Raw genomic sequence first — 43,607 nt, 5'->3', positions numbered from 1 at the left:
CCCTTAAAAAGGGGGGAACCGGAATCAGAGTCCCCCTTTTTAAGGGGTATTTAGGGGGATCTAAAACGTTTTGCTACCAAGATGAGGACTTTTCAAACATCCTCTCAGAGCCTGTCAAGAAACAACTTTTACAATTTGCCACCTAAAAAGCTTACTGAGAAAGCATTTCTAACTAAAAAGAAGGAAGGTTGTTTTGGGACAAGCTCTCAGTGCATCGCCTGTTCTCTACCTGTGACCAAAAGGAACTTGGGTTTAAAACGCCGCCGTTATACGGCGCTTATAACCCATCTAATTATTCCTTCTGGCTCCTGCCTCCTTCAACAAAATCCTTATCTATCCTTGTTCTTTCAATAGTTGAGCTGCTAGCAGCGCTAATGCTGCTGTACCAGCGATCGCACCCCACTGAAGAACCGGATTTTTTTCTAGCCAGTCGGAAACACTGGGTATAACCAAGTGACCATAATCTCCGTTAACTCTGTCGTCTTCAGCAACAGGTTCGTAAAAATTGTTTGATGCATCTTCGGATTTCGGCTCGGAACTATGCTGTAACTTGAAGCCAATGAGCAGTAACAGTGAATCTACTAAGGGAGGTGAGATGCGCTGTACCAAATCTAATATTTTAGCTACATCCCCAACCAAGTAGTCACGAGTTGGATGTTCGGCTACGTAGAGGATAGCATCAGCTACAAGTTTAGGCTCATAGTAAGGTGGTATCCCAGCAGGCTTTACGCCTAATTTCGTCCGACCATTGTTCCAGAAGGGACTGTTGATCACCCCTGGCTTCACACTTGTAACACTGATAGGCAATTTTTCATGTTGCAACTCAACGCGCATCGCTTCGATAAAACCCTCAACCCCGTGCTTGGCTGCCGAGTAAGCACTTTGGTAGGGGAGCGATCGCGTACCTTCCACTGAAGAGACATGGATCAATGCCCCCCGTCCCTCACGCTTCAGATGGGGTAGGGCCGCCATTGCACCATACACCTGTCCCATCAGATCGACATCAATAACATGCTTAAACTCTTCTGGTGTTGTATTGTCGAAAGTGGCAAAGATGCCGATGGCGGGGGCATGCACCCATGTATCGAGTCGCCCGTAGACTTCCACAGTTTTATCTGCGATCGCCTTTACCTGGTCAAATACTTCCACATCAGCTACGCAATAAGTTGCCTCGCCGCCAAAGCTGCGAATCTCTTCTACTAAAGACTTTAGCTTGGACTCACCGCGAGCGGAGACTACCACTTTTGCCCCGCGTCTAGCAAACTCAAGAGCTGTGATCCGTCCGATGCCACTAGAGGCTCCAACGACGGAAACAACCTGCTGATTGATTGGCTTTAATTGCATTAGTGTTACTCCTTAAAAGGGATTGGGGATTGGGGATTGGGTACTGGGGATTGGAAATTAAAATTCATTCCTAGAGTCCCTAGTTCCCAGTCCCCATTCACAAATGACAAGCAAGAAACTGGTTCAACGCGTCGGTAAATAATTCGGGACGCTCGACTTGGGGTAAATGCCCGCAATTGGGTATCAAACTTAGGTGTCCTTGCTTTAAACGGCTGACTGCATCTTGAGCTTGGTAGTTTGGCAGAACTAAGTCATTAATACCCCATACAACTAGGGTCGGCATCTCTACCTTTGGTAAGTATTCGAGTACTATTTGCTTCTGTCCTAATACATATAGTTGAGAACGCAGTATAGATAAATTCGCTTCTAAAAAGCCTGGAATAAGCCCCAGTCGCTCTTGTTCTGCTAGCCATCCGTTGGGAACTTGCAAGGGATTAGCAAAAAGCAACGCCGCCCGTGACCAAGCCCTTTGCTTTGCACCCAATGGTGTTTTGCTCCAGGCGATCGCTAACTCTCCATACCAGGGCAAAGTCAAATTTGACAGAATTGGGTTGACCACTTGGCTAAATCCCATACTGTCTACCAGTACTAATGCTGGTACGCGTTCGGGATTTGACAGTGCATAGCGCAAAGCAATCAAACCACCTAATGAATTACCTACCAATACTGCTCGTTGAATTTCTAAAGCGTTGAGAAAATTGCCTAAGAACTCTGTCAAAAATTCCAGCGAATATTCACGCTTGGGTTTAGCACTATCCCCGGAACCTGGGAAATCTACGGCTATAACACGATGTTTAGTTCCTAGAGTAGGTATTACCCAAGACCAATCTATAGCGCTATCACCGACTCCATGTAGCAGCACTAACGGTGGATCATCATTACCCCCACTTAAGTAGCGAATATTGAGTCCACTTACATCTATTTGCCGCTTTTCAAATCCCATGTTCACAGTTACTCCTACTATTTTGAATTTGTCATTTGTTTATGTATGATGAGCGCCGTTGACTCGCACAACTGTACCAGTAACGTAGCTGCTGGCTATTGGCGAAAGCAGAAATGCTACTGCCCAAGCAACCTCCTCCGGTTTCCCAAAGCGAGACAGGGGAATTTCAGACAAAATCCGTTGCTTGACTTTATCTGAAATCGGGGTGAGCATATCAGTCTCAATAAATCCCGGTGACACAGCATTAGCCCGCACTCCGTAACGTGCCGCTTCTAGAGCCAGAGATTTTGTCAAGCCAATTGTTCCTGCCTTCGATGCTGCGTAGTTTGTCTGACCGAGATTTCCACGTTCGCCGGAAATTGAAGTGATACAGACAACAGAGCCAGAACGCCGTTCGTACATCTTAGGAATAACGGGTTTTAAGGTGTTGTAGACTCCTTTCAAGTTAGTATCGATTACTGTATCCCAGTCTGCCGTTGTCAGTTTTGGGAAAAAATTGTCTCGTGTAATTCCAGCATTAGCGACAACCCCGTAAATTGGGCCAAGTTGCTCTTCAACCTTTTGTGTCACCTCCTCCATAGCCACTTCATCGGTGACATCGGCTGAGATTGCCAAACTCCCCATCTGCGGATTGTAATCGCTGCGGTAGGTGTAAGCTACTTTTGCTCCCAACTCCAAAAGCAGATTGACGATCGCAGCTCCAATTCCCCGATTACCGCCAGTTACCAAAACCACTTGATTTTCTAATCCCAAAGATGCCATACGAATTACCTCAGCCTCTCCAGTGCGATCGCAGTACCGCCACCAGTCCCGTGACAAACTGCTGCCAATCCAAACTGCCCGTTTTGCTGCTGCAAAGCGTTGAGCAGTGTTACTAAGATTCGCGCTCCTGAAGCCCCAATGGGATGTCCTAAAGCGATCGCCCCACCATAGACATTTAATTTTTCATAAGGAACGCCCAACTCCCGATTGAACAAGACATTGCTTATAGCAAATGCTTCGTTGTTTTCAAACAAATCAAAATCGTAAATTTTCATTTTGAGTTTGTCTAAAAGCTTGTTCACTGCCAATATGGGAACTTCGGGGAACCGCCAAGATTCTCCTCCTGTCCAGACTCCGCCAATCAGCCGTGCTATAGGATTGAGTTGGTAGCGTTCTACTGCTGTTTTACTTGCCAAAACTAGAGCTGCCGCTCCATCGGATATTTGACTGCTATTACCAGCCGTAAACACACCATCCGATCTGAAAGTTGGCTTCAGTCCTGCAAGAGTTTTTAAAGTAGTTTCGGGGCGAATTCCTTCATCTCGATCTACAACTTGTAAACCTTTCTTACCCGCAACCTCAATTGGTACAATCTCTTGTTTAAACAAGCCTTGCTCAGTCGCTTGAGCTGCTCTAGCTTGGGAAAAGAAAGCTACTTCATCCAACTCATCCCGTGTAATTTGGTAAGCAGTTGCCAGTTGTTCTGCTTGTTCTCCCATCGTTTCGCCACTGATGGGATCGGTGAGTCCGTCTTGGAGTAAAACATCGGTGAGTTGTTCTGGTGAACCTAATAAGGATTTGTATCCCCATCTAGCTCGTTGCGATAACAAAAACCCCGTCTGGGACATCGATTCCATGCCTCCAGCAAGTACCATTTCAGCATCACCAGAACGAATTGCACTAACACCGTTAATCGCACTCATCATTCCCGATGAACACACCATATTTACTGCATATCCGTTCACCTTCTGCGGAATCCCAGTTTTGAAAGCTGCTTGACGAGGCAATGACTGTCCGTGTCCGGCGCTAAGTACATTACCAAAAATATACAAGTCTAAAGCTTCTCCTGATACTCCGGCTCGTTCTAAGGCTGCACGCATGGCGATCGCACCTAAGTCTACTGGAGACAAATCTGCTAAAACACCTCCAAACCTACCAAGTGGTGTGCGAACTGCTGAGACAATATAAGCTTCTTCCATACTTCTCATCACGTTGGTGAATTAAAAATTGAAAATAATAAAATAAATATGATATGAATTTTTAAGTAAATTCCTATTTAGGATTTTTTGAAGAATTGCTTTTAATTTAATTAGTTATTTTGCAAAAAGTAGTGCATTTAGAAAACAAAATTAATTTACTTAACAATAATTTACAATAATTTTTTTGCTAAAAAATCAATCTTTAGAAGTAAATACTAGTATAGTCGTCTACCTAAAGAAAGGACATTCCATTGAATAATTTTGTATTCTAGAGTACAGAATTTTTGGAAAAATCAATATTTTATTCTCGCGCCTTCAGCCAATCGGCAATCGTTGGCGGTAGGTCTTTTTGAACTTTGCTGCTCACATACATACCAATATGTCCAACTGGAAACGATCGCACTGTATAATCAACACTGCCAACATATTTCTCAAGAGCTAAGGATGATGCTGGTAAAACTAGATGATCCTGTTCGGCATAAATGTTTAAAATTGGGATGCGGATATTTCCCAAATCTACTCGCTTGTTGCCAATCTCAATCTTACCTTTAATTAATTTGTTTCCTTGATAGAAGTCCTTAATAAATTGTCGAAAAGTCTCTCCAGCTTGATCTGGACTGTCAAAAATCCACTTTTCCATGCGGAGAAAATTGAGCAGCTTGTCCTCATACTCAACAAGTTCCAATAGATCAATATACTTTTTGACACCTAACTGAAAAGGCTTCAACATTACGAAGACAAAGTTGAGAAAGTTGCCAGGAATATTACCTAAAGTGTCAACTAAAAGATCCACATCTAATGCTTGTGTCCCTAAACTGCTTCCACTCCAAACATTGAGAAGTCCTTCATTGATGTGAAAATCGACTGGCGTAACCATAGTAATCAGGTTTTTTACCTTTTCTGGGTAAAGGGAACTGTAGCAAAGACTGAAGGTTCCCCCCTGACAAATTCCCAATAAGTTAATCTGCTCTAAGTTGTGGCGATCGCGGATCACATCTACACAGTTATTGATATATCCGTTGATGTATTTGTCAATAGTGAGCCAGCGATCGTCTTGGTTAGGATATCCCCAATCAATCAAGTAAACATCTAGACCAAGATTGAGTAAATTGGCAACAAGCGATCGCCCCTCCTGTAAATCTACAATGTAGGGACGGTTAACTAAGGCATAAACTATTAGGATCGGAATATTAAACGATTTTTCAACTTGGGATTGAAAGTGATACAGTACTAACTTGTCTTCCCGGTAGACTTCTTGCTTAGGTGTCACCCCAATCTCAATCTCTTGTTCGCGCAAGCGGTTGAAGATATCTACGCTATTAACTAGCTTTTCGATTAGTTCGATAGACTCGTGCATCGTTTTTTGATAACATCTTGGATGAAAAAAAGTAAAGTTCAAACCTCAGAAAAATATGGCAGTGCTTTCACCCAAATAAGGGTTTTTTAGAAACTAAAAGCACTACCATACGTTTTGCTGAGGATCATGTTATGTCTGAAATTTTTCAATGTCATCAAAAAAACAAAAATTTCCTGCTTAAATAAATAGGATTAAAATCGAATAAGTCCGTAATAAGCACTTACAGCAGCTAGGATAATTGTTATAACTCCCAGTGATGTGCTAAGTAGAAATTGGGCAGAGGTTTTTTTATTGAGAGCTTCTTTGCTTCCACCTTCAAGTGTTGTACGTTCGGTATTGTTAGAATTGGTTACGTTCTCAGTGTTCATGTTCTTATCTTATTTGATTACTTATTACAATTTCGCCTCTAATCCCAAAAACCACATCTAGCTTTAGGACTAACAAAAAAGGTAGAAATAACTAAATGAAATTAAAGCTTGGTTTCATCCACCTGATTACAAATCGGCACCTCAAGCTTCTTGCGAACTCCTTCTAGCAGCTGTTGTTGTTCGAGCCAATAGCTCATGCCTAATTTCAAGAATTTCCCGTGAATTGCCTGGGCATCCTCTGAACGGAACTTCTGTGCAAATTCTCGGTCAAATATATTACTCCAGACTTCCAGAAACTGTCGCCAATTGTCAATTGTTTCACCCTTGGCTTCATAAGAGGCCAACTCCCGCGTCAGTTCTGAAAATGCCTTTAGCCAAATATCTGCCAGTACTAACTGATAGTCAAAGCTAGCTTGGGATAGCTGGATTAAGGTATCAAAAGTTTTTAGGAGTTGGCTGATTTCACAGGTATTCTGCTGTGTACCCATCAGGTTTACTCCGTTATTTTTCCTAAGATAATCCGCACAATAACCGCTATAAGAATTCGTTAAAAATTTTGGATTCAATGCACAGATATAGCAACACCTGTGAAAAACCTTTTTGTTATGAACAAAGTACTAATTTCCCTCACCATTTGAAGCCTGCGCGGAATCATAAACGCCCCAATATTCAATACCCCGATCGCGTAACATTGGTTCAACGCGATGAATCTCTTCTTGTAAGCCTTCTAATATGAGCAAATAATAACTCTGCTGGAGGCGATCGCTATAAACTCTGGCTCTCTCTTCGGGTATGCCTAAATCGCCTAGTGCCTTGAGTAAATTCTGATTTGCTGCGGCTCCCACAGCAACACCTCCCACGCTGCTGACTAATGCTACACCTACAGAACCTGCTGCGAGTACAGCTCCTAAACCAGGAAGTGCCAGACTACTCAAACCAACTAACACGCTACCCCAAGTACTTGCTGTCAGTGCCTCTCTTACTGCTCCGCTTGTATTCACATCTTGATCGCCAATGCGATCGCTTATCTGCGTTTCACCTACGCGATCGCCCTGCTCTACATCTTTAGCAATGACAGAAACTTTCTCCAAAGGAAAGTTTGCAGTTTTCAATTCATTAATTGCCTGCTCTATTCCTTGAGAATTAGCAAATACTCCTAATGCACGTATTGTATCTTTAGTTATCATATTTTCTCCTTAGCAATTGTATTAGTGCGTCCATCTATAACCCTGGTATTAGACTTTACATCACCAGTAGGTTAAGTACTAAGAGGCTACTAAGTTGTTCTTTATTGATTTCTCCCAAGAGGGGATAAATATAAGCGAGGATTTAACGAACCAAGTGGAGTACGTCACGTACTAAGCTATAGCCAGCCAAATCCCAAAGTACGTAAGAAATAAAGCCAATCATTGCTAACCGCCCGTTCCACAGTTCTTGTTGGGGATTCCACCCAAGAATCCAAGCATTGCGATCGACACCGTTATAAGCTTTAGCTTCAGTAGATAATTCAATCGTTTTGTTACTTTCAGTTGCCATTGTAAATATTATTTAATAACTCTCCTACACCCACATCTTAGTTACTATTACGGTTGCAGTTCTCTGTCTATTGGGGAATATAAAAGCGTCACAGGAAGTATCTGTAAGCATTTTATATATTTTTGATCTTTTCGGTTAAGAAGCGTCAGGAACCTGATCAAAAGACCTCACCCTGTCCTATGGGACATTTCTTTCCTTGATAAGGGTACCGTGTACACAAAAGTCTTTTAAAGCTGCTTTTATACCTTAACCCGCAATGCCATTGCATCGACCCGCAATGCTATTGCATCGAACTGCAATGCTATTGCATCGAACTGCAATGCTATTGCATTGACCCGCAATGCTATTGCATCGAACTGCAATGCTATTGCATTGACCCGCAATGCCAATAAACTTGTAAAAATTAGCCTACTCTACGCTATTACATAGCAACTCTAAAAAGCTTGTGTCTACACCGTAGCCCTGATAAGGAGAGGGACAGGTTTTGCTTAAGCATTACCAGGGTGAGGTATCTCAGGATCTATCTGCGCGATAAATCTTAAATGACTTCACCAAAGACTTGTATGTACACCGTAGCTTTTAAAAGGGAATAATCTTCTCAAAGTCCTCCTTTTTAAGGAGGATTTAGGAGAATCTAAAATTTGTGATACATCACCCACCAGTTTACAAATAGCCTCTTAGTCTGATTCATTCCTTAAGACAGATGCGAAAGCAGATTTAATTGAACCTCCCGCTTCCTTGATTTTCTGGGCGATAGGTTGCTCATTATGCAAAAACACACGCGCACAGTTGCGTCCCGGCAAACCGGAAATTGAACCACCCGGATGAGTTCCAGCACCAGTAAGATATAAGTTATCAATTGGTGTTTTGTAGTTAGCTAATTCTGGCAAAGGACGGAAGCAAAGCATCTGTTCTAAGGTCATATCAATATGATAATAATTACCTTTATAAGTCCCTAGCCGTTCTCCCAACTCAGCCGGGCTTTCTACATGACGGGCGATGATTGAATGTTGAAGGTTGGGCGAATACTGCGCCAGTTTATTAATCACCTTGTCTGCAACTTTGTTTTTCAGTTCATCCGTCCAACCCGTACCTTTTAACCCTGTACCCTCCGCACCAGCAATTTGATAAGGTGCAAAAAACTCTATCCATAATGTGTGTTTCCCTTCCGGTGCCATCGATGGGTCGAGTCCGGTAGGCATTACTACATACATTGATGGGTCTTCATCAGGAATTTTGCCTAGAGTAATCAAACTATGAGCTTGTTCTACATGAGTGACGGAATCAGCAATCAGAATAGAACCCATCAGATAATTATCTTGGTGATTGTGGTGGACAAAGCGCAAGGGTTCAGATAAAGCACAATCAATTTTGAGGATGGTTTCATTGTTGTTAATGATGCGGCGGTCTAACCTTTCGCGCAAGTTGCGATCGCTACTATCGACATCGCTACTATCCATTAGTTGCAAGAATAAGCGTTTGGCATCAATACTTGAAATTACACCTTTATTCGCACGATATTCTTTGCCACCAGCAACGCGCACACCAACAGCTTTACCATTATCTACCAAAACTTTTTCTACCTTTTGGTCGGTGAGAATCGTACCACCTTGACTTTTTACCAGCTTCACCAAAGCTTCCACAAGTCCACCGCTACCACCACGCGGTCTTGCCATACCAGGATTATGACGCAACATCATCATCATCGCCCCAAAGGACATAGCTTTTTGTGAGGGAGGGGAACTCAGTTCGGCTGAGAGTCTAGCCAGAGGTGCTTTGACAAACTCAGAATCGAAGTACTCGTTAATATTATCTGTGGCACTGCTGAGTAGGGTACGGAGTAAATCAAGGGTTGTGTTAGAGCCACCTAGAAGGGAAAATAAGTCTTGCAGACTATTGAGATTGTAATTACCAGCAATATCAACAATTGATTTAGGTGGTGCATTGAAGAAAGGAGCAATCCCTGTGATAAAGCGCTGCCAAAAATCGGCATATTCAGCGTATTTTTCAGCATCACGCTGACTGTAACGGGCAATTTCCGCACAAGTCTTTTCCACCGATTTGTGAGCTAAGAAGTACTTCCCATCTGGATGAGGGCAAAAGGCAACTGGATCGCAGCTAAGATATTCCAAGCCGTACTTATGCAGTTCTAACTCTTGGATGACTGGCCCTAAGAAAATAAATAGATGGTTAATCGCGCAAGGACTAAATTTAAAACCAGGTGCTTCATCAGGCATAAGTTCTTCAGTTGTAGAACCGCCGCCGGGGAGCGATCGCCCTTCTAATAACAGGACGCTGTAACCAGCTTTTAGCAGGTAGCCAGCACAAACTAAACCATTATGACCAGCGCCAATAATTACAACGTCATACGATTCCATGAGTGCAACGTGTGGAGTAAAGTATATTCCCTGATATTAAAAAGTGCTGAAAATATCTAAATCTTTCGTGGGTTATAAAATATTTATATATCTAGTGGTAGTGTTTTTATCACCAATAAGTAAATTTATTTTTAACCCACTTTTCACTTTTGTTACTATATTCTATCCAACCAAGGAACACTATAAATAAATCCAGATTTTATATTATTTATAGGTAGTATCCCTTTTTACCTACATTTTGGTAGTCATCTCTTCTAGTTCTTTGAGATGCTGTGCGTTCACAAGCCATTTCTCTTCACAGTTAGATTTATCTGTACCATATTGACTTTGTTGCTCTTTTAATGTTGCAATTTCATGATTAATTATTGGTAAGGCTTTCCCTTGGGTAATTACTTTTTTTAGCAACTCAAATCGTGATGTTTCATTAATTTGATGCAAGAGTTGCGAGATACAACGACTAATAATAACTTCATTGCCAAAAGCAAGAATGCTATGAGATTCATCATCTTGAGATAATAATTCCTCGCTTACATCCAACAAAGCTTCTACAACTGAAGGGATGTAATTCACAGGAATTTCTTCAGTGGAATTTTCTAGCTGTTCTATAAACACCCTGGCTTGCGTTGTGCCGTTTGGAAGTTTTTGTTTAGCAAGCTCTATCAAATAATTTCTAAATTTCTCTGTATTTTCAGCCAAACCAAGGATAATTTTTATCTGAATATTAGATAATTCACCTACTGATAACGACAGACGAAAGTAAATAGGAAATATTTCTAAACTACACACACGTAGCTGTTCGCGCCATTCCAAGTGTTGCTTTTCATCTAGATAAGTATTACCCAAAATGAATTTTAACTTAGGAAAAAGCTGCATTAGCAGGTTTTTAACAGGCTGCTTGTTCTCATCTCGCAGTTGAGCAATCCAGGTATTCAGAAGATTTTTGAGTTCGTCTATTGAAAGGTTTACGTCTCCTACAAAAATATGAGGATTTTGATGGATTATAGTATATATCTTTGGGCAAAATACTCGTAAAGACTCAATAGCAATAAAATCAACAGGGTTTACTTCATCTTTTACGACTGGATACGTCACTGTTAAAGTGTTAATCAAACGAGTAATATCGCGGATGTTAGTAATAAAGTGTTCTATTCCTTGAAAGTAAATATCACTCCAGCGAGTTTGGTTGATTTGTTGTTTTGGGGTTTGAGAAAATATGTTATCAAGCTTTTCAAAAAGTAGCCTACGAAGTGAGGTTTTATCAGGGGTAGGTAACTCAAAACCAACTTGAATAATTTTTTCTAAGTATGCTTCTTCAGATATTTCTTTAGTATCTGCAACTGTTCTCATTACAACTTCTTTATCAAAAACCAGAAGATAGACAAGATTAGTAAAATTTCGCATTGCTTTAAAAATACGAAATAACTGCTTGATATCTTCCGCAGCCAACCGATCAATATCGTCAATTGTTACAACTATTCGCCGTTGCTGCTGTACTAAGGTATCTTCTACTTCTTCTTTTAATTCGGCAGCGTCCTTGTTCTTCTCGTCCAATAATGCTGCTAATGCCTTGCCAGTTTGAGCATAAGGCAGAGGAATGTCTGAAATAATGGCAGCAAAATCAGCTAATCTCTCCTTCAAACCTTTTGATACGGATGATTCTTTGCTTAAAACGTTTTGTAATTGCTCAAAAAAGCGCCTTGTGATATTTTCGTGTCCAGAGAATAACCAGGGATTAAAAGGAACGATGATTGGTTTCTCTTCCTCTGGCTTTTGCTGAAGATAGTGAACTACAAAGTTTAATAATGTAGATTTGCCAGAGTTCCAAGAACCGTAAACTGCAATAACGAAACCTTCAGGATAGGTCATTTTGCAAATACTGTTCGCTAGATACTTGGCAAACTTCGCATGCCCTAGTAAATCTTTTTCTGGATCAAGCAAGGAGCTATCTGCCGATATATCGTCAATTTCTGTCTGTGCCATAAAAAAGTTTTTTACTGATGTTGCGATCGCCTCCGGCGGGGCATAGCCCATCGTTGCACATTCCGTAAGATGAGCAATGATACCTCACGATAGAAATTTCCAGTGAAATAATTTCTTAAGGCTTATGCAATTGGTTATATATTAGTTATTTAGGATCGCTAGAATTAGTAGGTTAAGTAGACAAACAGCGTCGGAGTGGAAATTCTATCTCCATGTCATCTAGTAAAATTACTCAAAGAAGTTCAACTTAAACCCTAATCCTAACTATTGGTTATAATTCAGCATTATTTATGTCTATGTGTACTAGTGCCAGCTAAATTTTAAGATTCCTTTGCAAAGGTATTAATTCTTAAGAGTGAATTTGGGAAATATCAATTATTTTATCTCCACAAAATATTCATTATCTGCTAAGAATATTTATGTAAGGAAGTTTCTAGCGCAATCTCTATAGATAGAATTAAATTTATGTCAATTAATTGGCTTTTTTGATTAGAAGCCCAAGCACAGCTATATGTCTGTCTTCTCTGCAAAAGCAATCTATAGTCAATACTTACTATGAACTAAAGCGTGTTTTTAAAGTCTTAGTTCCCCCCAACCCCCCTTAAAAAGGGGGGTTGGGGGGAGTCTGAATCAAGTCTTTTTAAGGGAATGCGGTCTTGCGGTCTTCTCCTTACAGCCCTTCTCCTAAAAATAAATTCGCGTTCGGGCATCCTACGAGCAGGCGCTAGCCTCTCCCTTTGGGAGAAGGTGCGAACGAGCGTCTTGGTCTCCCCAAGTAGAGCAAGTGGCTTGGATTTAGGGCATCTTAAAATTTAGGAGGCTAAACGAGTAGTTTGAAAACACGCCTTAGCCTTTCGGACAATAAAGGAATTGCAATGCGTTAAAGCTTATTGATGAAATATTATATAAGTTTTACTAACTTTAGCTAATAGTAGTTATAACAATTTAACTCTTTAAATATTGATTAGATAATATGGTTCAGTCCCAAGAAGATAACATTTTAGTAGAAGCTAGCTCTCTTCCCCCTGTCCCCATTCAAGAAATTTCAGAGGATAGGGCATTAACGGAGACGGTACTTTTTCCAACTCCGAAACTGTTTTTAAAAATTTCTAAGCCAGAAATTCGCATAAGCCTTACAGCGCTTACTTATGAGAGTATCTTTGCTACGATTTTTTATGGTGTCATCGGCGGCGCGTTGCTCAGTAATTTCTTGCTAGAGTTGGGTGCTGGGCCAGTAGAAATTGGTTTGCTCGCCGCTATTCCTCAGATGGTGAATCTGCTTCAACCACTGGGAGCATATTTGGTAAACCGAAGTACCAGCTTCCGTTGGTATTTCATATCTATCTTCATCCCATCGCGGTTGGTGTGGTTGATTCTTCTGCCAGCGATTGTGCTGGTTACTTCATCTGATCTGGCTGGATACCAAGTAGTACAGTTGACATTGGCAATTCTATTGCTAGGTAATATCATTGAAGCTTTCGGTCGTGCTCCCTGGCTTGGTTGGTCTGCTGTGTTAGTACCTGTACGTTTGCGGGGGCGATATTTCGGCTTTCGCAATAGCCTTGTTGGCTTGACTAACCTTATTGGTGTGCCGCTGCTAGGTTTAGCAGTATCGGTTTGGCCTAGTGGAACACTTCAAGGCTATGGTGCAGTCTTGGTTCTAGGAATTTTGCTGGGATTAATCAGTCAAATCTGTCAGTTCTGGATGACCGATGTAAACCCGCAGCTTTTAAAAGCCACGGGTTCAGATACATCTCAACCGCAGTCTCATGGTATAGATTTTAGTTTTCTCAAAGATGCTAATTTTTGCAAGTTTGTACTTTACCTGAGCATCTGGTGCTTTGCTGTTAACATCAGCGCTCCTTTCTTTAACCTCTATATGCTGGATAACTTGGATATAGATATTAGTGTGGTAACGATTTATCACGGATTAGGAACTGGTGCGAATATGTTAATGCTGCTTTTGTGGGGGAAACTGGCCGACCGAATTGGGAATCGTCCGCTACTGCTATTAGTGGGAGTTTTGGTGGCGGTGACACCTCTGCTGTGGCTAGGAGTTGGAAGTGATCAAATTTCTTTTTGGATCTGGTTACCCTTGTTGCATATACTAGCTGGCGCGACGTGGGCGGCAATTGATTTGTGTACCAACAATATGATGATGGGAATATCACCCGTGCGTCATCAATCTAGTTACTTTGCGATCGTAGGAGCAGTTGCTGGTATAACTGGAGCAATAGGTATCACTCTTGGTAGCTTTCTAGTGACTCTACCTTTTATGGAAGGTTTGCTAGGGCTGTTTGTTCTCTCAGGCTTACTACGGATGGCTGCACTTGTATTTTTGGTTTTTGTTCAAGAGCAGCGCTCAGTACCAGTAGTTCAGCTAATGCGAGTCCTATTTCCCATCAGGCAGCCAACTAATCTGATAGAAGTAAAGGAATAAGTTTTTAACTATTAATAGGAGCAAGGTTTGCCTTTCATTGTCTGCCCTAATATCAAGTTCAGACCAACACTTGTTTCAACAACATCCCAGCAAAATATACAATCTCTGAGCATCACGAATAGCATATCCATTGGGGTCGTTATTAAAGTACACGTAAACATTAATCCCCTGCGTAAGGAATAAACGGATACGCTCGGCCCATGTAGATAACTCTTCATCGCTGTAGCCAACATCCCATTGCCCACTATGCATACGGATATATGTCCAAGGAGCAGTTAAACCCACATCAAGAGGAACCGTTGGGCTTACAGGTAGGCAAAGGGCTACACCTGCACTTTCCAGTAGTTTGTAAACTTGGGGAATCAACCAGCTTGTGTGACGGAATTCAAGGGTAAATTGTTGTTGTGGGTAAGTTTGCAGTAATTCCAAAAATGGCTGAAGACGCTCAAGATTAATGTGCCAAGTATGAGGAAATTGAAATAAAATAGGGCCGAGCTTTTCTTGCAATCCAGATGCACGTTCCATGAGACGGGATAGTGGTTCTATCGCGTCTTTTAGTTTCTTCATGTGGGTGAGATAGCGGCTACCTTTGACAGCAAAAATAAAATTAGATGGTGTTTGTTGGCGCCAATTTTCAAACATATACCGTTCTGGCAAACGATAAAAGGAAAAATTAATTTCTACAGTGGTAAAGTGTTGTGCATAAAATGAAAGTTGCTGATCACTAGGCAAATTTGACGGATAGAAAATATCCATCCAATGCTTATAAACCCAACCACTAGTACCGATTTGCAACTCACTCATTCAGTTGTCTCAGGTATACTTTTATCTTGTAAACTATAGCAATCCGCTTTGATTCCTGTTCGCGCAGCGTGGCGTAGCCATACTTATTTGCATGGTGCGCATTCGCGTCTCTGAAAGAGAAGCCTCTCTGCAAAGAGAAGCGCAGCGCAAGCGCGATAGGCAGAGAGTAGGGAATAGAAAATTAGCCTTTTCGAGTTGTACGGATTTCTTTCAAAAATCAAATACTAGTCCTATAGTAAGCCAAAATGACTAATCATAGCCTGAAACATGGGCATTTTTTAACATGCTCTCGTTCATTTTAAAACTAGCATTTTCTGGCTGAACTCTTGGAGCTGAAATTGAATCCAATTTCCGCCTTTAGATATACATTGATGGCATATATCTCCATAGCCTTCGCCTTGGTCATTGCATATAATTAATCTAGCTTTATGGGTCTGAAACTTTTGCTGACAAATTAAGCATCGTTGGTTACTTTTGTTACTTTTGCTCGTATTGCATTCTATTTGAAATTTCATGCTTTTTATCCTTATTAAATCTCTATTGGAATGAAGCGAAGAATAAAATATCTCTGATGCTATCTATTTCCTACAAAAGTTGTATCTATAAAAGTGAGGGTATATTATTAAATTGAAACGTAGCCTCAAACACAATTTTATCCACTCAGCTTAACTGCTTTACCAATGTAGCAGACAGAAGTATCATCATTAATTTCTATTTTAAATAATTCTACTTTGTCACTTTCTGCTTGATTATTTAAGCCCTTAAGCAAAATATTTCTCAAAGTTTTAAAGTTAGTGCCACCCGTCAAATCAAATCCTTTAATTACAGAATCTGCAAAACCAGCCCTTTCCATTATTTCGTTCATCTCTTGGGGTTTAATAAACTTATTCCAGTCGTGAAGCCCAGACGGTAGATGCTTTAAAGTATCCTCTAAAAGCCAGATCATTATAAATTTAGATTTAAAACTTCTATTAATTGTGTCAAATAAAAATAATCCATCTTTTTTTAAAACCCTAAAAGCTTCAAAAATAACTTTTTGCCAATCGTCAACATGCTCTAAAACGTCAAAGCACAAAACAACATCAAAGCTATTTTCTTCATAAGGGAGATTTTCAGCTATGCCACGCTGATAATCAATATTTAAATTATTCTTTTTAGCATGTTCCTGGGCGGTTTTAATTGAATTCAACGATAAATCTATTCCAGATGCATAAGCATTTAAATTCGCTACATATTCACAAGCTAATCCTCCTCCACAGCCAATATCTAAAACTTCAAGCCCTTTCCAATTAGGAACAAAATTGGAAAAAAACTCAAATCTCGACTTGTTAAGATGGTTAGACAGATATAAAGTTTCGTCTTCCTTCCACCATTTATCTGCATTCAAGTCGTAGTACTCTAAGTTATTCCTTTTCATTTTTCCCTCAACTGTAATAAAACGAAGTTAATTACTTTAGAGGATGTCTGAAAAGTATCAAGTATTTGCTAATCTCCTCTAACTCCTCTTAAAAAAGGGAATTTGAAGCGTTCAGTGTATACAAAAAACTTTTCAGATATCTTCTTAAGGCTTAAGCAAAGGACAGCAATTTCAACGATAGATAAGTAAGGCTTTGTAACGCCAAATCTCAAAATCGGTATTGTTTAAGGGAACTCCGAAAAATAAATTATCCTAATTTTCGGATTCAATACCACTGTTCCTCCCCCTGCCCTAAATGCGATGGGATATTTTTTAGTTGGAAGTACCTAATGGAGCCATTGTAATCCCTTATTCTGTAATTTATGCTCAATATGCTGCATTTCCTGGATAGTTTCTCCAGTAACGATCGCATAAATTTCGGTGAAGATTTTTCCGTATTTGACCTTCTCTAAAGCTGACAGAATAATCAAGTCTTTGCGATCTAGTTCTGGTTTTAAGGTGACTAGAATTGAATCCAATGTTCCTTCCATGCGGTAGTCACTGGAATATTTAGCTACTTCCTTTCCCAGTCCCAGTAGGGTATTACGCTGCAAGCACAACGGAGTCGAGCCATTGACTCGAAAATTGGCATCGATCGCATACAATTGTCCGTCTTGGTCTTCCAGCACATCAAAGCCAATCACGCCGAAATAACCCTGTTTGTGAGCATACTGACCAACGTTAGCAATCATCTCAAAGAACTTGCTCATGTCAGTGTTGCGGTAGTCAATCAGTCCCCCTAAATAGTTACCTTCTGGAGTGACAAGTTGGCTGGTAGTGCCGATGAGGGTTATCTCTCCTAGTTTGTTGACATAGAATTGTACGCAGTAATTCTGCACTTCATTCTTGACGAACTCCGAAACAATAATCGTATCGAGCAACTTAATATTGAGATATTTCTTAATTTCTTCAAGGCAGTAGTTCAAATCGCTGGGACTTTTGATGATGTAAGTGCCTTCTCCTGAGAGTCCGTGGGACGTTTTAATTAAATATGGAAATTGTGGTAACTGAATGTCTTCGAGATTGACTTGATGCAGATTATAGCTCTTGTATTTCGGACATTGCACCCCCAATTCGGCTAGTGCTACTTTGCTGAGTAAGCGGTAATGAGTGTCTGGATCAACAGCGTGTTTTTCAGGTTTGAGGTGATCAAAAGGAAATAAACTAATGAGTTTGTCAAAGCGTTCGCTGTGGCTGAGATCATCTAGATAAGTCGAGCAATCCATCATTTCAATATTGGAGTGGCTGAAGCCGAAATGCTCTTGCCAGTAGCCAATTAGCGACTTTGGCGGCTCTATAATCACAATTCCAGGAATGCGATCGCCTAAGACACCCAGATTTTTCCAAGGTTCTTTCTGACAAATCTTGTCGAAGGAGGTTTTGGTGGCTTCACTACTGCCATCTTGAAGAAAATATTTTTTCCGGTTGGGGTAAGCAGCCCAACTGCCAGTTGCAGGGTAATTTAAAATAAACCCATAAGATGCATCTGTGATATCTTGAGCAAACAGATCAGAAAGAGTACTCCCTTGAAAATAATGAAAGTCGTATTTTGACATGTACTCCTCCGATAAACCGCATCCGTTTGTGGATGCGGTTGTTTATATTAAACAAGTTTCCTGGATTTCCAAGTAACACCAATTTCAAAAAACAAAGCTGTAATTTAGCTTTATTAATTACCCATTACCTTAGCGTAGCCCATTAGGAATTGGTATAAGTTATTTCTTGGTAAAGACAGCCACCTTGTCTTGTCCTTCGGTCATATAAGCACAAGCCATGTGTGATGAGTTATACGCCCAGCCAACGCGTCCTTGACGGTCTATGAGGATGCACCCAGCTTCACCTTTAACCTTAGAAACCAAAGTGTCAATCGCCATCTGTGCTGCTTCCTCTGGGTGTCTGTCTCCACTCAAAAAATCGATCGCAGTTTTAGCCAAAACCACCGGGATAATCGACTCGCCATCACCTGTTGTTGAGCAACCGCCGATTTTATTGTCAGCGTACAAGCCACAGCCAACAAGCGCAGTGTCACCGACGCGACCTTGTTGCTGCTTGGTAGTGCCGCCAGTTGAAGTGCCAGCAGCTAGGATGCCGCTAGCATCCAAGGCTACACAACCTACAGTGTTGGGGCGATCAATTACTTCCTGATCCTCCTTCCACTGCTCCCACTGTTCATCAGCTATCAAGTCATCTTTTTTACACATTTCGGCGCCATTGTCTGCGGCAAAGCGTTCTGCACCCCGCGCTACTAGCAGCCTGGGTTTATCATCCATAATCTGTCGTGCAACCGAGATGGGATGGCGTATCCCCTGAGCTGCTGCAACTGCTCCCCAACTTAATGAGCCTTCCATGATCGCCGCGTCTAACTCTACCTCTCCATCGCTGTTGAGAGTTGCACCAAGACCAGCGTTAAATGTCTGGTCAGTTTCCAGAACTCGAATAGCTGCTTCAACAGCTTCTGCGGCACTACCTCCACTGATTAGCACAGCCCAACCCGCTTCTACTGCTGCTGTACAGCCTGCATTGTTGGCTGCAACTTTATCGTCTGTGATGGTTTTTGCTCCACCGTGAACAATGATGGTCGGTGTCATATAATTCCTTCTGGTTAATATGAATTTTGTGGGACTGCAATCGCCTTAACGGGTTCGTCAATTAGTTGGAGCGATCGCATTTTTAAAGTCTCTAAACCCAAGCGCTGGCTTGCTGATATAAACACAGCTTCGGGATAATCTTGTTGAACTCTAGCCAAGGTTTCGCTATCTACTTGGTCAACCTTGTTAAAAGCAACCAAACTTTTTTCTGGAATCTCAGGCATTTCTTCGAGTATTTCCAGCACACTCGCAATATGGCTTTCCCAAGCTGGATGGGACAAATCCACAATATGAATCATGGCCGAAGCCTCAACGACTTCCTCCAATGTGGCGCGAAACGCATCCATCAGTGCTGGCGGGAGTTCGTGAATAAACCCTACAGTATCTGTGAGCAGAATCGACCTGCGTTGTTGTGTTTCTGGTTGTGTAATTACTACCTTGCGGGTTGTTGGATCGAGGGTAGCAAATAGTTGATCTGCGGTGTAAACTTCTGCATTAGTTAACACATTTAACAAAGTAGATTTACCAGCATTGGTATAGCCAACTAATGCCAGAACTGGAATTTCTTGCTGTTGTCGTTGTTGTCTAATGCGGGCGCGATGTGCTTGTAATTGATTTACTTCTTCCTGTAGTTGACCAATTCGCCGTTGAATTGTTCGCCGTTCCGTTTCTAGTTTTGTTTCACCAGGCCCTCGCGTACCAATTCCCGCACCTAATCGAGACATTTCCTGGCCGCGACCGCGCAGCCGAGGTAACATATATTCGAGTTGTGCTAGCTCTACTTGTAATTTACCCTCTTGAGTGCGAGCGCGTTGAGCGAAAATATCTAGAATTACTTCCGTGCGGTCTACAACTCGGATGCCAATTTCCTGTTCTAAGTTGCGGGCTTGAGATGCAGAAATATCTCGGTCAAAAACGATTAGATTAGCTCTTAGTTTTTGAGCCAAAAGGGTGATTTCTTCAATTTTTCCCTTACCAACTACTGTTTGGGGATGGATGCGATCGCGCTTTTGCCGCATTGTATCTAGTACAATACCCTTAGCGCTTTCGACTAAACGCACTAGTTCTGCCAGCCCATCTTCAAACCGTTGCACAGATACATCTTCTGTCTGCACTCCCACCAGCAGCACCCTGTCTTGGTCAGAGACAACTTCTTGAGATAGGAATATTCCATCCCCAGCTTCAGCAATTTCTCTCTCCCATTCATGAACTAGATCATCAAATTCTTGTTCGGTTAAATCATCCAAACTTAGAGGAGGTGAAATTACCCAAGGACTTTCTGGGTCGGGGAAAAGGTAAGTTAGAAAAGCTTCTTTTACTTCGCTATCAGTTGCGGTTAATATTACAAGAGCATCTAAGCGCTGACGCATCATTGCAATTAACGATGCTTCATCAGGTGGTTGTGATTTCAATTGAGTAGCAACACAACGGATTCCGCTCAAGCGTTCGGCACTGCGGCGGGGTAATTCTTCAGCCGCAATTTGAGTTTGATTTGGTGTCCCTACAGCAATTCGGATAATTTGCCCACGCCGATTGATATAACAACAAATCGGGTGATGAATTTCTTTAGTAATTGTGGCTAAGGCTTGGGCAAATTCCGGCGTAATTAATCTATCTGCTGGTTGATTTTCCTCGTAAAGCCGTTGTAATTGTTTTATTTGGCTAGCTTTTATCCCCTGAGTATTGCCATAAATCTTTTGCATAAATTGACAGTTGATAATTTGCTTTTTAGCTATCTATCCTATATTTTGCCTTTTTAAACTTTAATTAACTCTATCGAACGAAATAAGCAAATTAGTTTATTTTTAATCTTAAAATAACGTTACTAATTATTGTTCATATATATAAGTAATCGAATAAAACACATGAATGTGTAAATATGTAAATACCACTATGGGTTAGATATTTAACCTATTTTTTATGCTTGCTAGTACGCCACGGCGTAAATAGAGCAACCATTTAAAATCCCTAAAAACCTTATTCTATAATACTTTTGACTTCCGTCTTGCGGTACTAGTGCGATCGCACTTTTAAAATATTCAAGCGGCGATTTGAAACAGGTATATTTTTTAAAATTGCCTTTACTCTTTGCTGACGGGGCAAATTGAGGGTTGAAATTTAAACGCAGAGGGGCGCAGAGGTAAGCGCAAAGGTACGTGGAGGATTCGCTACCAATTAATGAAAAGTTGTACTTAGCTCTACTAGTTTAATTAACTGATCTACTACTAGCACAACTCAACTATGAAACTATCCCGCAGATGAAAGTCAGCCTCTGCGCCTCGATGAGTTAACGCCCAGTAAGTTATCTCACCATCTTTATCTTTGATGACAGTCGTAATGGCAACTTCAATAGCTTGTTCTGCCGAGATAATTTTATTTAAATCAACATCTAACGCAAGTGTTAAACCATCGGATTTATTTTGAACATTAAACGGTAGGTTTTCAAAAGCTGTTTCCTCTTGCATTCCTTGACGGTAGCCATCCAAACGATAAACATTCCAATGTCCGGCGGGGGAGAGGTTGAATTCCCAATACCGTGCAGAATCTTTGATGCTAAGGAAAAACTCAAAGCAAGTGTCTTGCCACAATTCGTGCTTGCGTGATGGTATGTTTGATGGTGAAGGAATTACGATTTCTTTTAAATCGCCTCCAAGCATAAAGCAGATGGTAAGTTTATTACCATTTCTGGCAATATTACCTGCAATTTTCAAATTAGGCAGGGATTTTGTAGAAGGAAAGGGTTGTAGGGAAAATGTCTGCTGGTTCATTTCATATCTTTAATAATGTTGCAAATTTGCGTTTCTCGGGACTCAATGCTTTCGGTAAGCTTAAACTGGACGATCGCTCTTACCAAGTTATGTTCTGGGTGCTTAACTTTAAAGTAGACATTCCCTGCTAAATAATCAGCAAAAAATCTCAATCCTAGTTCAAAGGCGATGAGGCGAATTGCATCGTATATATATGCATAGTCATTTTCGGTGAGAAACGCCTTTGCCACCGAGAGATAACCTTTTAGGATTTCTTGACACAAATCAGTATCAAAATAAATACTTTCCCAATTTTCGGTTTCTTCTCCAGCCGGATTGCAACCCGATCGCAGGCAATCACCAATATCGTAATGTACCAGACCGGGTTTAACAGTGTCGAGGTCGATGACGCTGACGGCTTGCTGGGTAGCAGTGTCAAACATCACGTTATTGATTTTTGGATCGCCGTGCATCAGACGCAAAGGTAGCTTGCCTTCAACTTTGGCATTTTCTAGGATATGTGCAAAGGTTTGGCGATCGCTAACAAACTGCAAGCAATAATTAACTTCCGAAGATTGACACGCAGTAGTTTTTGCCAACACTTCCTCGTAATGCTGGAGATAAAGCGGTGTAATATGAAATCCTTGAAGGGTATCGGCGAGTTTTTCTGGTGGCAAATCGCTGATCAAATTGTGGAACATCCCCAGGGCGTAACCGATTTCTTTCGCGTGTGAGCGATCGCGCATAGTATCGAAAGACTGGGAGCCTTCAATAAAGCTGATCGCCCGCCAAAAAGAGCCGTTTGCATCCCTCCAGTGGTCTTGAGCATTCTTGGTCAAGAGTACGCGTGGCACTTCCCAGCGACGATTTAGGGGGCTGTGCTGTAACCGTTTGTGGATATGCTCAGTGAAGGTACGCATATTCTGCATAATCAGTTTTGGCTGCCGAAATACCTGCGTGTTGATGCGTTGCAGGACAAAATGTTGCTCTTCTGAAGAATCTAGAGTCGCCAAAAAGGTGTCATTGATATTACCACTTCCAAATGCTTTAACGTCTGTAACTTTCCCCACCCTAGCGAATTGATCTGCGATCGCAACCAGATTCTCTGCACGCTCTGTATTAAACTCTTCTGTCATGTTTTTGACCTGTACTACTCCTCACATACATTGCACAAAGGCAATAGGGGATATCGTAGCGCAAGTGTCAAAATAATTTGTAATCTCCTGTCTGTCAAATTACCCATAATAAAAGAACCCCTCCCCGCATGCGGGGAGGGGAGACAAAGCGTAGCTTTGGCGGGGTGGGGTTCTTCGGGTTTAAGCAATCAAGGGGATATGATATAATTCGTAATTTTTAAAAGTACTACAGATTAACACAAAGCGCGACACCGAATAGCCCATCGGAGATATTGCTCTCGCCGGCCCCGTGCTAATTCAACAGTTAGGAAATTTCGTCGCTATCAACCCACTCATCATAGGATGAGTCATAACCAATGTAGTGAAGAAAGTATTGCTGACCTTGGATTTGCTCAATTGTTGCAGAATACCAAGCCTCTTGGTCATCATCCCAACACTTTACCTTTTGACCCACTGCATATCCATTGTCATCTGTAGAGCGAAGATCGCGAGTCCGAATGTCATCTTCGCCTACCCACTCGTCATAAGATGAACCGTAACCAAGGTAATGAACAAAGAATTGGTCATCTTGGATTTTCTCAATTGTTCCCTGATACCAATCTTCCTCCTCACTATCCCAAACTTCTACTGTTTTGCTGAGTTCATACTGATTGTTATCTGGCTTAACAGCAGATTTAACATCTTGGATAGGTTTTTGTTGCTCTTGTTTAATTTCCTCTTTGACTAAAGTATAGGCTTGCAAAATCAAGCTGCGAGCTACAGTCTGAATTCCCGTATGTTCGTAGTAATTGGTAGTTTGATCTAGGAATGCTGCTACTAAATCTAAATTATCATCAGCAATCTGAATAAAGTTACCCAAATTACTAGAAATTGATTGCGGTGTTATGCCTGTTTTGGATACTAAGTTATCCATCCAACCTTGTACAGAGTTGAAACTCTGACTGATAAAACCAACTTTATCAGAGGGGTTACTACCAGGTAAAAAGTTATTGATAGCTAAGAAAACCGGATTTTGAGTTATTGCGCCAGTATCAGTACCACTAATAACTCCGTGAATTTTGCTAAGAAAGTCGGGGCCTAAGGGCAGAATTCCATCTAGGCAAACTAGAGCTACCATCCGCATTAGCGATGCATTTTGATAGTTGTTAGCGAGGGAATTAGCAAACTCTTGGGGATTCGGTTGAGGAATACCATTTAGTTTGCAAAAAGCAATGATCTCAACGGTGATTTTCAGTAGTAAGTCAATGGATTGAGTTACGTCAGCTTTAGGAGTAATTTTGCCTAAAAAAGAGAGAAAGCCGATTTTCTCACTAACTTTATTTGCTAAAGCTGCTGTTGCCATAGCTGTGTCTGCCTTATCAATTGTTTGATAAAGTTTAATTGCGAACTGGTAGCCTTGTTGAGGATCTTCGTATAAAACAACAGCGCGATCGCGGATTTTTTGAATTAACTTAGCATCGCTTTCTCCTGTAATGCTACGAATATTATTCTCAAATCCCGTCAAATTGCTCCACTCACCCGGTGCTACATAATCAAGAGCTTTTAAAACTTTGACAGTGATATTGTCAGTTGGTAATTCGTCAACCAACTGAATAATTGATTTATCCATCAGCCGATCCTCAAAACTTAAAATATTTTTACAACACAGTTCAAATAAACCCACAACAACCAATATCAGTTGCTATCCTACGGGAAGCCTTTCTCTGGTCAACGCTGCACGAATTACTGAATCCTATTAATAGAATTCCCCGACCTGACCAAAAAATAACAACTAGCGATCGCGCAGATCACAGCAACATTCTTTACAATAGCTTTTACTGCTTTGGGGGAAGTAGAGCATGTAGAAGAATTCGTAGGCACGAAGTACCCGATGAAGTTCTACTAGAATCTGAAGGATGAATGTTGCACTTGATAAATTATGAAGTTTGATAGTTTGCAGAGGTGGTATACCATTCTTGACTGGTTAAAAATGAATAATTACGTAATATGGGAGAAGCAAGTAGCCTGCTTCTCCCATCTCTTAGGAACTTCCAAAATTTAAAATCTAAAATTCGGTAAAGCTGTATTGCCTATTTTCCAGTCTCTAGTTGCTCCCGTTGCTTACCATACTCCCGCAACTGCTTCAACAGGTTCTCTTGGGATGAGTTAGGGATAGATGGGCTAGGGGTTGGTTGAAGGTTTGTGTCGGCACTTTCAAAATTAGCAAGTGGGGGATTAGTTAAATCCACAGGTAAGGACTTTTCATTAGACATCGCCTGCTGGGTTGGTGCTGGGGTAGGAACCAAATTTTTTGGTTTGCTCACAGCAGTTTTCACCGAATCTAAAGTAGTAGCAACTTGTACTTGTTGCTGCATCTGTTGTGTAGAAGATACTAAACCACTTAGACCATTCACCAATTGCCGCAAATTTTGCCGGAAAGTAGGATCACCTGTCAACTCATCCAAATCAGATGTAATTTTTTGGCTATTTTCAAACGTTACTCGTGCTGAATCTAAAGTTTGTTGCAGTAGCACCGCATTCTTGGGATCGTTTAAGGTTTTAGAAGCATCGCGTAAATTAGCTGAGGCTTGTGCTGCATTTGCTGAAAGAGCTTCTAGATTGTTGAGTAATTGTCCTTGAGTTAACCGATTCACAGATGGTGATAAGCTACCGACTGTAACACGCAGTTGGTTACTGGTTTCGGTGATATTGTTTAAAGCACCAACCAGCGCCGAACGATTTGTTGTCAACAGGTTATCCAGGTTGTTCAGCAAACGAGTTGCTTGAGTTGCAGTTGCACCGACTTGATTTGAAGTTTGAATCGCGGATGCATTAAGTTGGTTTGTCGCTCGTTGCACTGAATTAGCAGTGGCTGAAAATGTATTTAGTTGTTGTCGCAAGCTTTTGGTCAAACCTTGTAAATCCTGACTTAGCTCAGTAAAACTGGATGCTGCGCTTGTGGTAGTTTCTAAAACCCTATTGACATTTGTATAAAATTTAGGGTTACTGTATACAGCAGCTACCTCAGTTGAACTGCGAATTAGTTCATCAACACTGATGCCAACCTGACCTTTTAACCGAGAGCCATTACAAATTATAAGGCTGGGATCACAATTTTTATCTAGGGGTTTAGCAATTACAACCCCAGTAGGTAATGTTGCTTTTGGTGTGATGTCGATAATACTTTCGCTAATTAGTCCGCTCTGATTAGCTTCAACCACTACATTCCGGGGGAGAATTAAGTCAGTTTTGGCAATTTCAATCTCTACATCAACGGCATTTGGCCCTGGTCGCACCTGGGAAATAGTTCCTACCTTAACGCCTCGATAGCGAACTGTTGCTCCCTTTTGCATTCCGCCAGCGTTAGCAAATTCCACGATAACTTTGTATGCACGTCCAGCAGCAGTGAATCTATTTAACCACAGAAAGAGTAATCCAAATACCCCTATTCCTAGCAGGATTAACAACCCCACAGAGCCTTCTCTAAATGTTCGCCCAGACGCGAAGCGGCTTGTCATAAGACCTCGCATTTTTTTGCCTCCACCCAATAATTAGTTAGGAGTTGGGAGTTAGGAGTTGGGAGTTAGGAGTTAAGAATTAGGAGTTAAGAATTAGGAGTTAGGAGTTGAATTTAACTCTCACTCTTCATTCTTAACTTACGCCGTGTGCAGCTTTCTCTCAAACCTAACCCCCAACCCCTTCCCTACAAGGGAAGGGGAGCAAGAATCAAAACCTCTCTCTTTGCAGGGGAGAGGTTTGGAGAAGGGTTTTAATAATAAGTTGCACATCGCGTTAACTTTTAATCCCTCATTCTTAACTCTTCACTTTTAACCCCTAACTCCTCACTTCTCATTTTTCACTTTCTAACCGACGACTTGAATCGGCCCTTTTACACTTCCACTGAGAAATTGTCTAATCAAGGGATGTTCTGTGTTGTATGTTTCACTAACTGTACCCTGCCATTGCACTCTACCTTCATAGAGAAATATAAGTCTATCAGCTGTACGGCGCATAGTGCTGTCTTGGTGGGTAACAACAGCATAGGTGCTACAAACTCCATGTAAACATTGCAAATGGCGGATCAAATCTTCGATTACTGTTGAGGCAATGGGATCGAGTCCGGCTGTTGGTTCATCGTATAGTAGAACTTCTGGGGTTTCTGAAGGATTATCGGGGTTAGACATAATCGCACGGGCAAAACTTACCCGTTTTCGCATTCCCCCGGAAAGTTCAGCTGGGTAGAGGTCGCTTATTTCTGGCAAACCTACCATCTCCAATTTTTCTTTTACCAATTCTTGAATACGCGATCGCGGTAGCTTGGAATTTTGATAAAGTAAAAATCCCACATTTTCCTCCACCGTCAGCGAATCAAATAGCGCCGCCTGCTGAAACACCATGCCAATGCCAACCTGCTGGCCACCATCCTCAATCAAACCGTCTCGCCGCACTCCTTGCACATAAATTTCCCCTTCATCGGGAGTAAGTAACCCCGCGATTACCCGTAAAATTGTTGATTTACCAGTCCCTGATGGGCCAATAATCCCCAGTGCTTCTCCCCGATAAATGGTCAAGTCTACATTATCTAGAACTTTATGGCTACCAAAGGACTTAGAAACACCTTTCAGTTCAATCAATGGTTCAGTCATTAGTTATTAGTCATTAGTCATTGGTGAGCCAGTGCTAAGGGACAGGGTTTCCCAATACGTACCTTTAAAGGACAAATATGCCCAATAGTGATGTTATAGTTATTGGTCGGGCATTTTATGGTACATTATAAGTATATAATTAGCATTTTAATTAGCAAAATTTATTTTTTTAGCATAATACTTAGTTGTTTGCAATATTTAACCTAGTTCAGGGGTTTAAGTCCTCTGTTTCTATCAAGCAGCGCGTTTTGTGACGGGGATTTAGACCCCGACACAAAACGTAATTGCGAATTGCGAATTGAGTGGTTCCCATTCAAATGCAGCACAAGATTATATTGCGAGGTATAGGGGCACGGCAGTACCGTGCCCTTACAGGTGTACCTTACGTAAATGAGAATCGCTATATTTAATTTCTTAAAAATCAAAAGGTTCAGCTTCCTGATTTTTTAAAAAACTCGGAAATTTTATTATTCACAAATGATTAATTAGAGCTAGATAAATATCTAGTTTACTACCATCATAAGTTATTGCAATTAGCCGAGTTATTAGATCGTTTGAGAGATTAATATAGCGTTTCCTAATCACATGAGGTACATCAGAGCAAGCTCCTCACTTGCAGGAGGGGGTTGGGGGTGGAGTTATTGTAAGCTGTTACGTATTTAACTTAAACATTTACATGAAAGCTGATGACTGATGACTAATAACCGTTAACCGTTAACCGTCAACAGTTAAGAGTTAACGACCGTAAAGGATTTTTATACAATTTAGGCGCGCATCAGCTTAACTCACTCAAGCGAAAATCTATATAACATCCCCCGTCAATTTTGTAGTTGCCAAATTTATAAAATATTCACTAATATTATAATCACTGATAAAAATTAAACTAAAGATTATGATTAGCCAATTAGAACAGTTTGCAAGTGATAATTATTCTGGAATTTGTCCAGAAGCACTCGAATATATGATTAGGGCAAATCAAGGTAGTGTTCCAGCCTATGGAAATGATGAGTGGACTCAAAAAGCCACAGATTATTTTCGGGAACTCTTTGAGATTGATTGTGAAGTATTTTTTACTTTTAATGGTACAGCCGCGAATTCTTTATCTTTAGCAGCCCTTTGTCAGTCATATCACAGCGTCATTTGTCATGAAACATCTCACATAGAAACAGATGAATGTGGCGCACCTGAATTTGCGTCTAATGGCTCTAAACTGTTACTAGCTCATGGTATAAATGGCAAGTTAACATCAGAATCTATAGAGACAATAGTCACTAAACGGACTGATATTCATTATCCCAAACCTAAAGTTATTAGCATCACGCAATCAACTGAATTAGGAACTTTATATTCTATTGAAGAACTTCTAGAAATTCAAGAAGTTGCAAAAAAGTATAACTTAAAGATCCACATGGATGGCGCTCGTTTTGCAAATGCAGTTGCTGCTATGAATAAAACCCCTGCTGAAATTACTTGGAAAAGTGGAGTAGATGTGTTGTGCTTTTGTGGTACAAAGAATGGAATGGCATTAGGTGAAGCCATTCTTTTCTTCAACAAAGACTTAGCAGAGGATTTTGATTATCGATGTAAGCAAGCAGGTCAGCTAGCCTCAAAAATGCGGTTTATCTCTGCTCCCTGGTTGGGTTTATTAGAAACTGGTGCTTGGCTAAAAAACGCCAGACACGCCAATCAATGTGCTGAATACTTAGAAAATAAATTATTGAACATAGAAAATGTTGACTTGATGTTTCCTAGAGAAGCCAATGCTGTGTTTGTTAAACTACCTGAACAAGTCATTCATGCATTAAAAGCAAATAACTGGCAGTTTTATACATTTATTGGTGTGGGGGGAGTACGTTTTATGTGTTCTTGGAATACGACTCAATCAAGGATTGATGAATTGATTAGTGATATTAAAAAAAGCAACTATTTATAAAAATTAAATATGAAATAATTTTATAAACAGGCGTTAGGAAAACCCACTCTTTTTAAAGATGGGATGATAAACGCCCCAACGCCTGCGTGAATTATTTTCCCAAATCTCTGTTAACAATCTAAGTATTGTCAGTGTAGCATAAAAAGTATTTAATTGATATTAAATGCTCCGTGATAAACTATAAGTATAAGTACTTAGAGAGTCAAAGTTTAAATTTTGCTGAGAAATCCATAAGAACTTTCTCAAGTAAATATCAGCTTTTTAGAGATTAATTCTTAGATATTTATCATCTTTAGACTTATTATTTAAGCAATAATTAGTTTATTGATTGATGTATTTAGGAATGAATCATGAAAATTAGATATTTATTAATACTAAGTTTGTTTTCTATTATCATGATTAGCTGTGCCCGAAAAGTATCAAGTAATCAGTTGAATGAAAGTCCAATCGCTGTGAATACATCTGTTCCTGCATCTTCAACTCCGGCGAAGTCTTTAGCCCTCTCAGCACAATCTCAGGAGTCAACTGCTATCAAGTCAGGCACTTTTGTTTCTGGAGAACATACAACTCAAGGAAGAGTTAGTATTACCACAAAAAACGGTAAATCATTTCTAGAGCTTGAACAGTCGTTTAAAACTTCTGAATTAGGCCCGGATTTAGTAGTAGTTTTGCATCGTTCAAATAACGTAATTGGTTCAACTAAGCCACCATCTTATCCTTTAAAAAGTGGAGATTATATCATTATTGCTCCCTTAAAAAAATATAGCGGTGCTCAAACATATTCTATTCCTAGCAATATCAATTTAGCAGATTACAAATCTGCCGCTATCTGGTGTCGCAAATTCAATGCTACTTTTGGTGCTGCCAATTTGAGTAGTTAAAATCCAAATAATCAATCAATATAATTCATAATTGCATTCAGTGTGATCTTCTGTATTCTCCACTGCTTAATCGACCACTAAATTTTTAATTTAGTGGTACCTCTGTGCCCTTTCTTTAATATCACTACAAGCGATCGCTAACTAAATGAGTTAATAAAATTAAATAAATTTAGTAACTTAAATTTTGACTATAAGGCTCATAAGTTAAATAAAATTAACATTTTGATTAAGCAGCTTTGAGGTAAAAACGATTAAATGCTCTAACTGCTTCAGGAATTAGCTCGAACCAATACCCATTTGTTTCATCTGCAAACCAACTAATTATTGCAAGTGCTGGTTGCCCAAACTCGTCATCTTTTGGTCCAAAGAATTCACAGAATTTTGCACCTAAATGACCACTTTAGACACTGATTAGCAGGTAAGATTTTAGTTGGGATTAACCGAAAATTGCTCTCTTATGTGTATTGAATTTGGGCGGGAAACCTGCGGCAATCTTGACATTGCAGAATCGCGGGAGTGGTTAGTTACTAACGGTATTGGTGGTTACGCCTCTGGGACTGTGGCAGGTTTATTGACTCGGCGCTATCACGGACTACTGGTAGCAGCATTAAAACCACCTTTGGGTCGCACTTTAATGCTGGCAAAACTAGATGAAACTGTTCTGTATGATACTCGCTCTTATTCTATATATACCAATCGTTGGGCAGATGGTATCGTCAGTCCCCACGGTTATCAAAATATTGAACGCTTTTCCTTGGAAGGTACAATTCCTCTATGGCGTTTTGCTGTTGCTGATGCTTTGTTAGAAAAACGGGTGTGGATGCAACAAGGCGGTGCGACTCGTTGATTAGTGAATCACGGTAATCAGCCCGTAAATAACTAATCCAGCCCGACAGCAGATCACTGTCATTAAAGGCTGAACTCTCGGTCAGATGCAAGTGCAAGTCTTGCCATTCAGACTCAGAATTGACTCCTTATCTGCCCACACCGAACAAGCTCGGTTCTTGTAGAGTGAAGCTGGGAACAGGGCGCAATCAGACGACCGTTGCGGGTTGACACTGGCGCTAACAGGGAGTTCCTATGATGAAACAGAGCCTAGAAAAGCGACTTATTGCAAGGCAGGGCGCAACACAAAATCCCTGACCCCACTGGAGATTATTCCCGCCGCTATTCTCGCGTTGTTAACGGCAAGAGTCTAGGGAATCCAGTAGTCGAAGTGGCTACATCTAACGGAACAATCAATCTCTCCGAGGGAACGAATAAAAACGAGTTGTGGGTCGAGGGGCAGTCGAACCCCAAGTAGTCCAGACGAGCGGAGGAATCCCCACAATTCGGGTAGGACAGACCGTAATTGGTCTGAGGTGTTCAGAATACACAAACTCTAGAAGAGAAAATGATTAGACACAGTTACATAACTAGTGAATCTTGGGTAGCCCTACCGTGGAAGAAATTCCGCCGAAATCTATTCCGCCTTCAAAAGCGCGTGTATAAAGCTGTTCAAGTTGGAGACAAGCGGAAAGCCAGGTTACTCCAAAAGCTTATTCTAAAATCCACCTCGGCTCGATTTCTTGCAATTAGACTTGTATCTCAGCTAAATGCTGGCAAAAAGACGGCTGGTATTGATGGTAAGAAATCCCTCTCATTTGAAGAACGCTTCATCCTTGAAGAACTACTGAAAATGAACAGTGGAAATTGGAAGCATCAAGGACAACGGGAAATCCCTATTCCCAAGAAGGACGGGACTACCAGAATGTTAAAGATACCAACCATCGCCGATAGAGCTTGGCAATGCCTAGCGAAATACGCACTTGAACCAGCACACGAAGCCACTTTCCACGCTAGGAGCTACGGGTTCAGAACTGGGCGCTCTGCCCACGATGCACAAAAGCACATCTATAACAACCTTAACTCCAAGACCAATGGAATAGAAAAACGAGTAATTGAACTCGATATCGAAAAGTGCTTCGACAGGATTAACCACTCAGCAATTATGGACGAACTCATTGCCCCTAAAGGCTTAAAACTCGGTATATTCCGATGCCTCAAGGCAGGAGTAAATCCAGAATTTCCTGAACAAGGAACCCCACAAGGGGGAGTGGTCAGCCCATTACTAGCAAATATTGCACTCAACGGGATTGAGAGTATACATAGATATCATATCGGATACAAATCCGGTAGAAATATCACAGACAACACTCCAGAAAATAGAATTGTCGAGCCATCAATCCGATACGCGGATGACATGGTTATTATACTCCGCCCCCAAGATGATGCGACAGAGATACTTGAAAGAATCAGCGAGTTCCTCCGCAAACGCGGAATGAATGTAAGCCAAAAGAAGACCAAAGTCACCGCCGCGACAGATGGGTTTAATTTTCTCGGCTGGCACTTCAAAGTCCAGAAAAACGGAAAGTTCAAAAGTACTCCCTCAGTGGACAACTTCAAAGCTTTTCGCAAGAAAGTAAAATACATCGTCAACAACTCGAATTATGGTGCTACCACAAAGGCTAAGAAACTAGCCCCGGTAGTTAGAGGCTGGAGAAATTACCATAAGTTCTGTAAGATGGACGGGTCAAGAAACTCGTTATACCACATCGAAACAAGAACCTACACGGTATTTAACAAGGAAACCAAGCAAAACCGCCACTCTAGCAAGAAATTACTAGACAAAGCATTCCCAAAAGTTTCCTACTCCGAAAATAAACACGTCATGGTCAAAGGAGTAAAATCCCCCTATGACAGAGATACAGCCTACTGGAGTGAACGTAAAAGTAAGCTCTATGACAGCGAAACCTCTAAAGCCCTTAAGGAGCAAAACCATAGATGTGCTTCCTGCGGTCTAAAATTCATCGATGAAGAACGGATTCATCTGCATCACATCGACGGAAATCACGCCAACTGGAAGAAAAATAATCTGGAAGCAATTCATGAGAGTTGCCATGATTACAAACACATGAGCAAAAGCGCAAGCTAAGAACATCGGAAGCTGGGTGCGGTGAAAGTCGCACGCCCAGATTTAACTGAGAGGTGCGGGGAATAATATCCCCCATCGACTCAACCCGAATACAACCTATGTCCAATATACTCTGCGTCGTGCCACCCAACCTCTGAAGTTGACACTCAAAGCATTGGTCAACTACCGTGATTATCACAGCGACACTCAAAGCAATGGTTGGCAGATGTCTGTTGAACAGGTGGAACAGGGGATTTGTGTAACTGCTTATCCAGATGGTGTACCACTGTATCTGTTTAGTGATTCGCCTTTAGACGATAGCTGTGCTGTTGCCCACGATTGGTATCATGGCTTTGACTTGGCTGTTGAACGTTATCGGGGATTGATAGATAAAGAAGACCATCTCCACGCTGCGACTTTTGAAGTTACACTGAATCCTGGGGACACAATCGCATTTGTAGCCACCACAGAAAAACAATCAAATCTCAATGGCGAAGCCGCACTTAAGTTACGTCGCGCTCAAGAGCAGAAACTAACAGGACTTTGGAATAGTAATCGGCCCCTCAACACTAAAGAATCACCCGCCTGGATCAAGCACCTGATACTAGCTGCTGACCAATTTATTGTTGACCGCCCATTGCCAGAAAACCCCCACAGTAAAACTATCATTGCTGGTTATCACTGGTTTGGCGACTGGGGACGCGACACAATGATTAGTCTACCGGGTTTGACAATTTCGACTGGTCGCCCAGAGGTAGCACGCTCAATTCTTCGCACCTTTGCCAAATATGTAGACCAAGGAATGTTGCCGAATCGCTTTCCCGATGCGGGTGAGCAACCAGAATATAATACAGTTGATGCCACTCTCTGGTACTTTGAAGCAGTCCGCGCTTACTACAGCGCTACGGACGATGATAATTTGCTGGCTGAACTGTTTCCAGTGCTTGCAGACATCATTAATTGGCACTGTCGCGGTACACGCTACAACATTCACCTTGATGCAGCCGATGGCTTACTTTATGCAGGTGTGGCAGGTGTACAACTAACCTGGATGGATGCCAAAGTTGGCGATTGGGTAGTTACGCCCCGAATTGGCAAACCAATTGAAGTTAATGCCCTTTGGTATAATGCTTTACGGACGATGGCAAAGTTTGCCCGTCAGCTTGGTAAACCACACCAAGAATATCAGGCAATGGCAGACCGGGTTCAGTATAGATTTTCTCGCTTCTGGAATGAGAATACAGGTTATTGCTATGACGTTATAGACAGCCCTGATGGTGATGATTCGTTGTTGCGACCTAACCAAATATTTACTGTTTCATTACCAGAAAGCCCCCTTACACCTCTCCAGCAAAGGAGTGTGGTGGAAGCTTGCGGACGAATGTTACTGACTTCTCATGGATTGCGATCGCGTAGCGTGTCCGTAGGACTCCCGCTCGCTTCCAACCATTCTCAGTACAAGGGTGAATACGGAGGTAATCAGTATCAACGCGATGGAGCTTATCACCAGGGAACAGTTTGGGGTTGGTTGTTAGGGCCGTTTGTCTTAGCACACCTGCGCGTTTACAAAAATCCTGAGCAGGCTCGTCAATTTTTGGAACCAATGGCTAATCATCTGACTGCACACGGTGTTGGCAGTCTCAGTGAAATTTTCGATGGTGATGCTCCTATGGCTCCACGGGGATGTATTGCCCAAGCGTGGACAGTGGCAGAGGTTTTGCGTGCTTGGTTGGCGACAGAAATTTGATGCACTAAATAACTATCGATTTGTTACCTATTTAGAATTACATCAAAAATTTTCCATACTATACTATCTTTATTAAACGAGCAAGATAGACTTTTAGCGATTGTACTCAAACAAGAAAACATACAAAAGTAGAAAGTTTCAGGTGATTCTCATCAGAAATTAATTTAACTACTAGTAAATTCACTTAACTTATTATTAGACAAAGATTTGCATAGTTGAGAGAGCGATGAAATAAAAATAGCAATATTTTTGGAATGGCTGTCGCTTTCACTGTGGGTATGCAATAAAGGTAAGTTAAAATTAGCTATAACTAAATATGTAGCAGTTGATACTAACTTTACATTTAGCAGCCTAATTTTATTGATACAACCTTATTAAAGACCTAAGACGCAACCAAAACAGTGAAGCAAATCAAAAAAAAATGGATAAATATAGACCCCTTTTCATTACAGTCACGCCTCACGCTTGGTATTGCAGCATTTTCAGCTTTGGTATTAGGTAGCCTAGCTACATGGACTAGTTGGAAAATGCAGCAAATTTTAGTTGATAGTCATAAATATAATATAGAAGAAATCGCCAAGCGCTTGCCGCAAGATTTGCAAATTTATAGTGAAATGATGCAACTTGAAACTGGGTTGCAAAAGGCTATTGATAATTTAGCAAATACCAACACATTATTATGGCTAAAAAGTTCTGATAATAAAATTTTAGTAAAATCTGCTCATTTAAATTTATTATCTGAGGCTACAGTAGCTGAGTTGATGTCCCTGACTGAGATGCCGATTAAACCACAAGTTTACAAAGTTAACCAAAACTACTTTGTTTTATATGGTACTTCTGTGCAAGTGCAGGGTAAGTTGTTGGGTGAGTTATTTATACTAAAGGATATTACCCGCGAACAGAAAATGTTTGTGTTAATGGTGCAAAGTTTAGGTATTACTAGTATTTTGGCAATTATTGTATTAACATCTGCGATCGCATTTTATATTAAGCATTCTCTGCAACCCTTGCGCCAGCTAAATCAAATGGCTTCTGTGATTTCTGCTGAAGATTTAGGACAAGCGCAGCTACATCTTCATAATGCACCAAGCGAAGTCAAAGAATTAGCTCAAACCTTAACTATGCTGTTATCGCGCCTCTCGCAAGCATGGGAGCAAGAGCAAGAATTTGTGAGTAATGTTTCTCACGAATTACGTACACCTTTGACGATTGTACATGGTTATTTGCAAAGCGTATTACGAAGGCAGAATAACTTAACCCCAACCCAACAAGAAGCTTTAGAAACTGCTGCATCGGAAGCTGAACGCACTATCCGTCTGCTACAAGATTTACTTGATTTAGCACGAGCCGATAGCGGTTACTTATACTTCCAAATGAAATCTTATGTGCTAAATGACTTGGTTGAAGAAGTTGTAATGATGGCAGAAACATATAGCGATCGCATAATTAAAATCGAGTCAAAAGTTTATCCAATAGAGATAAAAGCAGACTACAGCCGCCTCAAACAAGTATTATTAAATTTAATTGATAACGCTGTTAAGTATTCTGAAGCTGATACACCAATAATATTCAAATTAAATAAACTTCAAGACAAAGCAATTATTCAAGTTTGTGACAAAGGCTATGGCATCCCTTTGCAACAGCAAGCACGGATATTTGAGAGATTTTACCGTGTAGATGAATCCCGCTCTCATGCTACTGCGGGCTGTGGTTTGGGTTTATCTATTGTCAAGACACTTGTAGAAGGTATGGGGGGTAATGTAAATGTACAATCTAAGTTAGGAGAAGGGAGTACCTTTACAATCAGTTTACCTACATATAGCAGTTCTACCTAACCTAACGGGACTTTAAACCAATTCGCAATTCGCAATTCGCAATGACGCTCCTACGTCGCTAACGCTGCGCTAACGCAATTACATTTTGTGTCGGGGTTAAATCCCCGTTACAAAACTTGCTGCCTGTCTTGCTGGAGAATTAAACTGAACATACTTTGTTAAAAGGAAGAAATTAAGCCAACCCTCTTTTTTAATAAAAACTTTTTTAATAAAAAAATTAGAGTCCCCTTTTAAAGGGGAGTTAAGAGGGGAGGTTCGAGAGCCAAATATCATTAACCGTATTGCTCCATAAACCGGAAATAATTCTAACCTTTCTCAGGAATATCAATTCTGGCTGTTCCAATTGGGATTTCTCCCATCAACCCAACTCTTTGACCGCTTACTCCATAGAGTAGTATATTCCCGCCTAAACTCTTCCTTCGCACACCTATTAGCTCCACCTCTAAAGAATTATCAGGAGCTATCGGTTGGTCAAAGGTGATTAACAAACGTTCTTTACTAATCTCCATCTTAGCTGCAATTTCTTTACCAGATTGGTCTGTAATCCGAACTCCATTAAAGCGTTCCATCTGACTTGGTAGAGAAATTATTAGGTTTTGCAGAGACATTCCCTTTACAGCTAATCTGATAAAATGAGTATCATTTCGGATGCCAGAACTCGTAATATGAGGAACGTTAAACTTGAAGTTTACTTGGGATAGTATATGTGTATCCAAATTTGACTGATGTTCTTTTACAGGTGTAGCTAAAGCCGTAGCAAACATGGTAAGTACTAAAGCAGATAAACTACCGACAAATAAAACTTTCATGATGAAATGCTCGCTTTTAGATGAATCAATGGCTCAACATGGAGTAAGAACCTGTAATTAATAGATTCATCCATGAATATGAGAACAGGCTGACTCATAAATTAAATTTTTCTGAGATTTAAAAAATAATATTTTTATAAAATATTTGCTAACAATATGATAAAAAAACATTATCTATAAAATTACCGTTTTCTCAGCAAAAACTATAACTCTATTCAGAGACTATCTGGACAAGTTGGTTTTATCGATAGTGAAACATCTGGTAAAAGGTATGGGAGGCAAAGTTACCATCCTTTCAAAACCAGGTTACGGTAGCACTTTTATTTTCACATTACCTGCTCTAGGAGCAAATTTATGACAGCACATATCCTTGTGGTAGAAGATGAAGTTAAACTGGCAAGATTTGTCGAATTAGAACTTAGTAGCGAAGGATACACAGTCAGCGTAGCCCATGATGGTATTGCTGGTTTAACCCTGGCGCGAGACTCATCGCCAGATTTAGCGATTCTAGATTGGATGCTCCCAGGTTTGACAGGTTTAGAAATTTGTCGCCGTTTGCGAGCAACAGGTAGCACAGTACCAGTAATTTTGTTGACAGCAAAAGATGAAGTGAGCGATCGCGTGGCAGGATTAGATGCAGGAGCCGATGATTATGTAGTTAAGCCCTTCAGCATTGAGGAACTATTAGCCAGAATTCGCGCCCATCTCCGACGCACCCAAGAAACAGACGAGGATTTGTTGCAATTTGAAGATTTAAGCTTAAATCGCCGCACCCGTGAAGTTTTTCGGGGAAAACGAAGCATTGAGTTAACAGCAAAAGAGTTTGACTTATTAGAATATCTCCTCTCACATCCGCGTCAGGTGTTTACTAGAAACCAAATTTTAGAGAAAGTTTGGGGTTACGACTTCATGGGTGATTCTAATATCATTGAGGTATATATTCGTTATCTGCGATTAAAATTAGAAGACAATAAGGAAAAGCGTTTGATTCATACAGTGCGTGGTGTAGGTTATGCATTGCGGGAGCAATCTTGATGACTTGGTGATTTCGGCTAAAAGAAACATATTAAAGACGAAAGGCGATTATGAATAAAAAATGGGCTGTTAAACGACTGACAGTAAATCTCACAACCGAAGAAATGAACAAACTTAAATCTTACTGCGCTTCGACAGGAAGGCCAGCAACAGATGTAGTTCGAGAATTGCTCCGAACTCTTGAGGTTGACGATGCTGAAAACTCTGAGATGAAAACAGCAGACTCAACAAGAACAGTTGGCATCTCGTCAAAATCACAGTAACTATTAACTCGAAGATCCCGCCAAATCTCAGAAATCTGCTATCGTGATTCCCGGCAGATAGGCTACGGTGTACACACAAGCCCTTGAGAGTTGCCCCACATCTCCCCAACCCTTTCTACGGTGTGTACACAAGTCTTTGGTGAGGCTATTTACGATTTATCGCATAGCCTCTGAGATACCTCGCCCTGGTTTTGCTTAAGCAAAACCTGTCCCTCTCCTTACCAAGGAAAGGGATGTCCGATAGGACAGGGTGAGGTTTTTTTGGTTTTAGGTAATTAAACTCGGTGACTTAAGCTAATCGTCATTTAAATTGCACCATTTTTATGGTGATAAAAGCTGCAAACCCTCTCCCCTGCTCCCTGCCCCCTGCCCCCCTGCGATCTCAATGTGCAAATTAAATGCGTAACAGCTTATCTATATACTTCTGTCTCGCCTTCACCTTATAAAAGCAAAGCCTTTTTTCTTTGCCATGTCTCAACAAGCATAGATTGTGGGCATCATAATCCCAAGCCGAATACATCAGCTAGCAGCCATATAATTCTTTGGCAGCAAGTTTTTTATTATACAACTATAGTATCGACCTATGGTAGATAGTTTTAGACGTTATCTCTTTTTTTCCCGATATAGTTTATTCACTGAGTTGGTTTTGGGTTGCTTACAGATTCAATTGGGAGTCATTTGTAGCACAGGTATTTGGACATTATCAGAAGCTAAGTTACAAGCTGGCCAAGCACATCAGACCTGGAAACCACCTTCAGAATTGACCGAGCAAGTCACCAAAGTAAATGCTGAGTCAGCAGAGCAAGACTCAAAACTTAGAATCCACAGAGATTTCAGAGCGCTAACTTGGGCCCATAGTACAGCGTTAGCGAGTCCGCGAGTGTCTGGCAAACTGAACTTTGGTGATTTAGAATTTTCGATGCCGTTACCCTATCCATTAAAGCCAAAACCTATTTTGATGGCGGCACCCGAAAACTTTAATCCTGATCTGCGATTACCGCCAGCGCAACCAGAAGCACCGCAGAATTCTAGTCCACCAACAACTTCCAGCGAACCAAAAACGCCGGATGCAGTTTTGGAAAGTATTTATACGGACTATCGCTATGACACAGACAACTTTGGCCAAACCAATTTATTTTTTGAACCAACGGTTCAGTTTCGATTGAATAATGGCAATAAAATATTTTTCAAAACAGGTTTTAACTTCTTTGAGCAACGCGGTGTTGAATCAGTTACCAATTTTCCCTTACAGGTTGGATGGCAGGGAAAAATTGGGCAAGCGACTCTGCGAACAGCAGCCGGAGTCGATGTGTTCAATCGTTTACCTACAGCTATTAATCTCAATGCTAAGGTGGAGGTTCCCATTTCGCCGCCGCGAGTTTCGTCATCCGGTCAATTGCTATCGGCAGTAATATTATCAGGCAATTTAGAACAAGGGCCTTATAAATCTAATGCCCGAACTTTAGACAATCAAATTACTTCTTGGCGATTTGGGCCTGATTTATACTGGCAGATTGACCGCAACACCAGCTTGTTCTCTTCATTACGTTTGGGTAGTTACAACGATGGTAATTCTGAGGTGCAGTCATTTAATAGGTTAGAGCGCAAGTTTGGACAGTTTTCTCTGGCAGCTAACTTATTCAATTGGAGTTTTGATCGCAATTTAGAAAGCACAAGTGGCTATTTTTCTCCACCAGATTTTTTAGTTTACAACGCTGAGGTGGCTTGGGAAGGAGATATTGCTAATTTCCTACGCTGTCGTCTCGCTGCAAATTTAGGACAGCAGCGACTTAAAGGAGAATTTGACAACGCCTATACCTATCAAACGCGCTGTACGGTAAAGGTTTCACCAAATATAGAGGCAGACCTTGGCTATAGCTTTAGTAATGTCCGAAACCAAGAAACAGGGGGAAGTGCCTACGGTGGTAATTCCTTGACAGGGCAGTTGCGGGTCAAATTTTAGAAGGCAGGAGGCAGGAGGCAGAGGGCACGAGGTAAACCCTATAAATAATTTCAAATCTAAAATCTAAAATCCAAATTGTATAAGCCTTAAAAATGAAAGCACCATTACCTGATAACGAAGCACAGCGAATCGAATCCCTTTTGGAGTATAAAATCCTCGATACTAGTCCAGAAGCTGCCTTTGACGACCTCACCCTTTTAGCTTCATATATTTGTGGAACTCCCATTGCCTTAATCAGTTTAGTTGATAGCGATCGCCAGTGGTTCAAGTCAAAAGTTGGTTTGGATGCCCTAGAAACACCTCGAAATGTAGCATTCTGCGCCCATGCCATTTTGCAACCTGAGGTTTTTGTTGTGCCTGATGCCACACAAGACGAAAGGTTCGCTACAAACCCGCTAGTCACCTCTGGCCCTAATGTTCGGTTTTATGCTGGCATACCACTGACTAACCCTGAAGGATATGCATTAGGAACCCTTTGTGTAATTGACCATGTACCAAGAAACCTCTCTCCAGAACAAGTTGAAGCATTACGAATTCTGGGCCATCAGGTAATCAAGCAACTAGAAATGCGGCGCAATTTAGCAAGTTTAGCCTTGGCGAGTCATACACGCAAACACGCACAGAAGGGACGCAAACAATTTTTTAAAAGAATAGCCGGAGGGTTTGGGTTAGCATCGGCAATTTTAGTTTTGATTGGTGTGATTTCTTATCAAAACACACGCATATTAATTGATACTAGTAATCAGGTACAAGAAACCCAAGAAAAAATCAATAAACTGAAAGAATTACTGTCTGAGATGAAGGATGCTGAGACTGGACAACGCGGTTACATCCTCACTGGACAAGAAAGTTATCTGGAACCTTATCAAGCAGTAGTTACAAATATCGATCCAAAAATTGCAGAACTGAAGAATTTAATCGCAGATCAACCTAGCCAAAAAAAGCAGTTTACAACCCTGGAATCTCTGATAGCTGCAAAACTCGCCATACTCAAGCAGACTATATACCTGCGTCAAAATCAGGGATTCGAGGCGGCATTGCAGGTAATCCAGACAAATCAGGGAAAACATCTCATGGATGATATCCGCAAGGTCATCCATGAGATAGAGAATGAGGATAAAAAGTTGCTTCAACAGCAGTCACAAGTTGCAAAAACCAGTGCTAAAAACGCGGTTTTGACACTTGCTTTCGCTATTTTTCTAAGTTTTCTGACTCTGGCTATAGTCTACTACTTCATTTCTCGTGAGGTAACAGAGCGTAAATTAACAGAGGAAACACTAAACACAGAACGCAACTTTATCTCAGCAGTCCTTGATACAGCCAGCGCTTTGGTAATAGTTCTTGACACACAAGGGCAAATCCTTCGCTTCAATCATGCTTGTGAACAAATAACTGGTTACTCATTTGATGAGGTAAGAGGAAAGCATTTCTGGAACCTATTTCTACTTCCTGAACAGGTAGAGATGGTTAAAGTAGTTTTTGAGCAGTTACGATCTGGTAAGGGCCCCAAAGAGTACGAAAACTATTGGGTAACAAAGGATGGCAGTCGGCGACTCATTGCCTGGGCTAATACTGCCTTGGAAGACTATGAGGGCAACGTTGAATACATTGTTACCACGGGTATTGATGTCAGCGATGTTGACGAGGAGCTTCGTTTACGTAAACGAACTGAACAACATTTGAAAGCACAGTATTCTACAACACGCGTTTTAGCAGAGTCAACTACAATCAACGAAGCCATGCCCCAGATTCTCCAAGGAATATGCGAAAGTTTGGGATGGACTTTTAGTGAATTTTGGATAGTAGATCAACAAGCAAATCTACTGTCCTTGCAAAATACATGGTATAAGATGTCTCTTGAGATGCAAGAATTTGACATCCTCAGTCGACAGATTACCTTTGCACCAGGAATTGCTTTGCCTGGTCGTGTCTGGGCTAGTGCAGAACCTGTTTGGATCGCTGATGTTGTTAAAGATCAGAATTTCCTCCGCTCTCAAATCGCTGCCCAAGCAGAACTGCACGGAGCTTTCGGTTTTCCGATCCGTACTGGTAAAAAAATCCTTGGTGTCATTACCTGCTTTAGCAATGAGATTCAACAACCTGACTTGGATTTGGCAACAGTAATGCATTCTATTGGTGAGCAAGTAGGGCAGTTTATTGAGCGCAAGCAGGCAGAAGAAGAACTTCAACGGCAAAACTTGCGATCGCAACTATTTACTGAAATCACCCTCAAGATCCGTCAGTCTTTACAAATCAAAGAAATTCTCCAAATCAGCGTTACGGAGGTGCAAAAAATTCTCCATAGCGACCGAGTTTTGATTTATCAACCTTTGGCAGATGCATCTGAACCCACTATCGTTGAGGCAGTAGTTTCTGGCTGGTTGGCAATCAAAGACAAAAAGCTCACTGATGCTTACTTTCAAGCGGAATATACACAGCAGTACTATCTACAGCAGTATCGTCAAAAACGGAATATCGGTCTTGCTGACTTTGATCTAGTCGAAGTCCAAAAAAGCCACATAGAA

Annotated in this window: 34 protein-coding genes and 2 pseudogenes (1 of these 36 only partly in view); 14 read left to right on the top strand and 22 right to left on the bottom strand. The window is 41.1% G+C overall.

The genetic code is table 11. The features are described from left to right. Nucleotides 1–333: 333 nt before the first annotated feature. The 11 genes from H6G26_RS07100 to H6G26_RS07050 form a co-directional block, all read right to left on the bottom strand. On the bottom strand, nucleotides 334–1,344 hold the full coding sequence (locus tag H6G26_RS07100) for an SDR family oxidoreductase (RefSeq protein ID WP_190728571.1): 1,011 nt from the start codon (nucleotides 1,342–1,344) through the stop codon (nucleotides 334–336). A 97-nt stretch (nucleotides 1,345–1,441) separates the two neighbouring features. Further along, nucleotides 1,442–2,287, bottom strand: coding sequence for an alpha/beta fold hydrolase (locus H6G26_RS07095; RefSeq protein ID WP_190728570.1), 846 nt, complete (start codon nucleotides 2,285–2,287; stop codon nucleotides 1,442–1,444). A 39-nt stretch (nucleotides 2,288–2,326) separates the two neighbouring features. Beyond that, entirely contained in the window at nucleotides 2,327–3,106 is a 780-nt protein-coding gene (locus H6G26_RS07090) for a beta-ketoacyl-ACP reductase (protein ID WP_242053620.1), read from the bottom strand. Beyond that, on the bottom strand, nucleotides 3,055–4,248 hold the full coding sequence (locus tag H6G26_RS07085; protein WP_190728569.1) for a thiolase family protein: 1,194 nt from the start codon (nucleotides 4,246–4,248) through the stop codon (nucleotides 3,055–3,057). Before H6G26_RS07085 ends, H6G26_RS07090 begins: the two co-directional genes overlap by 52 nt. A gap of 301 nt (nucleotides 4,249–4,549) precedes the next feature. Beyond that, on the bottom strand, nucleotides 4,550–5,605 hold the full coding sequence (gene phaC, locus H6G26_RS07080) for a class III poly(R)-hydroxyalkanoic acid synthase subunit PhaC (RefSeq protein ID WP_190728568.1): 1,056 nt from the start codon (nucleotides 5,603–5,605) through the stop codon (nucleotides 4,550–4,552). Nucleotides 5,606–5,796: 191 nt separating this feature from the next. Beyond that, nucleotides 5,797–5,973, bottom strand: coding sequence for a hypothetical protein (locus H6G26_RS07075; RefSeq protein WP_190728567.1), 177 nt, complete (start codon nucleotides 5,971–5,973; stop codon nucleotides 5,797–5,799). 101 nt (nucleotides 5,974–6,074) lie between these two features. Continuing rightward, nucleotides 6,075–6,461 carry a poly(R)-hydroxyalkanoic acid synthase subunit PhaE gene (locus tag H6G26_RS07070; protein ID WP_190728566.1) on the bottom strand — a complete coding sequence of 129 codons (387 nt, stop codon included), beginning with the start codon at nucleotides 6,459–6,461 and terminating at the stop codon, nucleotides 6,075–6,077. A 129-nt stretch (nucleotides 6,462–6,590) separates the two neighbouring features. Continuing rightward, nucleotides 6,591–7,160, bottom strand: coding sequence for a general stress protein (locus H6G26_RS07065; RefSeq protein ID WP_190728565.1), 570 nt, complete (start codon nucleotides 7,158–7,160; stop codon nucleotides 6,591–6,593). Nucleotides 7,161–7,302: 142 nt separating this feature from the next. Continuing rightward, nucleotides 7,303–7,509 (bottom strand): high light inducible protein, encoded by a 207-nt coding sequence (locus H6G26_RS07060; RefSeq protein ID WP_190728564.1) that lies wholly within the window; start codon nucleotides 7,507–7,509, stop codon nucleotides 7,303–7,305. 677 nt (nucleotides 7,510–8,186) lie between these two features. Beyond that, nucleotides 8,187–9,887 carry a beta-carotene ketolase CrtO gene (crtO, locus tag H6G26_RS07055; RefSeq protein ID WP_190728563.1) on the bottom strand — a complete coding sequence of 567 codons (1,701 nt, stop codon included), beginning with the start codon at nucleotides 9,885–9,887 and terminating at the stop codon, nucleotides 8,187–8,189. A 231-nt stretch (nucleotides 9,888–10,118) separates the two neighbouring features. Further along, nucleotides 10,119–11,825: a P-loop NTPase fold protein gene (locus H6G26_RS07050; protein WP_242053619.1), complete on the bottom strand. Its 1,707-nt coding sequence runs from the start codon at nucleotides 11,823–11,825 to the stop codon at nucleotides 10,119–10,121. A 1,015-nt stretch (nucleotides 11,826–12,840) separates the two neighbouring features. Between H6G26_RS07050 and H6G26_RS07045 the strand changes: the two genes are divergently transcribed. Next, entirely contained in the window at nucleotides 12,841–14,307 is a 1,467-nt protein-coding gene (locus H6G26_RS07045; protein ID WP_190728562.1) for an MFS transporter, read from the top strand. Between the two features lie 75 nt (nucleotides 14,308–14,382). Here the strand turns inward: H6G26_RS07045 and H6G26_RS07040 are convergent, their stop codons facing one another. The 8 genes from H6G26_RS07040 to H6G26_RS07005 form a co-directional block, all read right to left on the bottom strand. Then, a complete protein-coding gene (locus H6G26_RS07040) occupies nucleotides 14,383–15,111 on the bottom strand; it encodes a DUF72 domain-containing protein (protein WP_190728561.1) in 729 nt (242 codons plus the stop codon). Nucleotides 15,112–15,763: 652 nt separating this feature from the next. Then, entirely contained in the window at nucleotides 15,764–16,498 is a 735-nt protein-coding gene (ubiG, locus tag H6G26_RS07035; protein ID WP_242053618.1) for a bifunctional 2-polyprenyl-6-hydroxyphenol methylase/3-demethylubiquinol 3-O-methyltransferase UbiG, read from the bottom strand. A gap of 356 nt (nucleotides 16,499–16,854) precedes the next feature. Beyond that, the gene (locus tag H6G26_RS07030) at nucleotides 16,855–18,123 is read right to left on the bottom strand and encodes an ATP-grasp domain-containing protein (RefSeq protein WP_190728559.1); all 1,269 of its coding nucleotides are present in this window, start codon (nucleotides 18,121–18,123) and stop codon (nucleotides 16,855–16,857) included. Nucleotides 18,124–18,282: 159 nt separating this feature from the next. Then, a complete protein-coding gene (locus H6G26_RS07025; protein ID WP_190728558.1) occupies nucleotides 18,283–19,155 on the bottom strand; it encodes an isoaspartyl peptidase/L-asparaginase family protein in 873 nt (290 codons plus the stop codon). A gap of 14 nt (nucleotides 19,156–19,169) precedes the next feature. Then, complete coding sequence (gene hflX / locus H6G26_RS07020) at nucleotides 19,170–20,858, bottom strand: GTPase HflX (protein ID WP_190728557.1); 1,689 nt, start codon at nucleotides 20,856–20,858, stop codon at nucleotides 19,170–19,172. Nucleotides 20,859–21,380: 522 nt separating this feature from the next. Then, nucleotides 21,381–21,923, bottom strand: coding sequence for a DOMON-like domain-containing protein (locus H6G26_RS07015; RefSeq protein WP_190728556.1), 543 nt, complete (start codon nucleotides 21,921–21,923; stop codon nucleotides 21,381–21,383). Then, the gene (locus tag H6G26_RS07010; protein ID WP_190728555.1) at nucleotides 21,920–23,038 is read right to left on the bottom strand and encodes an aminoglycoside phosphotransferase family protein; all 1,119 of its coding nucleotides are present in this window, start codon (nucleotides 23,036–23,038) and stop codon (nucleotides 21,920–21,922) included. The genes H6G26_RS07015 and H6G26_RS07010 overlap by 4 nt, the downstream gene beginning before the upstream one ends. 304 nt (nucleotides 23,039–23,342) lie before the next feature. After that, on the bottom strand, nucleotides 23,343–24,647 hold the full coding sequence (locus H6G26_RS07005; protein ID WP_190728554.1) for a Tudor-knot domain-containing protein: 1,305 nt from the start codon (nucleotides 24,645–24,647) through the stop codon (nucleotides 23,343–23,345). Between H6G26_RS07005 and H6G26_RS07000 the strand changes: the two genes are divergently transcribed. Then, the gene (locus tag H6G26_RS07000; protein WP_190728553.1) at nucleotides 24,635–24,937 is read left to right on the top strand and encodes a hypothetical protein; all 303 of its coding nucleotides are present in this window, start codon (nucleotides 24,635–24,637) and stop codon (nucleotides 24,935–24,937) included. The two genes, H6G26_RS07005 and H6G26_RS07000, sit on opposite strands and share 13 nt — an antisense overlap. 170 nt (nucleotides 24,938–25,107) lie before the next feature. On the opposite strand, the gene H6G26_RS06995 is transcribed toward H6G26_RS07000, so the two are convergent. Both H6G26_RS06995 and H6G26_RS06990 read right to left on the bottom strand, forming a co-directional pair. Further along, complete coding sequence (locus H6G26_RS06995; protein WP_190728552.1) at nucleotides 25,108–26,547, bottom strand: MlaD family protein; 1,440 nt, start codon at nucleotides 26,545–26,547, stop codon at nucleotides 25,108–25,110. A 333-nt stretch (nucleotides 26,548–26,880) separates the two neighbouring features. Continuing rightward, on the bottom strand, nucleotides 26,881–27,663 hold the full coding sequence (locus tag H6G26_RS06990; RefSeq protein WP_190728551.1) for an ABC transporter ATP-binding protein: 783 nt from the start codon (nucleotides 27,661–27,663) through the stop codon (nucleotides 26,881–26,883). An 892-nt stretch (nucleotides 27,664–28,555) separates the two neighbouring features. Between H6G26_RS06990 and H6G26_RS06985 the strand changes: the two genes are divergently transcribed. The 7 genes and pseudogenes from H6G26_RS06985 to H6G26_RS06955 all read left to right on the top strand — a co-directional run bounded on the left by H6G26_RS06985 (nucleotide 28,556) and on the right by H6G26_RS06955 (nucleotide 37,012). Continuing rightward, the gene (locus tag H6G26_RS06985; protein ID WP_190728550.1) at nucleotides 28,556–29,596 is read left to right on the top strand and encodes a low specificity L-threonine aldolase; all 1,041 of its coding nucleotides are present in this window, start codon (nucleotides 28,556–28,558) and stop codon (nucleotides 29,594–29,596) included. Nucleotides 29,597–29,946: 350 nt separating this feature from the next. After that, a complete protein-coding gene (locus tag H6G26_RS06980; RefSeq protein ID WP_190728549.1) occupies nucleotides 29,947–30,477 on the top strand; it encodes a DM13 domain-containing protein in 531 nt (176 codons plus the stop codon). 457 nt (nucleotides 30,478–30,934) lie between these two features. Continuing rightward, nucleotides 30,935–31,309 (top strand): annotated as a pseudogene (locus H6G26_RS06975) (glycogen debranching enzyme N-terminal domain-containing protein); the annotation flags it as partial. A gap of 279 nt (nucleotides 31,310–31,588) precedes the next feature. After that, the gene (locus tag H6G26_RS06970) at nucleotides 31,589–31,780 is read left to right on the top strand and encodes a hypothetical protein (RefSeq protein WP_190728548.1); all 192 of its coding nucleotides are present in this window, start codon (nucleotides 31,589–31,591) and stop codon (nucleotides 31,778–31,780) included. Nucleotides 31,781–31,870: 90 nt separating this feature from the next. Next, nucleotides 31,871–33,451, top strand: coding sequence for a reverse transcriptase domain-containing protein (locus H6G26_RS06965; protein ID WP_190728547.1), 1,581 nt, complete (start codon nucleotides 31,871–31,873; stop codon nucleotides 33,449–33,451). A gap of 88 nt (nucleotides 33,452–33,539) precedes the next feature. Next, a pseudogene (locus H6G26_RS06960) lies at nucleotides 33,540–35,177 on the top strand (amylo-alpha-1,6-glucosidase); the annotation flags it as partial. A 401-nt stretch (nucleotides 35,178–35,578) separates the two neighbouring features. Continuing rightward, the gene (locus H6G26_RS06955; RefSeq protein WP_190728546.1) at nucleotides 35,579–37,012 is read left to right on the top strand and encodes an ATP-binding protein; all 1,434 of its coding nucleotides are present in this window, start codon (nucleotides 35,579–35,581) and stop codon (nucleotides 37,010–37,012) included. A 305-nt stretch (nucleotides 37,013–37,317) separates the two neighbouring features. On the opposite strand, the gene H6G26_RS06950 is transcribed toward H6G26_RS06955, so the two are convergent. After that, nucleotides 37,318–37,821, bottom strand: a complete 504-nt coding sequence (locus tag H6G26_RS06950; RefSeq protein WP_190728545.1) for a DUF2808 domain-containing protein — start codon at nucleotides 37,819–37,821, stop codon at nucleotides 37,318–37,320. 235 nt (nucleotides 37,822–38,056) lie between these two features. Here H6G26_RS06950 and H6G26_RS44210 point away from each other — a divergent pair, with 235 nt between their 5' ends. The 5 genes from H6G26_RS44210 to H6G26_RS06930 form a co-directional block, all read left to right on the top strand. Further along, the gene (locus tag H6G26_RS44210; RefSeq protein ID WP_347242439.1) at nucleotides 38,057–38,179 is read left to right on the top strand and encodes an ATP-binding protein; all 123 of its coding nucleotides are present in this window, start codon (nucleotides 38,057–38,059) and stop codon (nucleotides 38,177–38,179) included. Continuing rightward, nucleotides 38,176–38,856, top strand: coding sequence for a response regulator transcription factor (locus H6G26_RS06945; RefSeq protein WP_190728544.1), 681 nt, complete (start codon nucleotides 38,176–38,178; stop codon nucleotides 38,854–38,856). Before H6G26_RS44210 ends, H6G26_RS06945 begins: the two co-directional genes overlap by 4 nt. 50 nt (nucleotides 38,857–38,906) lie before the next feature. Continuing rightward, nucleotides 38,907–39,119 carry a CopG family transcriptional regulator gene (locus tag H6G26_RS06940; protein ID WP_190728543.1) on the top strand — a complete coding sequence of 71 codons (213 nt, stop codon included), beginning with the start codon at nucleotides 38,907–38,909 and terminating at the stop codon, nucleotides 39,117–39,119. A gap of 583 nt (nucleotides 39,120–39,702) precedes the next feature. Beyond that, the gene (locus H6G26_RS06935; protein WP_190728542.1) at nucleotides 39,703–41,082 is read left to right on the top strand and encodes a BCSC C-terminal domain-containing protein; all 1,380 of its coding nucleotides are present in this window, start codon (nucleotides 39,703–39,705) and stop codon (nucleotides 41,080–41,082) included. Between the two features lie 92 nt (nucleotides 41,083–41,174). Then, on the top strand, nucleotides 41,175–43,607 hold the 5' portion of the coding sequence (locus H6G26_RS06930; protein WP_190728541.1) for a response regulator. Its footprint extends 2,307 nt past the window's final position; 2,433 of the gene's 4,740 nt are visible here — the first part of the coding sequence; its start codon is at nucleotides 41,175–41,177; its stop codon lies beyond the right edge, outside the window.

The sequence above is a fragment of the Nostoc sp. FACHB-888 genome, assembly GCF_014696655.1.
GTDB lineage: Bacteria > Cyanobacteriota > Cyanobacteriia > Cyanobacteriales > Nostocaceae > Nostoc.
Note: the sequence above shows the minus strand (reverse complement) of the source record. Positions and strands in the feature narration are given on the sequence as shown.

What these genes read in the sequence shown, in the direction of transcription:
- H6G26_RS07030 (WP_190728559.1), bottom strand. Translation starts at nt 18,123, where the DNA reads ATGTCAAAATACGACTTTCATTATTTTCAAGGGAGTACTCTTTCTGAT.
- H6G26_RS07095 (WP_190728570.1), bottom strand. Translation starts at nt 2,287, where the DNA reads ATGGGATTTGAAAAGCGGCAAATAGATGTAAGTGGACTCAATATTCGC.
- H6G26_RS07070 (WP_190728566.1), bottom strand. Translation starts at nt 6,461, where the DNA reads ATGGGTACACAGCAGAATACCTGTGAAATCAGCCAACTCCTAAAAACT.
- H6G26_RS07040 (WP_190728561.1), bottom strand. Translation starts at nt 15,111, where the DNA reads ATGAGTGAGTTGCAAATCGGTACTAGTGGTTGGGTTTATAAGCATTGG.
- H6G26_RS06950 (WP_190728545.1), bottom strand. Translation starts at nt 37,821, where the DNA reads ATGAAAGTTTTATTTGTCGGTAGTTTATCTGCTTTAGTACTTACCATG.
- H6G26_RS06965 (WP_190728547.1), top strand. Translation starts at nt 31,871, where the DNA reads ATGATTAGACACAGTTACATAACTAGTGAATCTTGGGTAGCCCTACCG.
- H6G26_RS06940 (WP_190728543.1), top strand. Translation starts at nt 38,907, where the DNA reads ATGAATAAAAAATGGGCTGTTAAACGACTGACAGTAAATCTCACAACC.
- H6G26_RS07045 (WP_190728562.1), top strand. Translation starts at nt 12,841, where the DNA reads ATGGTTCAGTCCCAAGAAGATAACATTTTAGTAGAAGCTAGCTCTCTT.
- H6G26_RS07015 (WP_190728556.1), bottom strand. Translation starts at nt 21,923, where the DNA reads ATGAACCAGCAGACATTTTCCCTACAACCCTTTCCTTCTACAAAATCC.
- H6G26_RS06935 (WP_190728542.1), top strand. Translation starts at nt 39,703, where the DNA reads ATGGTAGATAGTTTTAGACGTTATCTCTTTTTTTCCCGATATAGTTTA.
- H6G26_RS06995 (WP_190728552.1), bottom strand. Translation starts at nt 26,547, where the DNA reads ATGCGAGGTCTTATGACAAGCCGCTTCGCGTCTGGGCGAACATTTAGA.
- H6G26_RS06985 (WP_190728550.1), top strand. Translation starts at nt 28,556, where the DNA reads ATGATTAGCCAATTAGAACAGTTTGCAAGTGATAATTATTCTGGAATT.
- H6G26_RS07005 (WP_190728554.1), bottom strand. Translation starts at nt 24,647, where the DNA reads ATGGATAAATCAATTATTCAGTTGGTTGACGAATTACCAACTGACAAT.
- H6G26_RS07100 (WP_190728571.1), bottom strand. Translation starts at nt 1,344, where the DNA reads ATGCAATTAAAGCCAATCAATCAGCAGGTTGTTTCCGTCGTTGGAGCC.
- H6G26_RS07085 (WP_190728569.1), bottom strand. Translation starts at nt 4,248, where the DNA reads ATGGAAGAAGCTTATATTGTCTCAGCAGTTCGCACACCACTTGGTAGG.
- H6G26_RS06980 (WP_190728549.1), top strand. Translation starts at nt 29,947, where the DNA reads ATGAAAATTAGATATTTATTAATACTAAGTTTGTTTTCTATTATCATG.
- H6G26_RS06945 (WP_190728544.1), top strand. Translation starts at nt 38,176, where the DNA reads ATGACAGCACATATCCTTGTGGTAGAAGATGAAGTTAAACTGGCAAGA.
- crtO (WP_190728563.1), bottom strand. Translation starts at nt 9,887, where the DNA reads ATGGAATCGTATGACGTTGTAATTATTGGCGCTGGTCATAATGGTTTA.
- phaC (WP_190728568.1), bottom strand. Translation starts at nt 5,605, where the DNA reads ATGCACGAGTCTATCGAACTAATCGAAAAGCTAGTTAATAGCGTAGAT.
- H6G26_RS07060 (WP_190728564.1), bottom strand. Translation starts at nt 7,509, where the DNA reads ATGGCAACTGAAAGTAACAAAACGATTGAATTATCTACTGAAGCTAAA.
- H6G26_RS07075 (WP_190728567.1), bottom strand. Translation starts at nt 5,973, where the DNA reads ATGAACACTGAGAACGTAACCAATTCTAACAATACCGAACGTACAACA.
- H6G26_RS07065 (WP_190728565.1), bottom strand. Translation starts at nt 7,160, where the DNA reads ATGATAACTAAAGATACAATACGTGCATTAGGAGTATTTGCTAATTCT.
- H6G26_RS06990 (WP_190728551.1), bottom strand. Translation starts at nt 27,663, where the DNA reads ATGACTGAACCATTGATTGAACTGAAAGGTGTTTCTAAGTCCTTTGGT.
- H6G26_RS07025 (WP_190728558.1), bottom strand. Translation starts at nt 19,155, where the DNA reads ATGACACCGACCATCATTGTTCACGGTGGAGCAAAAACCATCACAGAC.
- H6G26_RS07010 (WP_190728555.1), bottom strand. Translation starts at nt 23,038, where the DNA reads ATGACAGAAGAGTTTAATACAGAGCGTGCAGAGAATCTGGTTGCGATC.
- hflX (WP_190728557.1), bottom strand. Translation starts at nt 20,858, where the DNA reads ATGCAAAAGATTTATGGCAATACTCAGGGGATAAAAGCTAGCCAAATA.